Here is a 54,517-nt window from a genome sequence, read left to right on the forward strand (position 1 = left end):
ATCTACGGGGAGTATGAAAACACTTTCATGATGTACCTGCCGCGCCTGTGCGAGCACTGCCTTAACCCGGCGTGCGCGGCATCCTGCCCGAGCGGTGCGATCTACAAGCGTGAAGAAGACGGCATCGTCCTGATCGACCAGGAAAAATGCCGGGGCTGGCGCATGTGCATCAGCGGCTGCCCGTACAAAAAGATCTACTTCAACTGGAAAAGCGGCAAGTCCGAGAAGTGCATCTTCTGCTACCCGCGTATCGAAGCCGGCATGCCCACCGTGTGTGCAGAAACCTGCGTCGGTCGTATTCGCTACCTCGGCGTGTTGCTGTATGACGCCGACCGCATCAGCGAAGTGGCGAGCACCGCCAATGAACATGACCTGTACGAGAAGCAGCTGGAAATTTTCCTCGACCCTAACGACCCCGCGGTGATTCGCCAGGCTCTGGCCGATGGCGTGCCACAGTCGGTGATCGACTCGGCCCAGCGTTCGCCGGTCTACAAAATGGCCGTGGACTGGAAACTGGCACTGCCGCTGCACCCGGAATACCGCACCTTGCCGATGGTTTGGTACGTGCCGCCATTGTCGCCGATCCAGAACGCTGCGGCTGCCGGCACCGTGGGCATGAACGGGGTGATCCCGGATGTCGACAGCCTGCGCATCCCTCTGCGTTACCTGGCCAATATGCTGACGGCGGGTGATGAAAAACCGGTCAAGCGTGCCTTGAAACGCCTGCTGGCGATGCGTGCCTACAAACGCTCCCAGCAAGTGGACGGGGTACAGGACCTGCAAGTGCTGGAAGACGTCGGCCTGAGCGTGGACCAAGTGGAAGAGATGTACCGCTACCTGGCGATTGCCAACTACGAAGACCGTTTTGTGGTGCCAAGTGCCCACCGTGAAGATGCCATGAGCGATGCCTTCGCCGAGCGTTCCGGTTGTGGCTTCAGCTTTGGCAGCGGTTGCAGCGGCAGTTCCGATACCAACATGTTCGGCGCCAAGAAGGCCAACCGCCGCGACGTGCTGAAAACCGTACAGATTTGGGAGGATTGAATATGCGCATCCTGAAAGTGATTTCGTTGCTGCTGGACTATCCCACCGAGACCCTGGTGGCCGGCCGTGACGAACTGGAGCGGGCGATCATCGAGTCGCGGGAAATCAGCCCCAAGCAGCGCGGCGCGCTGTTTGATCTGCTGGAACTGATCTGCGGCAATGACTTGATGGACGGCCAGGAACACTACGGCGCGCTATTTGGCCGTGGCCGTTCGCTGTCACTGCTGTTGTTCGAACACGTCCATGGCGAGTCCCGCGACCGGGGCCAGGCCATGGTCGACATGATGGCCCAGTACGAGGAAGCGGGATTCGCCATCGGCGTCAAGGAACTGCCGGACTACATCCCGCTGTACCTGGAGTTTTTGTCCACCCGCGAAGACATCGAGGCCCGCGAGGGCCTGGCAGATGTGGCGCACTTGCTGGCGTTGCTGGCGGCGCGCCTGGACGAACGCGAGAGCGGCTATGCCGCTTGCTTTCGCGCGCTGCTGCAGATTGCTGGCGCCGAACCGCACCAGGCTGTTGCCGAGTTGCGGGCGCAAGTAGCGGCCGAGCCTCGGGACGACTCCCTCGAAGCCCTGGACAAGATCTGGGAAGAGGAGGCCGTGGACTTTATGCAGGCCGAGCAGCAGGACCGTTGCAGCTCGATGCCCAGCGCACAGGGCAAGGCTCGCGAGGAAAGCGCAGTGCCACTGCACTGGGTGGATTTTCAGCACGAAGGGCTGGCCGCCGCGCCAGCCAAGGAGGTGGGTAATGTCTAAGTGGAATTTGCTGGTATTTGGAGTTTACCCCTACGTCGCCCTGGCGATCTGCCTGTTGGGCAGTTGGGCGCGCTTTGACCTGTCCCAGTACACCTGGAAGGCCGGCTCCAGCCAAATGCTCAACAACCGTGGCATGCGCGTGGCGAGCAACTTCTTCCATATCGGCGTGCTGTTTGTGCTGGCCGGACACTTTGTCGGGCTGCTGACGCCGGCATCGATCTACCACCATGTGATCAGTACCGAGAACAAGCAGTTACTGGCGATGGTCTCCGGTGGCTTCTTTGGCCTGCTGTGCCTGGTGGGCTTGCTGATGCTGGTCAAGCGCCGCCTGGGTGACCCGCGTGTTCGTGCGACATCGAGCCCGTCGGACATCATGATTTTGCTGGTGCTGCTGGCGCAGTTGCTTCTTGGTTTGCTGACCATCGTTGCCTCCACCGGCCACATGGACGGTTCGGTAATGGTGATGCTCGCTGACTGGGCGCAGAACGTGGTGTTGCTGCGGCCGGTGGAAGCAGCAGCGGCAATTGCCCCGGTGAGCCTGATCTACAAGGCCCACGTGGCGTTGGGCTTGACGCTGTTTGTACTGTTCCCGTTTACCCGTCTGGTGCATATGGTCAGCGCGCCGATCTGGTACCTGGGTCGTCGTTATCAAATCGTTCGGCAGAAGTATTGAGGATATCGTCATGACTACTGGATGCGGATGTGGTGGCAATGGTGGCGGCGGCGGTTGCGGATCGTCGGCCAAGGAGCCGGTAATCGAGGTTCAGGCACCCCTGGAGGTTGAGCCCCAGGCGGTAGAGTTGATCGCCAGCAGTGAACAGGAGTGGCCAATCGTCAGCGTCAACGGGGTGCCCGTCACCCCGGAGGCGATGGCTCAGGAACTGCAATATCACCCAGCGCAAAGCCGTGAAGAGGCGGTGTTCCTTGCCGCCCGGGCCCTGGTGATCCGCGAGCTGTTGCAGCAGCGGATTCGCGAACTGGGACTGCTGCTGGACGTGGGTGCCGGCGAGAATGAAGAGGAAGCAGCTACCCGTATGTTGCTGGAGCAGGAGGTCAAGGTGCCCGATTGCGACGAGGCCACCTGCCTGCACTACTTCGAGAGCAATCGCGGGCGCTTTCATAGCGCGCCGTTGTTGGCGGTGCGGCATATCCTGCTGGAATGCGCGCCGGACGACGCCGAGGCACGCCATTTGGCGCACTCCCAGGCCGAGGTGTTGTTGCTGAGCCTGGAAGCAGCCCCCGGCAGCTTTGCTGAACTGGCTCTTAAATATTCGGCCTGCCCATCAAAAGCCCAGGGTGGTTCGTTGGGCCAAGTCAGCAAGGGCCAGACTGTGCCGGAACTGGAGCGCCAGTTGTTCACCCTGGCGCCGGGCATCGCCAGCAAACCGCTGGAAAGTCGCTATGGCTGGCACGTCATCAGCGTCGACCAGCGCATCGAAGGCCAGCCGTTGCCTTACGAAGCGGTGGCGGTCGCTATTCGCACCCAACTGCAGCAAGGGGTGTGGCAGAAGGCGTTGGTGCAATACCTGCAAACCCTGATTGGTGCGGCGGATGTACGCGGTATCGCCTTGCAGGGCGCCGACTCTCCGTTGGTACAGTGACATGAGCCTGGTGGATGGTGTGGGCCGCCCCATTGATTACCTGCGGTTGTCGGTGACCGACCGTTGTGATTTTCGCTGTGTGTATTGCATGGCGAAAAACATGACGTTCCTGCCGCGCCAGCAGGTGTTGACCCTTGAGGAATTGCATCGGCTGGCGGCGCTGTTCGTCGGCCAGGGAGTACGCAAGATCCGCCTGACCGGTGGCGAACCGCTGATTCGACCAGGCATTGTCGAGCTGTGCCGCAACATCGCCGCCTTGCCCGGCCTGCGGGAACTGGTGATGACCAGCAACGGCTCGCAACTGGGGCGCCTGGCCCGGCCGTTGGTGGAGGCCGGCGTCAAGCGCATGAACATCAGCCTCGATAGCCTGGATGAGGAGCGGTTTCGTGCGATCACCCGCAACGGCAATCTGCGGCAAGTGCTCGATGGTATTGAGGCCGCGCGGGATGCGGGGTTTGAGCGGGTCAAGCTCAACTGCGTGGTAATGAAAGGGCGCAACTTCGATGAAGTCCCGGCGCTGGTCCAGTACGCCATCGACCAGGGCATCGACATCAGTTTTATCGAAGAGATGCCGCTGGGGGATGTGGGGCGCTCAAGGGGTGAAACCTTTTGCGCCAGCGATCAAGTGCGGGCGCTGATCGCCACCCGTCATGAGCTTCTGGACAGCACCGAAAACAGCGGCGGCCCGGCGCGCTATGTGCGTTTGGCCCGGCATCCGCAGACGCGTATCGGCTTTATCTCGCCCAACTCCCATAACTTCTGCGCCAGCTGCAATCGGGTGCGGATGACGGTGGAAGGGCAGTTGCTGCTGTGTTTGGGGCAGGACAATTCGGTGGATTTTCGCGCGTTGGTGCGCAGGTACCCGCTGGATGATCGGCCGCTGGTTGAGGCGCTGCAGAAGGCGTTGAAGGGCAAGCCGTTGCGCCATGATTTTACGGGGGAGGGTGAGGTGCAGGTTTTGCGGTTCATGAACATGAGTGGCGGATGAGAACAATCATCCAATGCGCTTTTGAAAACTTGACGCTGGTCAATTGCAGCTTGTGCTTTTCTCCGTACCATTACTGCATGTTGTGTCTTAAAGATTTAAAACACCTATATGTAGTGTCTGGAGTCTCCCAATGCATAGCACGCTGAGCCCCTTGGTCAGTAACCGGTTGCACAAACGCGATGGCAGCCTGGTTGCCTTTGATGCCGATAAAATCCGTCAGGCGCTGATTGCCGCCGGCAACGCCACCGGCGAGTACAGCGAGGCTGAGGTCGACCTGTTGCTCGGCTCCGTACTGGCCCGGCTGCGGGGGGTTACTCGCCTGGATGTCGAACAGGTCCAGGACAGCGTCGAACGGGTATTGATGGACGCCGGTTACTTCTTCTCCATGCGCGCCTACATCGTCTATCGCGAACAGCACGGCCGCCTGCGCCGGGATCGCAAGACCCTGGTGGAAGTCGCAACCTCGATGAACGAGTACCTGGACCGCGACGACTGGCGAGTCCAGGCCAATGCCAATCAGGGCTATTCCCTCGGTGGGCTGGTGCTCAATGTGTCGGGCAAGGTCACTGCCAATTATTGGCTGGACGAGGTCTACAGCGAAGCCATCGGCCGTGCCCACCGCGAGGCGGACTTGCATATCCATGACCTGGACATGCTCGCCGGTTATTGCGCCGGCTGGTCCCTGCGCACCTTGTTGCATGAAGGCCTCAATGGCGTCCCTGGTCGGGTTGAAGCAGGTCCCCCCAAGCACTTGAGCAGCGCCCTGGGGCAGATGGTCAACTTCCTTGGCACCCTGCAAAACGAGTGGGCCGGCGCCCAGGCGTTCAGCTCCTTCGACACCTACCTGGCGCCTTACGTGCGCAAGGATCAACTGAGCTTCCCCGAGATCCGCCAGGCGTTGCAGGAGTTCATCTACAACCTCAACGTGCCGTCGCGCTGGGGCACCCAGACACCGTTTACCAACCTGACCTTCGACTGGGTGTGCCCGGAGGACTTGCGTGAACAGATCCCGATCATCGGCGGCGAAGAAATGCCTTTTGCCTATGGCGACCTGCAGGTCGAGATGGAGCTGATCAACCGCGCCTACATTGAAGTGATGCAGGAGGGCGATGTGAAAGGCCGGGTGTTTACCTTCCCGATTCCCACCTACAACATCACCCACGATTTCCCCTGGGACAGCGAAAATGCTGACCTGCTGTTCGAGATGACTGCCCGTTACGGTCTGCCGTATTTCCAGAACTTCCTCAATTCCGATATGCAACCCAATCAGGTGCGCTCCATGTGCTGCCGCCTGCAACTGGACGTGCGCGAGCTGCTCAAGCGCGGCGGTGGCCTGTTCGGTTCGGCGGAGCAGACCGGCTCGCTGGGGGTGGTGACCATCAACTGCGCACGCCTGGGGTATCTGTTCAAGGGCGATACCAGCGGCCTGTTGCAACGCCTCGACACCCTGATGGAATGGGCGATGGAGAGCCTTGAGGTCAAGCGCAAGGTGATCCAGCGTCACATGGACGCCGGGCTCTATCCTTACACAAAGCGTTACCTGGGCACCTTGCGCAATCACTTCTCCACCATCGGCCTCAATGGCATACACGAGATGTTGCGCAATTTCAGCGGCGACGAGCAGGGCACGCACACCGAGCAGGGCCGCCAGTTTGCCCTGAAACTGCTGGACCATGTGCGGGCCACGCTGCTGCGCTTCCAGGAAGAGACCGGCCACCTCTACAACCTCGAAGCCACGCCGGCCGAAGGCACCACTTACCGATTTGCCAAGGAAGACCTCAAGCGCTACCCGGACATTCTCCAGGCCGGCAGCCTCGATGCGCCTTACTACACCAACTCCTCGCAGTTACCGGTCGGCTATACCGAAGACCCCTTCGAAGCCCTGGAGCTGCAGGACGAACTGCAATGTAAATACACTGGCGGCACCGTGTTGCACCTGTACATGGCCGAGCGGATTTCCTCCACGCAGGCCTGCAAACAACTGGTGCGCAAGGCTCTGGGGCGATTCCGCCTGCCGTACCTGACGGTGACGCCGACCTTCTCGATCTGCCCGGTCCACGGTTACCTCGATGGCGAACATGAATTCTGTCCCAAGTGCGACGAAGTCTTGCTGCTGCGCGAGCAGCACCAGGGCGCGGTGCATTGACTATCGGTTTCCCATCCCCCCCAAGGAGTAATACCACCATGAGTACCACCAAGGCATCGCCCGTTCTAGAACGTCAACGTTGTGAAGTCTGGACCCGGGTCATGGGTTATCACCGTCCTGTCTCGGCCTTCAACCCTGGCAAACAGTCCGAACACCGTGAGCGTGCGCACTTCACGGAAAGCGCGGCTGCGGCCGGGCGCAAATGAGTCGAGCCCTACGGGTCGGGGGCCTTGTGCCCCTGACCACCCTCGACTACCCCGGCATGCTCGCTTGCGTGCTGTTCTGCCAGGGCTGTGCCTGGCGCTGTCGCTATTGCCATAACCCGGACCTGATTCCCCCACGCGGCAGCGCAGAGGTGGATTGGCGCCGAGTATTGTTGTTTCTGCAACGGCGCCAGGACCTGCTGGACGCCGTGGTGTTCAGCGGCGGCGAGCCAACCTTGCAGGAAGGCCTGCCGGGAGCGATGGATGAAGTGCGCGAGATGGGCTTCCGTATTGGCCTGCACAGTGCCGGGATCAAGCCTGCCGGGTTTGCCAATGCGTTGGTCCATGCTGATTGGGTGGGTTTCGACGTCAAGGCCCTGGCCGAGGATTGCCAGCTGATCACCCAGGTCAAGGGCAGCGGCGCCGCCAACTGGCGCAGCCTGGACATGTTGCTCAACAGCGGCGTGGACTACGAATGCCGCACCACGGTGCATTGGCACCTGATCGATCCGCAGCGTTTGCTGCTGTTGGCCCAGCGTTTACAGGAACGTGGCGTCAAGCGCTTCGCCGTGCAACTGGTGCGTACCGCCAGAATGCTCGATGAGCAATTGCCGAGCGTTTCGGCACAGGCCTTGCTACCTGAATTATGGGAAAAAATGCGCGAGCTGTTTCCGGCATTTGTTTTACGGGGCTGATCCCGTTCGCGGACCCCCTTCAAGCGTGGTGATTGATCTCCCACAGGATTTTCAAAGGTGCCGCCCCTTGGGCAGGTATTCATCAGGGAGCTTATGACATGACTCGACTAACCACAGCCCGACGCATCGCCGTCGGTTTTGCCATTGCTCCGCTGGCACTCGCCGGCATGGTTTTTTACGCACTCGACAACCTGGCCACCCTCAAGGAGCAATCGGTGCTGATCGTCCAGCAGGACTGGCCGAAAATCGCCCCGTTGATGGTCATCGCCACGGGTGTGCGCGATAACGGCCGCAGTACCCGTGACTTGCTGATCGACCAGGAAAATCAGCAGGCCCAGCAAGCTATCGCCACCACCCGACAGCGCATCACTGACGCGTTCACCACCCTGGAGCCGCTGTTCTATGCGCCGGAAGGCAAGGCCGCCTTTGCCGCCTTGAAAACCCATCGTGAAACCTACGTGGCGGCCTTCACTCAGGTGCAAGCGCTGATCCGCCAGGGGGCACGGGAAGAGGGGCTGATGCAGCTCAAGCAAAAGGTGATGCCGGCGGAGCAGGAGGTGTTCAAGAACCTGGATGCCTTGATGGCCCTGCAAGGGCGGATCTTCGCCGAGCGTGAACAGGCCGCGCAGTCCTTGTACAGCGAGGCGCGACGCAACATGCTCGGGCTATTCCTGTTGTGCTTGGCCCTGGTAGCAGCGGCGGCAGTGATTGTCACCCGCAGCGTTACCCGCCCCTTGGGTGGTGAGCCCGATGAGGCGGCGCGAGTCTTGAGCCAGATCGCCCAGGGCGATTTGACCACCGAGGTTGCGCTCGGCGCGAGCCTGGAGGGCAGCGTGATGATGAACATGCATCAAATGCAGCAGAGCCTCAACGAAATGGTCCGGCAGATCGCCGTTTCGGTGGACCATGTTGCCAGTTCGTCCGAGGAACTGAGCGCGGTCAGCAGCCAGACCAGCAGCAGCTTGCAGTTGCAGGGGATGGAGATCGAACAGGCGGCCACGGCGGTCAACGAGATGACTGCTGCCGTGGATGAAGTGGCGCGCAATGCAGTGAGTACCAGCGAGGCTTCGCGGCTCTCGGCGCAAACGGCCCAGCGTGGCCGTGATCAGGTCCAGGAAACCGTGGCCTCGATCAACACATTGGCCGAGGGTGTGACCGATACTTCGGTGCGTATCCAGCAACTGGCCGGGCGCGTGCAGGACATCAGTGGTGTGCTGGAAGTGATCCGCAGCATTGCCGACCAGACCAATCTGCTGGCCCTCAACGCGGCGATCGAAGCGGCCCGGGCCGGTGATGCCGGGCGCGGGTTTGCGGTAGTGGCGGATGAGGTGCGGGCGTTGGCCCATCGCACCCAGGCCTCGACCCAGGAGATTGAGCAGATGATTGGCAATATCCGCCTGGATACCGAACAGGCGGTGACGGCGATGCAGGACAGTAGCCAGTTGGTGCAAACGACGTTGGGCGTGGCGCAACGTTCGGGTGAGGCGCTGGAAGAAATCACCCGCTCCATTTCCCAGATCAATGAACGCAACCTGATGATCGCCAGCGCGACGGAGGAGCAGGCGTTGGTGGCGCGGGAGGTGGATCGCAACCTGGTGGGGATTCGTAATTTGTCGGAGCAGGTGTTGTTGGGGGCTCGGCATACGGATACGGCGGGGCAGGAGCTGGCGCAGATGGCCGGGAATTTGCACCTGACCGTGGCGCGGTTTCGCGTTTGACGCTGGGTTGGGTTTACTGAGTACGTATCCGTTCATACACGGTTCTGCATCAGACGTTCAACGCCAGCGATGGCCCTATTTCTAGGGCCATCGGCGGCACCATCACGGCATTTCGGGCAGTTCGTTGGGGCGCAGGTCAAACACCAGCACCTCGGCGTTTTCGCCGTGGCTCAGGTGGATTTCCCGCTCATTACGAACGCGTGCACCGTCGCCTTCCTGCAACCGCTGGCCGTTGACCTCAACGCTGCCCCGCGCCACATGGACGTAGACGTAACGCTCCGGTGCCAGGGCCAGGGTGGTGGCTTCATTGCCGTCGAACAGCCCAGCATAGACCCGCGCATCCTGGCGTACGTTGAGCGAACCCTCGGCGCCGTCGGGGGAGATGATCAACTGCAGGCGCCCACGTTTCTGCGCCTCGCTGAAATGCTCCTGCTGATAGCGCGGCTCAGCACCCCCCACGTTCGGCACGATCCAGATTTGCAGAAAGTGCACACCGCGGGTCTGGCTGTGGTTGAACTCACTGTGGGCCACGCCGCTGCCGGCGCTCATCAACTGCACATCGCCAGGGCGTATTACCGAACCGGTGCCCAGGGTGTCCTTGTGTTCCAGGGCTCCTTCGAGCACATAGGAGAAAATCTCCATGTCCCGGTGCGGGTGCTGGCCGAAACCCTTGCCTGCGGCTACCCGATCGTCGTTGATCACCAGCAGGTCGGAAAAGCCCTGCTCCTTGGGGTTCCAGTAGTTGGCGAACGAAAAGGTGTGGAACGACTTCAACCAACCGTGGTTGGCGGCGCCGCGTTCGTGAGCGTTGCGAAGGGTCAGCATGGGGTCTTCTCCTCAAGAGGAGCGAGGCTGCGAAATTGCAGGGCTCCTGCGTTGAGAAGAAGATTAATGGTTATGAATGGATTCATTAATAAGCTGAAAATTGAATAACTGTCTCTTTCAAGTTGACAGTTTATGCCCCTCGCCAGCGGGTCCGAGCACATAGGAAATCTGCACTATCCTGAGGTGGTGCCTGTATCCAAGCTGACGATTACGCCATGCCATCGGCTTGATCCCTTCGCTGCGGCTGAATATGTGACAAAAGTGCGCCTGGTCGCAGAAGCCACATTCCTGGCTGATTTGCGTCAGGTTCAAGCCCGAAGCGGCAATCAGCACCTTGGCCCGCTTGATGCGCTGTTGGCGAATCCATTCACGAGGCGCCAAGCCCGTGGCGCACTTGAAGGCGCGGGAGAAATGACTTCTGGACAGCGCACAGGCACGGGCCAGTTCCGTCAGGTCCAGGTTTTGCGTGAGATTGGCGAGGATCAATTGCTTGACCATGCGCTCGCGGCGGGCGCACAGCGCTCCGGTCACTGCGGTTGCGCTCACCGGCAGAGGGTTACCGTCCTTGGGTGAAACGCATTGCTCTGGTCGGGCCATGAGTCAGTATCCGTGGTCGATGGGATCTTGCTTAAACACCTGTTCCGGTGAGTGAAAGCCCAGTGTAGACCGCAGCAGCGATCTTCCGTGCACAGCACATACATACAATTTTTCGTCATGAAACCATTGCACACTGGCGCATCGTTCAAGCATCCAGGGGAGGGGCCAATGGACCCAGCATTGCAAGCGACACCTGTGTCGGACGAAGTCGTGACCCTGGTGGTCAAGCACCGCGTCAAGCCAGGTCGCGAGGCCGACTATGAAGCCTGGTTGCGGCGCATCGTGCGCATCGCCGGTGAGCGCCCCGGCCACCTCGGTGTTGATGTGGTACGTGGCAAACAGGGCGGCCTGGCGCTGTTCACCTGTGTACTGCGCTACCGCTCCAGCGCTGACCTGGAACTCTGGCTGGGCTCCCCGCAACGCCAGGAGCTGATCAACGAAGCCACGCCGATGCTGGCCGACGGCGACCAGACCGAAGTTGGCGCAGTCAATGAATTCTGGTTCTCGCCCCTGTCCGACAGCGCTGCCAAGCCGCCGCGCTGGAAGCAAGCGGTGGTCACGCTATTGGTGATCCTGCCGCTGACCTTGGTGATCCCGTTGCTTTGGGGGCCGGTGCTGCACCTGCATCCGTTTTTATCCAACTACCTGGTCGCCACTTTCCTGGTCACCCTGACCATCGTCCTGCTGGTGGTCTATTTGTTGATGCCAGCGGCGACCCGCCTGTTCGCCCCCTGGCTTGAAGCCTCTGTAAAGGAAACCCTATGAACGCCGACCTGATTCTGTTCAATGGCCAATTCCATACCGTGGACCGTGAAAGCCCGCGGGCCACGGCGGTCGCCATCAGCCAGGGGCGCTTTGTCGCCGTGGGCACTGACGGCGAGGCCATGGCCCTGCGTGGCAGTGGCACGCAAGTCATCGACCTCAAGGGCCGCACCGTCATCCCCGGTCTCAACGACTCGCACCTGCACCTGATCCGTGGTGGCCTGAATTACAACCTTGAACTGCGCTGGGAAGGCGTGCCGTCCCTGGCCGATGCCCTGCGCATGCTCAAGGACCAGGCCGACCGCACGCCCACGCCGCAATGGGTGCGGGTGGTGGGCGGCTGGAACGAATTCCAGTTCGCCGAAAAACGCATGCCCACCCTGGAAGAACTCAACCAGGCCGCCCCCGACACCCCCGTATTCGTGCTCCACCTGTACGACCGCGCCTTGCTCAACCGCGCCGCCCTGCGCGTGGCCGGCTACACCAAGGACACGCCGAACCCGCCCGGCGGCGAGATTGTCCGCGACAGCAACGGCAACCCCACGGGCATGCTGGTGGCGCGGCCCAACGCGATGATTCTTTATTCGACCTTGGCCAAGGGGCCGAAACTGCCCCTGGAATACCAGGTCAACTCCACCCGCCAGTTCATGCGTGAACTCAACCGCCTCGGCCTGACCAGTGCCATCGATGCCGGTGGTGGTTTCCAGAACTACCCCGATGACTACGCGGTGATCGAGCAGTTGGCCAGGGATGAACAGTTGACGGTGCGCATCGCCTACAACCTGTTCACCCAAAAGCCCAAGGAAGAACTCAGCGACTTCAAGCACTGGACCGCCAGCGTCGCCCTGCACCAGGGCGACGACTATCTGCGCCACAACGGTGCCGGCGAGATGCTGGTGTTCTCGGCGGCAGACTTCGAAGACTTCCTCGAGCCACGCCCGGACCTGCCGCTGACCATGGAGCAGGAACTGGAACCGGTGGTGCGCCATCTGGTGGAGCAGCGCTGGCCGTTCCGCCTGCATGCGACCTACGACGAGTCGATCTCGCGGATGCTCGACGTGTTCGAAAAGGTCAATCGGGACATCCCGTTCAATGGCCTGCCGTGGTTCTTCGACCACGCCGAAACCATCACTGCGAAAAACATCGAGCGTGTACGGGCGTTGGGCGGTGGTATTGCGATCCAGGACCGCATGGCATTTCAGGGCGAGTACTTTGTCGAACGTTACGGTGCCAAGGCTGCCGAGGCGACGCCGCCGATCAAGCGCATGCTCGCCGAAGGCGTGCCGGTAGGCGCCGGTACAGACGCCACGCGGGTGTCGAGCTACAACCCCTGGACCTCGCTGTACTGGATGGTCAGCGGTCGCACTGTCGGTGGCCTGGAGCTGAACGCCGAAGGCCTGCCGCGCCTCACCGCCCTGGAACTGTTTACCCACGGCAGCGCCTGGTTCTCGTCCGAGCAAGGCAAAAAGGGCCAGATCAAGGTCGGGCAATTGGCGGATGTGGCTGCGTTGTCGGCGGACTTTTTCAGTGTCGACGAAGAAGCCATCAAGTGGATCGAGTCGGTACTGACTGTGGTCGGCGGCAAGGTGGTCTACGGCGCCGGCGATTTTGAAGACGTCGCACCGCCCAGCGTACCGGTGTTGCCGGACTGGTCGCCGGTGGTCAAGGTCCCGGGCCATTGGCGACCGACCTCATCGTTGCCGGCCCAGGTCCACCAATGCAGCGGCCCGTGTGCGGTGCACTCCCACAGCCATGAACGGGCACGGCTTTCAAAAGTGCCAGTCAGCGACTTCCAGGGGTTCTGGGGGGCGTTTGGCTGCTCGTGTTTTGCTTTCTAAATGAACAACCCAAAAGGAGCTACCCATGACTTACAAACGCTTGAACAAAGACGACGCCGTGGTCCTGTTGGTGGATCACCAGACCGGCCTGATCTCCCTGGTGCAGGATTTCTCCCCCAACGAATTCAAGAACAACGTCCTGGCCCTGGCCGACGTGGCCAAGTTCTTCAAGCTGCCAACCATCCTCACCACCAGCTTCGAAAACGGCCCCAACGGCCCGATGGTGCCCGAGTTGAAAGAGCTGTTCCCGGATGCGCCGTACATCCCGCGTCCCGGCCAGATCAATGCCTGGGACAACGAAGACTTCGTCAAGGCGGTGAAAGCCACTGGCCGCAAGCAACTGATCATCGCCGGTGTGGTAACCGACGTGTGCGTGACCTTCCCGACCCTGTCGGCGCTGGCTGAAGGCTTTGAAGTATTTGTGGTCACCGATGCCTCGGGCACCTTCAACGAAACCGTGCAACAGGCGGCCTGGGCGCGCATGGCGGCGGCCGGTGCACAACTGGTGAACTGGTTCTCGGTGGCCTGCGAGCTGCAAGTGGACTGGCGCAACGATATGGAAGGCCTGGCCAACCTGCTGTCGCCGCGCATTCCCAACTACCGTAACTTGATGAACAGCTACTCGGTGTTGACGGCCAACAAGTAAGCCCTGCCGCCCCTTTGTAGGGGCGAGCTTGTTGTGGCGAGCGGGCTGGCCCCGCGCCACACTATTCACCGAGAAGCGCCAATGAACCCCTTCGAAGACATGCGCATCTTTTGCCAGGTCATGGACTCCGGCAGTTTCACCGCCGCCGCCGAGCAATTGGGCTTATCCAAACAATTCGTCAGCCGCCGCCTGATTCAGCTCGAAGAGCGCCTGGGTGTGCGCTTGCTCAATCGCTCCACCCGCCGCCTGGATGTCACGCCCCTGGGCCAGAGTTACTACGAATCCGCATTGCGCCTGCTCAGTGAAGTCGAGCAAGTGGAGCAGGGCATCGCCGGGCAGAACAGCGAACCTCGTGGCACCTTGCGCCTGAGTGCGCCGTTGTCATTTGCCATGGCCCATCTGAGCAGCCTGTTGCCGCTGTTTTTGCAGCGTCATCCCCACGTGTCGGTGGAAGTGGATTTGAGCGACCGGCCGGTGGATGTGATCAGTGAAGGCTACGACTTGGTGCTGCGCATTGGCACCCTGGAAGACTCGACCCTGATTGCCCGCCGCATCGCCAGCGTCCAGCGTGTTTACTGCGCCAGCCCCGACTATCTGGCCCTGCGCGGCACGCCCCTCAACCCCGAAGACCTGACCGGCCACCAATGCCTGCCCTACGGCCACGGCCGCCAGGTGCAATGGCGCTTCCAGGCCAAGGGCAAGCCACAGGCACTCAACGTCAACGGGCGCCTGCGTGGCAACAATGGCGAGTTACTGCGCGAAGCCGCCATCGCCGGGTTAGGCATCACCTACCTGCCGACTTTCATTGTTGACGAGGCCTTGCAGGACGGTCGTCTGCAAACGGTGTTGGACGATTTCGCACCCGAACCCCTGACCTTGTCGGCGGTATACCCTCAGCATCGCCAACGCTCGCGGCCGGTGCAAGCGTTGATCGAGTTTTTACGGGAACAGCTGGCTAGCGGCTGCTGAACAACTGTTTGATCAGGTTGGGCGTGCTGCCGGTCCAGCGCTTGAACGAGCGACGAAAGTTAGCTGCATCGTTGAAGTTCAAATACGCCGCCACTTCATCGTTGCTCAGGCCTTTGACCTGATAAAGGTGCAGCGCCACGGACTTGCGTACTCGGTCCACCTGTTGCTGAAAACCGGTGTCGTGTTTATGCAGCTTGCGTTTGAGTGTGGCCGGGCTCATTGCGAAGGCCTGGGCCGCCTGTTCCAGGCTCGGCGGCTGGCGCACGTGGGTGTGCAGGTAGTCGTAGAGACAGTCGAGAAAGCTGGCTTCAAACCCCAATTGTTCAATCTGTTCCCGGGCTTGCTGGCGGGCGACCTGACCGGCAGTGGCTGACGCACCGGGCCAGGCTTGGGTCAGAAACTCCCGCTCGATGCGCATCATATCCAGCGGACGCTGGAAGCGCGTCTGCTCCCCCAAATGTACCCAATACTGCTCGACGTAACGCGGCTCGGCATGGCTGAAACTGCACTCCCACGGCAGGCGTCGGCCGCTGAGCCATTGGCTCATGGCGATCAGTGACGTCATGCTGGCTTCCAGCAAAAAACGCCAGTGCTCGCCGGCCCCGCAACTGTCCAGCCAGTACACGTAGGCGTGGTGCTCATCGAGCACCAATTGCGGCGTTACCAGCGGGCTGAGCAGCACCTGCTGCTGCACCAGTGTGTCGAGGGCCTGATGCAAGTTTTGCGCGTGGCCCAGGGCATGGCTGGCCGCGCCGTAATGTCCGGGTAACAGCCGTTGGCCGAACAGGAAGCTACTGTCATCGGCATCCAGCAGGCGCCTGCTGTTGCCGATCAGGGCAAAAAACTGCTGGGGGCTCAGGCGTGTGTCGCCTGCCAGGATGTCGTCGTGAAACAGCCCGGTACCCCGCAACAGGCGATGGCTGTCGATATCCCGGGACAGCGCCAGATCGATCAGGGTCGCCGGTTGATAGTGCCCGGCAATGAAGCGGCTATCGGCTTCGTACCACCTGGTTTTCAGGGTCATGGTTGGGCCTCAGGCGCTTTTCGCCAGGCGCTGCTTGGTTCTGGCGAGCGCGATGTTCAGGCGCTTGAGCAAGTCCTGCGGCGACTCCTCCAGGGCCATGACCACGGCAATGCTGGCCGACAGTTGCAGGCGTTCGCCGTGCTGTCGGGTTTTGTGGGCCAGGCCGCGAACCGCCTGTTGCAGTTCCAGGGCCAGCCCTTGGGCCTGACGCTCGCCAGTGTTGGGCAGCAGCACCACGAAGCGGTCACCGGCCAAACGGCACAGCAAGTCCTGGCGGCGCAGGTTGAGTAGCAGCAAATGGCTGAGGGCTTGCAGCACCGCGTCGCCCTCGGCATGCCCATAGGCCTGGTTGATGGCGGCGAAGTTGTCCAGGTCCAGGGCCACCAACGACAGCGGCTGTTGCTGGCCCTGGCTTTGCTCAAGGCTGTCGGCCAATTGTCGCTTGAGGTAATCGGCGCCCCCCAGTGGCGTGAGTTTGTCGAACAGCCGGTGCTCGCGAAACAGCCGCTCGCGTTTCTCCATCTGCGCACTGATCGCCAGTTGTTCGCGGTGCCAGTGGTAGATGCCCAGCGTCAGCAGGACCATGCCCACCGGCATCGGCCCCGACTCCAACCAGTGATCCCAGGTGATGCTGTCGGGCAGGCGAATGAACTCGTCGAGGCTGTCGATCCACCAGGAAAAGAAGATGCAACCAAGGCCCAATGCCAGGTAATTGGTGACCCGCCCGGCCGGGCGACTTTTCAGCACCAACCCCAGCCATAGCAGGGCCAGCAGGGCCGAACCGCCTTCACCGATGATGTCCAGCCAGACCCACTCGCTGACGCTTTTCAACTCCCCGCAGGCCAGGTGCAGCAGCAGGCCCAGGTTAGCGGCGATCAGCAGCAGGGACAGTTTCCAGCGGTGGGGTTTGAGTACGTAAAACATGGGCCGGGGTCCTTGGGCGGTCAAGCGATGGACGCCAGCACAGCAGATGGATGTGACAGTTGGGTGACGTTGGGGTAGGTCGAATCAGCTCATGGGATAAATGGCAAAGACCGATCAAATATGGGCACCGGATTACCTGCGATAACCATCGTTATTTGGAACTGGCGTTGTAGCAGTTGTCGAGCCCCAGCGAGGCTACGTTGGCCGCACCGCAGCCATCAAGCCAGACACCAGCACCGAGTCGCACCCGCCAGCTGCTACGAGAAATAGCCTGGCTGTACGATGTGTACGCTTACATTAAATCGAGGTCACTTCAGCTCATTTTCACCCACAAACATCTCCAAATCCCGATTTTACACCGCGCGCCGCCGTTGGCTGTCACAGAATCGTCATCCCCCAGCCCTAGCTTGCCCTCCCAGTTGCCGGGCCCTTTGCCTGGCGTAACGGGACTCTTGGGGAGGACTTCATGTACAAGCGCACCGGGCTCGTCAGTTTTACGCTCACTGCTCTGGCCCTGGCGATTGCCAGTGAACGGCTCAACGCTGCCGACATCGTGGCCAACACCGAACACGTTGATGTGGTCGGCCAGGCAGCCAGCATCGATCAGGCGCTCAAGGAGCAGCGTTCTTCCGACAACATCAAGAGCGTGGTGCATGCCGACGGCGTGGCCCAGTTGCCGGATGAAAACGTCGCCGAAGCGGTGCAGCGCCTGCCAGGGATCAGCGTCGAGCGTGACCAGGGCGAAGGGCGTTTTGTCAGCGTGCGTGGCCTGGGCCCGGACCTCAACAGCGTGACCATCAACGGCACCCTGGTGCCGTCCCCGGAAAGCGCGCGCCGCGCCGTGGCCCTGGATGTGCTGCCTTCGGAGCTGGTGCAATCGTTGTCGGTGATCAAGACGCTGACCCCGGACATGGACGCCAATTCCCTGGGCGGCACCATCGATGTGCAAAGCCTCTCGGCCTTCGACCACAAGGGCCTGTTCTATACCGGCAGCACGGAAGCCAGCTATGACAAGAACACCCGTCAGACCAGCCCGAAATTCTCCAGCGCCGCCAGCGATCGTTTCAGCCTCAGCGACGGCATCGACAACTTCGGCGTGGCCGCAGCCCTCAGCTGGCAGAAGCGCGATTTCGGTTCGGACAACGTCGAGACGGGTGGCGCCTGGGACTTTGAACAAGGCGCCAAACTCAAAGAGTTCGAACAGCGTGACTACGACATCAGCCGCGAACGCGCGGGCGGTGGCCTGAACTTCGATTACAAGCCCGACGACCTGAGCAGCTACTACCTGCGCACCCTCTACAGTCGCTACAAGGACAGCGAGACCCGTAACTCCACCAGCATTGAATTCGCCGACCCGCTGGCGGCCGGTGAACTGGGTGACGCCGAGGCCAAGCGCAAGCTCAAGCAACGCGAGGAAACCCAGGAAATCCAGTCTTACGTGTTCGGTGGCGAACGCATGTTCGGCCTCTGGACCCTTAGCGGCCAGGCCGGTTACAGCCAGTCCAGCGAAGACAGCCCAGGTCATATCGCCAGCGCCTTGTTCGACGGCGGCGACTTTTCCGACAGCGGTTTCTATGACAAGGACAAGCCACGGCCGATCATCGGCGAGGGCTTCTACAACCCCAACAACTTTACTTTGGACAAGGTCGACTGGGAAAAGCAGAACACCACCGACACCGAGAAAAACCTGCGCCTGGACCTGGCCCGCGACTATGACCTGAGCGGCTACGCGTCCCAGGTCAAGTTCGGTGGCAAGGTCAGCCGCCGCAACAAGGACAACGACCTGGAAGCCTGGGTCTATGAAGACTTCGACGACCTTGGCTTCACTGACGAACAACTCAACCTGACCCAGCTCCAGAAGGGCAATGTCGATTATCGCCTCGGCCGTTTCGGTCCAGGCATCAGTGGCAGCGGTATCAAACAGTTAATCGGAGGACTCAACCCGGCAGACTTCTATGACGCCACCGAATCGCGGGTCAACGACTTCACCATCAGTGAAGACATCAGCGCCGGTTACCTGATGAACACCATTGATATCGACGACTGGCGCTTTATCGCCGGCCTGCGCTACGAGGGTACCGAGTTCGAAGCCAAGGGCACTGGCGCCACCGACGGCCAGTTCAGCGACACCGAGACCAAACGCCGCTATCACCACTGGTTACCGGGCCTGCATGCTCGTTACCAACTGGATAAAAATACCCAGGTGCGCGCGGCCTGGACCAAGGCGGTGGTACGCCCAACCTTTGGCCAACTGGCGCCGGGTTTTGTCATCGATGATGACGAGGCTACCTTCGGCAACCCGGACCTCAAGCCTCTGGAGTCTAGCAACCTGGACCTTGGCATCGAGCACTACATGGGCCGCGCCGGCACCGTTTCGGCGTTCGTGTTCTACAAGGACATCAAGAACTTCGTCTACAACACCGACCTGGCGGGCACCGGCGCCTGGACCAACTTTGCCGAGGCCCATACCTTTGCCAACGGCGACAGCGCCAAGCTCTATGGACTGGAACTGGCCTACTCGCAGAAATTCGACTGGCTGCCAGCGCCGTGGAATGGCCTGCTGATCGGCGCCAATAGCACCTTCAGCCGCTCCAGTGCCGATATCGAAGGCTTCGACACCGCCAGTGGCAGCAACCGCAAGCGCAGTATCAACCTGCCCAATCAGTCGGACACAGTGGGCAACCTGATGCTCGGCTGGGAAGACGACAAGCTGAGCCTGCGCCTGTCGGCCAACTACAAGTCGGATTACCTCTACGAATTGGCGTCGATCAACGACAAGGCCCACGACCTGCATGTCGATGCCCAGACCTTTGTCGATTTCAGCGCCCGCTACTCCCTGACCAAAAACCTGCAGGTTAGCTTCGCGGCGCAGAACCTCACCGATGAATCGTACTTCGTCTACACCGGCCACCGCAGCTACAACGGCCAGTACGAAGAGTACGGCCCGACTTACAAGCTGGGCCTGACCTTTACCCATTTCTAAGGTTTCCCCTTGTAGGAGCGAGCTTGCTCGCGAAAAACGTTGCCACACCGCAGGCATCCAGACAGCCCGCGCCATCGTTCATGACCATCGTCGGAACGCCGCCCGGAGCAAGTTCGCTCCTTCAAGGGGGCAGCGTTTGCTTAACAAGGATTTTGCCCGTTCATGAAAATTTCCAAGCATTACCTGCTGACTGCACTGATCAGCTTGACCTGCTGCCACGCCCTGGCTGGCGACTTGACCCTGACCCCCTGGGAGCCAGCGCTCGACGTCCAGTCCCTGGGGTTCTTGCCAAACAGCCCGGAACGCCTGGCCGCCAGCGAACGCGATGGTTTGCTTTTACTTGATGCCAAAGGCAGTGAACTGGCACACCTGAAAGGCTCCTTCACCAGCCTCGACAGCCGCACGGCTGGCCAACAGGTGCTGGTGGCGAGCCTGGACAATGATCGCCAGCAAGCGCTGCTGGTCAGTCTCGACCCGGCCGGCCGTCGTTGGGGCGCGCCGGTGTACCTGCCAACCCGAGATTTTCCGGTCAACGGCCTGTGCCTGTATCGCGATTCGGTGGCCAACCTGTTCCTGTTCCTGGTAGGCGAGGAGGGCAAGGGCGAGCAATGGCTGGTGGGCAATGGCGCGACGCTGATGCCACAACCGCAGCGCGTGCGGGGTTTGCCGTTGCCGCCGTCGGCACAGTTCTGCCAAGTGGATGACGGCGCCCAGCAACTACTGGTCAATGAAAAAAATGTCGGTTGGTGGGCTTACCCGGCGCATCCGGAAGCCGATGTAACCCGCATGCCAGTTGCCATTATCGACAACGCTCGACAGGAAGCAGGCGCCATGGCGCTGGTGCCCGGTGGTGTCATCGCACTCGATCCAAAAGCTGCACAATTACATCTGTACCAGCAGCAAGGCGAACGCTGGGTTGCCCAAGGGTCGTTGCCGTTGCCTGGCTTGAAAGAACCGGAAAACCTCGCTCTGCAGCCGACGGCCAACGGCCTGCATGTGCTGCTGCGTGACGATGACAACGGTCGCTTGTACCAGGGCGAAATCAATTGGCAAGCCAAACCCGTACCGTTGGCGCCGGTGTTGCCCGAAGTCGCAGCGATCCGCCAGAGCGAACCCGTGGGGCGTCAAGGTGATGCCGCCGATGACCCGGCGATCTGGATTCACCCGGAGCAACCGTCCAAAAGCCGCGTGCTGGGTACCAATAAGAAACAGGGCCTGCTGGCCTATGACCTCGACGGCAAGCTGTTGCAGGAGCTTGCGGTGGGTCGCCTGAACAACGTCGACGTGCGCTCCAGTTTCAAGCTTGGTCAACAAACCGTCGACCTGGCAGTGGCGAGCAATCGCGATCACAACAGCCTCAGCCTGTTCAGTATCGACCGCAGCAGTGGTGAGTTGCGGGTCGCCGGTGAGATTGCCACGCCGCTCAAGGCCATCTACGGCATTTGCCTGTTCCAACCGGCCAGCGGCGAGATTTATGCAATCGCCAACGACAAGGACGGTACCTTCCTGCAATACCGCCTGAGCGCGCCGGATGGCCGGGTGCAGGGTGAGTTGGTGCGCCAGTTCAAGGTCGACAGCCAGCCCGAAGGCTGCGTAGCCGACGATCAGCGCCAGCGTTTGTTCATCGGCGAAGAAGATGTTGGCGTATGGGCGGTGGATGCTCGCGCCGATCAGCCGGCGCAGTTGACCAGTGTGATCAAGGTCGGCGCGCAATTGCAGGCAGATGTCGAAGGGTTGGCGCTGTATCAGAGCGCTAAACGCGACTACCTGGTGATTTCAAGCCAAGGCAATGACAGCTATCTGGTGCTGGATGCCGAACCACCGTTTGCCTCTCACGGTGCATTTCGCGTCGGCCTGAATGCGCTAGCCGGTATTGATGGCGCTTCGGAAACAGACGGTCTGGATGTCACTGCGATTAATCTCGGCGGGCCCTGGAGCCAGGGCATGCTGGTGGTGCAGGACGGACGCAAGCGCATGCCCGAGCAGACCCAGAACTTCAAGTTCGTGCCCTGGGACCAGGTCACCAAAGCGTTGAAATTGCCTTGATCGTGTCATCAACCGGTCACACGTTTTTTATCGAATAGCTGCTCAAGGAGTTCACCATGCACGCCACTCTGGAACACATGACTATCTGGGGCCTGATCAGTGACGCCAGCCTGCTGGTCAAGGCCGTCATGCTCACGTTGCTTCTGGCATCGCTGCTCAGTTGGTACCTGATCATCCAGCGCGCCAGCGTCTTGCGCCGGATGGAGCGCCAGATGAACCAGTTTGTGCAGCGCTTTCGCGGTGCGTCGGATGTGCTGCCGTTGTACCGGGATACGTTGAAAGACACAGACGGCGGCGTCGCGCCGATCTTTATCGCCGGGGTTCAGGAGTTCCAGCATCTGCAGGCCCATGACGATGGAGTGCTCGAAGGGGTGGAGCGGGCGCTGCAAGTGGCGATCAGCGAGCAGGAAGTGGAGCTTGAGAAGGGCCTGCAATTTCTCGCCACGGTGGGTTCAGTCAGCCCTTATATCGGCCTGTTCGGTACCGTGTGGGGCATCATGAATTCCTTCCTTGGCCTGTCCCAGGTGCAACAGGCGACGCTGTCGACAGTGGCTCCAGGCATCGCTGAAGCGCTGATTGCCACGGCCATTGGCCTATTTGCGGCGATTCCGGCAGTAATCGCCTATAACCGCTTTGCTGCCCGCAGCCAGACCTTACTGACCCGCTACTACGCCTTTGGCAATGAATTGCAGGTGCGCCTGCATCGCACCTTGCGCGGCACTCCAATGAACCTGGCTGCGGCCGCCTGAACAGGAGCATCGCGATGTTAGTCAGGCCGCAACGCAAGCACGGGCCCAAGGCGGAAATGAACGTAGTGCCCTACATCGATGTGATGCTGGTGCTGCTGGTGATCTTTATGGTCACCGCGCCGATGCTGACCCAGGGCGTGAAGATCGAGTTGCCCAAGGTCGCCGCCGAGGCACTGGCCACCGACACCCGTCAGCAGATCCTTACTCTGTCGGTGAAGGCCGACGGCGGCTACTACTGGAACCTTGGGGGCGAACTCGACACCAAGCATCAGACCGACAGCGCAGTGACCCTCGACGACATGGGCGCCAAGGTGGCGCAGATCGTCGCGCAGCGGCGCGACACCCAGGTCTATATCCGCGCTGATGAAGACGCCGGTTACGGTCGCGTGGTGGCGGCCATGGCGGTGTTGCACAAAGGCGGGGTGAGCAACCTGGGGCTGGTGACCGAGGCCCCGCAATGACGGCGATGATTATGCACAGTCCTTGTCTGACAGTGGCGCCGCGCGAGTTTGCTGGCTTGTGGAAAAACAGCCTGGCGGCAGGCTTGGCCGTGGCGTTGCACGTCGTCGTGCTGGCGTTGCTGATGCTGGGGTGGTCGCCCGAGAAACCCTCGGTTGAGCCGCCTTCGGTGATGCATACCCAGTTGGTGATGCTGGCGCCGGCTCCGGCGCCGGTGCTGCCCCAAATGCCTGTGGCCGTTGAGCCAGCACCCGTGGAGCCGGTTGTTTCGGTGCCGGTAAAACCCGTTGTCGATCCGCAAGTCCAGGCGCAAAAGCTCGAAAAGGCCGCCCTGGCGCACAAGCGGGTCGCGGATAAAAAGCTCGAACAGCAACGCCAACAGCAGGAAACCGAGCAGCGCAACCACGAACTTGAACAGCAGCGCGTGGCCCAGGAACAGGCCCAGCAACAAGCGCGCCTAGCCGCTGACCATGCCCGCCAGCAAGCCGCGGCCCAAGCTGTTGCCGACAGCCGCCAATACCTGCCCCTGAGCAAGGAAGCTCCCGATTACCCCGAGCGTGCCCTGGACAAAAACATCGAAGGCGATTGCTCGGTGGAATACACCGTCAACCCACAAGGCAAGGTGGAGAACCCCAAGGTGCTGGATGGCTGCCATCCGCTGTTTATCCGCCCGTCACTGGCGGCGGCCAATATCTTTCGCTACCACCCGCGAGTGGTTGATGGCAAAGCCGTGTCGGTGCCGGCGGTGCGCAATACCTTCCATTACCGGATCAAGTAAACCGTTCAGGTTCACATACCCCGGGAGATAGCCTTCAGTTGCTAGAACGCATACTGCACCCGACTGTAGTAATACCCCCCGGTAAACCCGAACGGCGAATAGCTGCTCCAGTTATCACCGAGCGAAGAGTTTTTTACGCCGATAGCAAAATGCGCCCATTCGGGCGCACTTTGTCATGTGGCAGCTATCAGGCGATAGCATCCCACGCGCGATCACCATTCTCGTCTTTAATCCGAGTCGGCAACCCCATCATATCCAGCGCCTTGAGGAACGGCCCAGCTGGCAGTTCTTCAACGTTGGCCATGTGTTTCACGTCCCACTCGCCACGCGCAACCAGCAGCGCGGCAGCCACAGGTGGTACGCCTGCGGTGTAGGAGATGCCTTGGCTGTCGGTCTCGGCAAAGGCTTCTTCATGGCAGGCCACGTTGTAGATGAACAGCTCGCGCGGCTGACCGTTCCTGGTGCCTTTGATCAGGTCGCCGATGCAGGTCTTGCCGGTGTAGCCCGGTGCCAGGGAGGACGGGTCAGGCAGTACGGCCTTGACCAGTTTCAGTGGCACCACTTCCAGGCCTTCGGCGGTGGTGACCGGTTTCTCGGAGAGCAGGCCGAGGTTTTTCAGCACGGTGAACACGTTGATGTAGTGTTCGCCGAAGCTCATCCAGAAACGCACGTTGGGCACGTCGAGGTTTTTCGACAGCGAGTGCACTTCATCGTGGCCGGTCAGGTACAGGTTCTGTTCGCCGACCACGGGCAGGTCGTCGGTACGCTTGACTTCGAACATGGTGTTGCTGGTCCACTGGCTGTTCTGCCAGCTCCACACCTGCCCGGTGAATTCGCGGAAGTTGATTTCCGGATCGAAATTGGTGGCGAAATATTTGCCATGGGAGCCGGCATTGACGTCGAGAATGTCGATCGAATCAATGCGGTCGAAATACTGTTGTTGCGCCAGCGCTGCATAAGCGTTGACGACGCCCGGATCGAAGCCCACACCGAGGATCGCGGTGATGTTCTTCGCTTTACATTCTTCGAGGTGATTCCACTCGTAGTTGCCGTACCACGGTGGTGTCTCGCAGACCTTGCCCGGTTCTTCGTGAATGGCGGTGTCCAGGTAGGCCACGCCGGTATCGATGCAGGCACGCAGCACCGACATGTTGAGGAACGCGGAGCCGACGTTGATGACGATCTGCGATTGGGTTTCGCGGATCAGCGCCTTGGTCGCTTCGACGTCCAGGGCGTTCAGCGCAAAGGCCTGGATGTCGGCGGGCACTTTGAGGCTGCCCTTGGCCTTGACGCTGTCGATGATGGCCTGGCATTTGGAGATGTTGCGCGACGCGATAGCAATACGACCGAGTTCATCGTTGTGCTGCGCGCACTTGTGGGCCACCACCTTGGCGACACCTCCTGCACCAATGATAAGAACGTTCTTTTTCAATTTTTTTATCTCTCCTTTATTCGTCAGCTTACGAGAGGCTAGACAGGTAGTCGTCGTAACCAAATTCACGAACCACCTCGACTGTACCGTCGAGTTGTTTCACTACGATGGACGGCATTTTCAGGCCGTTGAACCAGTTTTTCTTGACCATGGTGTAGCCTGCCGTGTCGATGAACGACAGTCGATCGCCGATGGTCAGCGGACGATCAAATTGATATTCGCCGAAGATGTCTCCGGCCAGGCACGACTTGCCGCACACCATGTAGGTGTGGTCGCCTTCGCTCGGCGCCAGCTTGGCGTTGAGGCGATAGATCAGCAGGTCAAGCAGGTGGGCTTCGATGGAGCTGTCTACCACGGCCAGGTGCTTGCCGTTGTACAGGGTGTCGAGCACGGTGACTTCCAGCGAAGCGCTGTTGGTGATCGCCGCTTCGCCCGGTTCCAGGTAGACCTGCACGTCGTACTTCTGCGAGAAGGACTTGAGACGCTGGCAGAAGGCGTCCAGCGCATAGCCTTCACCGGTGAAGTGGATGCCGCCGCCGAGGCTAACCCAGTTGACCTTGTGCAGCAGCGCGCCGAAGCGTTCTTCGATGGTGTTGAGCATCTGGTCGAACAGGTTGAAGTCGCCGTTCTCGCAGTTGTTGTGGAACATGAAGCCGGAAATCTGCTCAATCACGCCCTCGATCTTCACCGGGTCCCACTCGCCGAGGCGGCTGAACGGGCGCGCCGGATCGGCCAGCAGGTAATCGGAGCTGCTCACTTGCGGGTTGACTCGCAGGCCGCGGGTTTTGCCTTCGGTGCGCTCGGCGAAGCGTTGCAACTGGCTGATGGAGTTGAAGATAATCTTGTCGCAGTTAGCCAGCATCTCCTCGATTTCATCGTCGGCCCAGGCCACGCTGTAGGCGTGAGATTCACCTTCGAACTTCTGGCGACCGAGCTTGAGCTCGTACAGCGACGACGACGTGGTGCCGTCCATGTACTCCTCCATCAGGTCGAACACCGACCAGGTGGCGAAGCACTTGAGCGCCAGCAAGGCCTTGGCCCCGGACTGTTCGCGCACGTAAGCGATCTTCTGCATGTTGACCAGAAGCTTCTGTTTATCGATGAGGTAATACGGCGTTTTGATCATTTTCAGAGCCTCCGGCAGGGCCAGCCAAAAAAGGACACGCATTGTGCCCGCACTTGGTCCGGATCGAAAGGTTAGTCAGCGGATTTTGCTGGCTCGTGCCCGAAGATGGCCTGGCAATTGATCTTTGTTGCTGTGTGATTGGGTTCACAGTGCTCTGGTATTATCATGAGTAGAACTTGTGATCATCCTTAATAAAATGAGTTTGTCTCACCATCAGGCGAAGTCGACAATAGCTCCCATCGAACACATTGGAGTTGTATGTCATGGCTTTTGCCCATTCCCTTGGATTTCCGCGCATTGGACGCGATCGTGAACTGAAAAAAGCGCAGGAAGCGTTTTGGAAGGGCGAGCTTGACGAAGCTGGCCTGCGCGCCGTTGGCCGTGAACTGCGCAAGACCCACTGGGACTTGCAGAAGAAGGCCGGTATCGAGTTGCTGCCCGCCGGTGATTTCGCCTGGTACGACCAGGTGCTGACCCACTCGCTGATGTTCGGTGTGATTCCCGAGCGGTTCCGTCCAACTGATGGTCAGGCCACCCTGCAAACCCTGTTCAGCATGGCCCGTGGCGTCAGCGATAGTTGCTGCGGCGGTGCTCACGCCCAGGAAATGACCAAGTGGTTCGACACCAACTACCACTATCTGGTCCCGGAATTCAGTGCTGACCAGCAATTTCAGCTGGGTTGGGATCAGCTGTTCGAAGAAGTCGAAGAAGCCCGCGAATTGGGCCACACCGTCAAACCGGTGGTGATCGGCCCGCTGACGTACCTGTGGTTGGGCAAAGCCAAGGGCGGCGACTTTGACAAGCTTGACCTGTTGGATCGCCTGCTGCCGTTGTACGGCCAGATCTTCCAGCGCTTGGCAGCCCAGGGCGTTGAATGGGTGCAGATCGACGAGCCGATCCTGGTGCTCGACCTGCCACAGGACTGGAAAAACGCCTTTGAGCGTGCCTACAACCAGATCCAGCGCGAGCCGCTGAAGAAACTGGTCGCTACCTATTTTGGTGGCCTGGAAGAGAACCTCGGCCTGGCGGCAAACTTGCCTGTGGACGGCCTGCACATTGACCTGGTGCGCGCTCCTGAGCAGTACCCGACCATCCTGGATCGCCTGCCGGCCTATAAAGTGTTGTCCCTGGGCCTGGTCAATGGCCGTAACGTTTGGCGTTGCGACCTGGAAAACGCCCTGGCAACCCTGCAGCACGCTGCCGAGCGCCTGGGTGATCGCCTGTGGGTCGCGCCGTCCTGCTCGTTGCTCCATAGCCCGGTGGACCTGGGCCGCGAAGACAAGCTCGACGCTGAACTGAAAAGCTGGCTAGCCTTCGCCGTGCAGAAGTGCGAAGAAGTCGCCGTTCTCGCCCAGGCTGTCAACGAGCCTGAAACCGCAACGGTACTGGCAGCCTTGGCGCAAAGCCGTGCCGTACAGGCCAGCCGTGCTGCTTCGCCGCGCATCCACAAACCGGCTGTGCAAGCTCGGGTTGCCGCGATTACCGCCAAGGACAGCCAGCGCCATTCGCTGTTTGCCACCCGTATAGAGAAGCAACGTGCCGGCCTGAACCTGCCGTTGTTCCCGACCACCACCATTGGTTCGTTCCCGCAAACCACGTCGATTCGCCTGGCGCGCCAGGCGTTCAAGCAAGGCAAGCTGAGCGAAGCTGAATACACCGAAGCCATGCACAGTGAGATTCGCCATGCGGTGCAAGTCCAGGAGCATCTGGGCCTGGACGTGTTGGTGCACGGTGAAGCCGAACGTAACGACATGGTCGAGTACTTTGCCGAGCAACTGGACGGCTATGTATTCACCCGCTTTGGCTGGGTGCAGAGCTACGGTTCGCGCTGCGTGAAACCGGCGGTGATTTTTGGTGACCTGAGTCGCCCCCAAGCCATGACCGTGGAATGGATTCGCTATGCCCAAGGCCTCACCGATAAAGTGATGAAGGGCATGCTCACCGGCCCGGTGACCATGCTGATGTGGTCCTTCCCCCGCGAAGACGTGAGCCGCGAAGTGCAGGCTCGGCAACTGGCCCTGGCCATTCGTGACGAAGTGGTGGACCTGGAAGCCGCGGGAATCAAAATCGTGCAGATCGACGAAGCGGCGTTCCGTGAGGGCTTGCCGTTGCGCCAGGCGCAGTGGCAGCACTATCTGGATTGGGCCACTGAAGTGTTCCGTCTGTGCGCCTCGGGTGTGCGTGACGAAACGCAGATCCACACCCACATGTGCTACAGCGAGTTCAACGATGTGATCGAGTCCATCGCGGCGATGGATGCCGACGTGATTACCATCGAAACCTCGCGCTCGGACATGGAGCTGCTGGATGCGTTCGAAGCCTTCGCTTATCCGAACGACATCGGGCCGGGTGTCTACGATATTCACTCGCCACGTGTGCCGGATGTCTCGGAAATGGCCAATCTGTTGCGCAAGGCCGCCAAGCGGATTCCTGCCGAACGCCTGTGGGTCAACCCCGATTGCGGGCTGAAGACGCGCGGCTGGCCAGAAACCGAAGCGGCGTTGATCCATATGGTCAGTGCGGCGCGGCAACTGCGTAGCGAGCTGGCGTAACCCCTGATCTGCAGGACCGGGCTTGCCTGGCTTACAAGTACTTGAGCCAGGCAACATCGCGCCGCCGCGCCTTCAGCCCGGCAAACCAGCGCACCGGCAGGTACAGCGCCGCCGTCAGCAAAAACGCCGTCAGCCACATCGCGCCAACGCTGTCGAAACCGAAGTAACTGCCCTGGTTCAAGCCAAAAAGCCCCACACCGATCAGATAGAGCGCTTTCAGTACATACAAGTGCAGCAGGTAGAAGAACATCGGCGCAGCGCCAAACACAGCAAGTACGCCAATCCACGGACGCTGTTGCGCACGCTCGAAACCCAGTAGCAATAACAACCCGACACCCAGGGTCAAGGCGAGAAACAGCAGCGAAGGCGGGTACTTGGTGATGTTGAAAAAGCTCATCAAGGTTTGCACATCACTGTCATAGGTCAGCCATTGAGCCTCGCCATACCCGTTGAGCAGGCGCAACGCAACGAAGCCAATCAGCGCGCCAGCCCCCGCCAGCAGTAGATAACGTTGGCGCACGGCAGTGGACATCGATCCGGCAAACCACGGACCGAGGCAATAACCCAGGGCAATCACGCCAATCCACGGCAACACCGGATACGAGGTGCGCAAGCGCAGGCCGTCGGTGAATTCGATCCAGCCGCGATCATGCAAAATCGCCCATGGAATGTGCATCGCCGAGCCTGGGGCGAAATGCACACTGTCCAACAGGTTATGCCCGGCAATGATCGCCGCAGCCACCGCAAACAGCAGTGGCCGTGGCAGCCAGACCAGCACGGCCAGCGCGATCATGCTGACGCCGATGGCCCAGATCACCTGCATGTAAATCACGCTGGGCGGCAACTGGAAGGTCCAGGCGAAGTTCACCAAGGTGAACTCCAGCACCACCAGAAACAGCCCGCGCTTGAACAGAAACGCTGAGACATCGCTACGCCCCTGGTGCCTGGTGCCGTACAGGTAGGCCGAAAGCCCCGTCAGCAAGACAAACACCGGTGCACACAGGTGGGCGAGGGTGCGGCTGATAAACAGCGCAGGCTCGGTGGTGTCGATGTTCATCGGGTCGACCACTTGCCGGTGCAGCAGGAAGGTTTCGCGCACGTGATCCAGCAGCATGAACAGGATCACCAAGCCCCTGAGGGCGTCGATGGACAGCAGGCGTTGGCCCAATCGGGCAGGGGAAACAGCATCAGTCATGAGGGAGGATCGCAAGGTCGGGCAGGGAGTTTGTGGTTATCTTATAACATCTCGTTCGCGAATGCTGTCCTTCAAACCCTTGTGCCTGACTCAGGGCGAGCCGCGTACGGTGAAGCTGTCAGCGACGGTGGATTTCTAGGCACGCGCGCGGGCTGATGATGTTTCCAGGTGTTAGGGTAGGGCGCATAGCCTTTAACGACCCTGGCACCCATGGAGGGCATCATGAATGGTTCAATAGGCATCATCGGTGGCACCGGCTGGTTGGGCCGGGCAATCGCCACGGCCCTGGTAGACACCGGCTTTGTGGGGGCTGAGTCGCTGACCTTGTCCAGCCGCGCGGGCCAACTCAGCGAGCCCAAAGGCGTGCTCGATGGCGTCCAGGTTACCGACGACAATCAACGCCTGGTACTGCGCAGTGACGTGGTGATCCTTTCGGTGCGGCCGCAGGATCTGGGTGGCGTGCATATCAACGTGGGCGAACGGTTGTTGATCTCCCTGGTGGCCGGCGTCTCGCTGCGGGACATCGAGGCGCTCACTGGCGCTCGAAGAGTGGTACGGGCAATGCCCAACGCGGCCCTGGAAATTCGCAAGTCGTACACCCCTTGGCTGGCCAATGCCGAGGTCGACGGGGCCGGCAAGACTTACGTCCAACAACTCTTCGAAACCTGTGGCGAGGCTGACGAAATAACCAGCGAGCAGGACCTCAATTACCTCACCGGCCTGGCCGGGACGGGGCCTTCCTATCCGGCATTGCTGGCCCGCGCGTTGTACAACTGCGCCATTGAATATGGCTTGCCTGCATCTGTCGCAGGGCGTGCGGTGCACGGCGTGGTGGTCGATGCCAGTCAGTTGATTGGAGAGCAACGCGGGTTCGACGCGTTGCTCAACACCTTGATCGGCTACCGTGGCGTCAGCGCGGCGGGCATCGAAGGGATGCAGGCGGGCGGGCTGGAGGCTAGCGTGAAGGCGGGCCTGGATCGCGCCATGAGCGTGGCGTCATCCAATCTGGCGGCCCCTGCCGAAATGGCGACCGTGGGCGCGTCGCAGGCGGTCATTCCCTTTTGGAAACAGGCGGGGCCCAAGCGCTGGTTCAAAAAGGATGAGGCGTTCGATAACGCGTTTCGCGACAAATTCCAGGCGGCCCACTTTCAAGCCGCCAGGGGCGAACTGGAGCACTGGCTGGCAACGCCACAAGGGGCTTTGGCGTTACTCCTGCTGCTCGACCAATACCCGCGCAACACGTTCCGGGGCACTGCCCATATGTTCGCCACCGATCCGCTGGCGCGCGCCTACGCTCGCCGAATGGTAGAGGCTGGAATGGACAGGTTGATCGAGCCGTCATTACGGGCGTTTTGCTATTTACCCTTTGAGCATTCGGAGTGTATGGAGGATCAGCAACTGTCCCTCGCCCTGAACAAGGATCTTGATGCCAATACCTACAAGTGGGCCAAAGAGCACGCCGACATCATCGATCGATTCGGCCGCTTTCCGCACCGCAATGACGTCATGGGAAGGGTGTCCACCGACGAGGAGCGGGCTTTCCTGGAGGCGGGAGGGTTTGCTGGGTAGAGGCGACTGCACAGGGTCCCAGCTCAATAAGCGTGCTTCGGACAGTCTATCAGCGCCTCAAGAAAGGTCGCCTTGTCAGTCAAGGTTCGCTTCGCCACCTCGTCCTGGTACTGCACGGCCTGAGCGGACGTAAGGTTTGTGCATTGACCAAACAACTCGTTGGATTGCTTGATCACCGCGACCTTGTCCGCCGGGGTGACGGTGATCGTTTGATCAAACCAGGCTGATACAAAGTTCAGCGCAGCCGTTCTTCTCTGCGCAGTGTGTGCGGCGCTGTCCTTGATGTTCGCCACATAACTTCTCGTATCGCTCTTGGCTTCGGCACTTTCCAGGCTGGCTTTAATGGCGCCAATCTTCTCGGCGGTGATCTCCCGGCTGCCAGCATCGGCGTCCAGTTGGGTTTTCAAGGCGGAAAAAACCAACTGCTGGGAGTCATTGACCACTGCACCCTCGGCCTTGCGCACCTCCAGCACCACATAGGAGTTGTCCCGGTATTCGCAGCCGTCATGGGGCGCGCTCAGCGTTAGGCAGGACCCCGTTTTTCTCATTAGCCGGCCGGTAGAGGTATTGAACACCAGTGTGTCCCAAGGCGGCGGCGCGGTGCGGTCTTCGGTGCGTATCAGCACGTAATCACCGGTCTCCAGGTAGCCCGTTTTCGGGTTCATCGGGTCTACGCGGTTTTTCACCCCGACCAGATCAAATGAATAAGTGAAGGCGTTGTCATCTTGATCATCTTTGATAAATGTATCGGCAAGGGCGGAAAGCACGTTTGCCGCAGGGTGAGCGGGTGGATAGAAGGTTTTACCCAGGCTTGCCAGGCTGCCCAGCATTTGCCGCACCTGGGCGCCACCCTCATCCAGTTCAATGATATGGATATCCAGTTTGAACGGATTGCCATTGTAGGTAATCGGGCCGTAAACGTTATTGAGGTTGGAGAGGTTCAGGTATTGATTCTCCCGCACATCATTTGAGTAGTAGATGACTTTCGAGCTTCGGATGCCCTCTGGCCCGAGTTTCCTGTCGCAGGGGCTCTCACAGGTGCTGGCGACGATGGCGACATCACCGGTGGCGGGCTCAAGACGGGCCATGCGCAACGGGCTTTTCCACTCGGTCAGGTGCTTGATGAAGACCTGCTTGAGGGTGATGGCGATCGGGTCGCCTGCTTTGAGGATATGGGTGGCGTCGATGGCATAGATGTTCCGCGCGCTTAACGCTCCGTCCGTGGCGCCAGGGCGGTTGTAGCGATAGTCCACGGCGCCCTGGTTGGTAATTGCACAGCCACCGAGCGTGACTAGGGTAGCGGTCACCAGTAGATTGACATTGGGTCGCAATGCTCGCATTTGATCCTCCTTGACAAGTATTTACTGGCGGGGCGCCTCGGCGAAGAATAGCCAAAGGCCATTAAAATGCCAGTGGGCAAAACGCATCTTGTGTGACGGCCGTACAGGCCGGTTTCGACGCGTCATCACGGGGTAGGGCGTGGTATTCCCAGCAGGAATGTCCCCATAAAAATCCAGCATTTTATTTATTGCGATGTATCTCGTAGCGTGCCCCTTCACCTATGGAGATCACGCCATGAACAATCGCCCGCTGCGCCTGTATGTCGACGCTCAGCTCACCAGCCCCTACGCTATGTCGGCCTTCGTGACTCTTCGCGAGAAGGGCCTTGAGTTTGAATTGAGCACCGTTGACCTCGACGCGTTGGAAAACCAGTCTGAGGATTACACAGGTCTTTCATTGACCCAGCGAGTGCCGACTCTGGTGGAAGGCGACTTTGCCTTGTCCGAATCTTCGGCGATCACTGAATATCTGGAAGAGATTTTTCCGCAATCACCGGTGTATCCGCAGGGAGCAGAACAGCGGGCGCGGGCGCGGCAGGTCCAGGCCTGGTTGCGCAGTGACCTGCTGCCGATTCGCCAGGAGCGATCAACGTTAGTGGTGTTTTATGGCGTCCAGTCATCGCACTTGTCGCCAGCGGCACAGTCGGCAGCCGGCAAACTGATCGTCGCCGCACAAGCGTTGCTGGCCGACGGCCGCGAGTATCTGTGCGGCCAGTGGTCAATTGCCGATGTGGACCTGGCTGTGATGCTCAACCGGCTGATCCTCAATGGCGACAGCGTACCCGCCCCGTTGGTTGAGTATGCCCGGCGTCAATGGCGACGGCCGTCAGTGCAGGAGTGGGTCAATCTGCCGCGGCCTGCGCTGTAGCGATTTCCACCAACTGCTCAACCCGGCGATCCAGATCTTCCCAGTCCGCCATGCCGAGCACCCGGGTTGTGTTCAGGCCGCGCAAGTAGCCGCGAAGTTGCTGGGCGGCTGCGCTGGTTTTATCAGGATCAGCCGCCGCGTCCTGCAGCACGGTTTCATACTCGAGCAGGTAGTCGGCAACCCGTTCGCGATACTCCGGCAGCACTGCTTCGCGGATGCGGTCAAAGGTTCTCTGGTAGGGCTTCATGGATTGATCCTTATAAGTTTTGTGTGGTGCGCAGCCTGCGCGACAGTATTGGTTTAGATAATAGTCACCATCAAGGATTGCTAGTTCTGTTTTTGCGGGAAAGGCGGAAAATCGCACCATCGAAGATGCCGCCCAAGGAACTGCGCGATGAGGAATTTTGCCCAACTGGTTTTGATGGCCCTGATGCTGGGCCATGCGTTGGCTGCCAACGTGGCCTTTGCCGATGACGCTCGGTCCTGCCATCTATTGCCCATTGCCGGCAGCGTGGTTTCCCTGCAACACGGGCAGTCGGTAGGTGTGCTCTACAGCGAAAATACCGTCGACAACCTGCACTATCTTGAACGCTATCACGCCATGGCAGTGAACGGTGCCAAAGATGCGCTGGATGGACGAGTTCGCCAGGCCTTCATCAACAGCTCCGACCCGGAGCTGGCGATCGACTGGCTGATGAATTCGCTGCAGAGCACGTTCCTGTCGGTGACGGCCTACGACAACCTCGATGCGCTGGTGCAGGCTCACCCGGATGTGGTGGTGATGCTCGACACCTACAATCAACTGCTGACCCCGCACAACAGCCAGGTCCAGGCACGTTTCGTTGCCCGGTTCTACGACGCCAATTTGCAATACATCGCCAAGGCTGAAGGTTCGGTCGAGCAGCAAATGCCTTCAGTTTGGGTGCATGACAAGGCCGCGCCGGAAATCGCCATGCAAATCGATCAGCAGCGTGATGTGCAACTGACAGCGTTGAAACAGTTCGACGCCTCGCTCAAAGCCTTGGTGACGGCCGGTTAATCGAAGCCTTAGTTCGGAGCCTGCTCCCGACTGAACACATCCACTGCCTGCACCAGCCCCTTGGCCGCCAATGCGACCAATTCACCGCCTTTTTCCGGTGTCGCCAAACCCGGGTCTGAGCCCATGCGCCCGTCCGGGAAGCGTGCACGGAAGTCCAGGGCTTCGCGGATAGGTCCTGAGCCTGCGATTTGTGGCGAGTAGGCCGTCGACTTGATCGACTCCGGGTAGGCCCATTGCGTGACCGCGATCTCCGAAGGCGTGGCGTGGCTGCCGTGGCCGGTGGGGAACTGCTGGTGAGCCAGTGCGCTGACGCCTTCCAGGTCCCACCAATTAACCAGCTTCAGGGCGAACCCGGCCGGGCGGCGGGCGAAGCTGGCTTCGGCGTAAAGTTCGGAGAACGCGGCCTCAATCGAGGCAATATTGCCGCCGTGGCCATTGAGAAAGAGGATTTTCTCAAAGCCATGTCCGGCCAATGAGCGCACCCAATCGCCAATGGCGGCGATAAAGGTGGAAGGGCGCAGCGAAATGGTCCCTGGAAACCCGAGGTGATGCTGGGCCATGCCGATATTAAACGTCGGGCCGATCAGGATGTCGGCGTTTTCCTGGGCGTGATGGGCAATGATTTCCGGGCACATCCAGTCGGTCCCCAGCAGGCCAGTAGGGCCGTGCTGCTCGTTGGAGCCGATGGGAATCACGACAGTGCGGCTGCGTTCAAGAAATTGGCCAATCTCGATCCACGTTGACTGGTGCAAAAGCATTTGAGGTTCTCTCTTTTGTCAGGCTTGGCCTGACGGATACTACCTCAACCGGCACTGGCTATCTGGCGTGGCTTGCAATTGAGGTAGGCCGAGGACTTCAACCAGCGCTGGTCGGGGTACCAGGAAAACATGAACTGACCATCCTTGAGTTTATCCACCACCTGGCGCGCCACTTGCGGGCGCACGGCCGGGCAACCCTGGCTGCGGCCGATGCGGCCTTCGCGCTTGCTCCAGAGCGGGCTTACGTAATCGGCGGCGTGAATTACAATGGCCCGATCGCGGGCCAGATCATTGAACCCCGGCTCCAGGCCATCCATGCGCAGTGAGTAGCCATGGGCGCCCTGATAGCTTTCCTGTGTGCGGAACAGCCCCAGGCTGGACTGATAGCTGCCTTCCCGGTTGGAGAACTGCGTGGCGAAATTTTCCCCGGATTTTTGCCCGTGGGCCACGAGGTCGCGCAGTACCAGGGTCTTTTTACGCAGGTCGAAGATCCACAGGCGACGGGCGGTCGAGGGCTGCGAATAGTCGATCACCGCCAGGCGTTCGGAACGTTCAATGCCATTGTTGACTGCGCACTGCATCGCGCTCAGGGCGCTTTTAAGCACTTGGGGATTGAGTTCTGGAGCCGTGCGCGCCAGGCTGTTATACAAGGTATGAGGCTTGGCGCTGTCTGCGAGGGCAGCATTGCACAGCGCGGCCAGGGTGACGGCAGTCAGGGCGAGTCGGCAGCAAAAAGTCAGCATCTACAAAACATCTCCGCCATGGAATGGAGCAACGTCATTGTTCAAAAAACACGCATATTACTTGAGCATTTGCCTGCTCGTTGCACCATTGGTCGCGACAGCCGAAGACCTGCTGGTGGAATCGCCCGCCCCGGTGCAGTTGGTGCTCGGGCAATTGTCCAGTGTTTGCCCTGGTTTGGCCGGGCCGATCGATGCAGCCGACCAGACGCGGTTGCAGGCGTTTTACCAACAGCAGGGCAATGCTTCCCTGTGGACTGCCAGCGAGCGCCGGTTGGCATTGCAGGCGCAGTTGCAACTGTTGGCCGATGATGGCCTGGACCCGGCTCACTATCGTCTGCCCCTGGATACGGCGACCAGCAATGTCTTGTGTACTGATATCGAGATTAGCTGGAAATATCTGCAAGCCTTGCACGATCTGCATTATGGCCGCTTGCAGCAAGCTCATTTCGAGCCCCTTTGGCATGCACAGCCGCCGACGCAGGACCCAAGTATCGAAGTCCTGGCCATGGCCGGGCAGCAGGACATCGCCCAAGCGTTTGATCAGGCCCGGCCCAGCGCTGAGTTGTACCGCACCCTGCGCACGGCCTACGCCGCGCAGCGCCAACAACCGTTGCCGCAGTGGGATGCAATCGCCAGCGGTCCGTTGTTGCGCCCAGGCAAGGATGATCCAAGGGTTCCCGAACTGGCGCGGCGGCTGTTCAGCGAAGGGTATCTGGCAGGTCAGCCGACCGGTTCCGGGAAGCAATACAGCGAAGACCTGGTCAATGCCGTGAAAAGCTTCCAGTTGAGCCATTCCTTGCAGGCCGATGGCGTTATCGGGCCGGGCACTGTCACGGAACTGAACATCAGCCCGGCGGTACGCCGCGAACAACTGCGCATCAACCTCGAACGCTTTCGCTGGCTGGCCCAGGATTTGGAGCCCGAGGGCGTACTGGTCAACGTCGCGGCTGCGCAACTGAGCGTCTATCAGGGCGGTGTGCCGGTGTGGCAGACCCGTCTGCAAGTGGGCCGTGCGGAACGCCAGACACCGTTGCTCAAGTCTCGTATCACCCGGCTCACCTTGAACCCGACCTGGACCGTGCCGCCAACCATCATGCGCGAAGACAAACTGCCCGCCATTCGCCTGGACCCGGCCTATCTGCAGCAGCAGAACATGCAGGTGCTGGACAGCGAGGGCCACCCGCTGGACACCAGCACCATCGATTGGGATCGCCCCGGCAATATCCTCCTGCGTCAGGACGCCGGGCCGCGAAACCCCTTGGGCAAGATCGTCTTGCGCTTTGCGAATCCGTACTCGGTGTACCTGCACGATACCCCCAGCCAGCCGCTGTTCACCAAAGGTCCGCGAGCGTTCAGTTCGGGGTGTGTGAGGGTTGAGCAACCGTTGTTGCTGCGCGACCTGCTGGTGAGCCCGGCCGAGCGTGCGCGGACCGAGGAACTGCTGGCCACCGGCGTGACCCACGAATTCCGGCTCACCACGCCGGTGCCGGTGCTGTTGGGCTATTGGACGGTACAAGTGGACAGCCAGGGCGCGCTGCTCTACGCGCCGGATATTTATGGGCGCGATCCAGCGTTGATAAAAGCCATGAAGAGCCCGCTTTAGGAGCGGACGAACCGCTTGATGGCTGCGGGCTTTTCAGCAGATCAAACCTTGCCCCGCGGGGTTAAAAAGTTCTCGGTGATCTCTGCCACTGCCTGCGCTGCAGACTTCAGCGCGGTATCGATGGTCAGCGCAGTGTTATCCCACGGCTCATACTCATGAGCCAACACCGACTGCCAGGTGGGCGGGGTCAGGCCGGGAATATCACTCGCGCGTGTCTCCACCCGTCGCTGGTGTTCCTGCCTGTCCGAGCAGATCACCTCAATATTGACCAACGCAACTCCCGCGCGAATGGCGACCTCACGCCACGCCTCCCGGCTTTCGCTGACCGGATTGACGCAGTCAACGACCACCCGGTGACCCAAACCAAGATTGCTCGCCGCCAGCCCGTGGGCAACCCGGTAACCGCTGGTGCCCACATCCCGCGCGAGAACCCCGGCATCACGGATGGCCTGTTCGATGGTATCGATGCGCAGGTACACGGCGTTTGTCTGGCCGGCAAGGTCTCTGGCAATGGAGGTTTTCCCGGTGCCGGGGAGGCCGCTGAAAACAATGAGCATCGTCGAACCTTCAAATATTGATAAAAGGGTGGCGGTCGCCAATTTCAATAAGCTGCTGTTTCATCGCAGTCAATTCTCGGTTACTTAATATCCATCACCATCTCATGCCAAACCATGCCGCCATGGTCAGAAGCCGAGGGCTGAACATAGCGATAACCCATTCGCTTATACAACTCGACATGGCGCTCTTTACACATCAGATGAATCGTCTTCTTGTCCATCGCCTTCATGCGCTGGACAAAAACCTCCATCAGCTTGCGTGAATAGCCTTGGCCCTGGTGAGCCGGGTCAACCACCACCGACATGATCACCACGTTCGGCGCATCCGCCGAGTGCCCCACCAACTCCTTGAACGACTCATCCGACATGACCACGTCGTGGGCGCATCCACAGTTGATAAAACCCACCACAACTCCATCGACCTCCAGGATCAGAAAGCCTTCCGGGTACAGAGCAATCCGCGTGGCAATCTTCTCCTGGGTAGCAGCTTCATCACCTTCGTAGGCCGAGATTTCGATGTGGTAACAGCGAGTGGCGTCTGTTGGGGTGGCGTTGCGAAAACTGAGGGTGGGCATTGCGATTCCTGAATGCTAAAGGGGTTGATTGGGTGCGAAGAACATAGATTACTTGATACGCTCGACGCAGGCGTATCAAACCCGGTCAACCAACAACCCAGGCCCAACTTCATGCCCATCATCCGCGTCATGACCCTGGACGATTACGACGCCGTCCTCGACCTCATGCAGAACACCCCCGGCATTTCCCTGCGTGACGCCGACTCTCGCGAGTCCACCGCCAGGTACCTGGAGCGCAACCCCGGCATGAGCTTCATCGCCGAAGTCGACGGCATGCTCTGTGCCTGTGTCATGTGTGGGCACGACGGTCGTCGCGGCTATCTTCAGCATCTGCTGGTGCTACCCGACTACCGTCGCCAAGGCCTCGCCAGCGCGCTGGTGGCGCGCTGCCTTTCAAGTCTTGCGCAGCAGGGCATCCACAAATGCCATCTTGACGTGTTCAAGACCAACGACAGCGCCGCCCGCTATTGGCAAGGCCAGGGCTGGCAGTTGAGGACGGACATTGACCGCTATTCGTTCACCCAGCGGGGTAACGAAAACGCATGAATGTGCGCGCCAGGATTGATAGTCAACGGAGATTGAAATGTTAGAGATCAGACGAGCCACCCCAAACGATGGCCAGGTGGCGTTCGATATTCGCCTTCAGGCCATACGCAGCCAATGCATCGGAGCCTACACCGAAGAGCAGATGCTGGCCTGGACCAGAGGCTCGGCTGAGGACGGTTACGGCGCGCTGATGGACAAGCACTTTTACCTGGGCTGTATCGAGGGTGAGGCGGTAGCCACGGGCATGCTGGATCTGGATAACGACGAAGTCGGTGCGTTGTTTGTGCTGCCCGGTTTTATCGGGCGGGGGATTGGCAAAAAGATCCTCGATCACCTTGAGTCCCTGGCGCGGGAGCTGGGGCTCAAGAAGGTCATTCTGGATGCGACACTGAATGCGGGGGACTTCTATCGGCGCTGCGGTTATACGGGTAGCGAACAGGCTATCTATCATTCGCCTTCGGGGTTGCAGTTGGCGTGTATTCCTATGGTGAAGTCACTTCTTTGACGAGGATAACCCGGCAACGCCGACCCCAGGTGATGGTTGACGAGCCAGTGCTCGGTCTCGTGGAGGATGAAGGCTGGATCGATTTTCACAAGCGGGCGTCCATGCGGGTTAGCGCGTGAGGATAACAAGCACGCCCTGTATCAAACAAATGCAGGCCATCTGTGTCTACCCCGCGTGCCATCGGCTGGATACCGTCCACCGAGGCACTTTTATCGCTGAGGCAACCATGGATCTGACGGCAATCCCCTTTGGCACCACCGACTGGTCGACCATCGAACCGGTCCTTCACCCCGGAGAAACAGGTAGCGCCTGGTGGCGCACCTGTCAGTTCGGTTCGACCCGTGTGCGGATGGTCGAATACACCCCCGGCTATCTGGCCGATCACTGGTGCTGGCGAGGGCATATCCTGCTGTGCCTGGAAGGCGAGTTGCACACGGAATTGGAGGATGGCCGCCAGTTCACCCTGACGGCCGGCATGAGTTATCAGGTGGGCAATGACATGGAGGGGCATCGCTCTTTTACCACCACCGGTGCGAAGTTGTTTGTGGTGGATTGAGGTCAGGCAGCTCAGTGCATCATGCTGTGGTCGGAACTGCCCAGCGCACGGGCCGGAGCCTTGACTTCAATCGACTGTTTTTCGCCCTTGGCATTTTCCACGGTCAGGGTCAGTGGCACCCAGTCGCCTTCCTTGATCTGGCCCTTCAGGTTGATCAACATCACGTGATAACCGTCCGGATCGAGCTTGACTGGCTTGCCCGCCGGCAGGGCCACGGAGTCCACCGGCCCCATGCGCATCACGTCGTCCTTCATGCTCATTTCATGAATCTGCACCAGCTTGGCCACCGGCGACTGCACGCTCAGCAACTTGCTGTCGCTGTCGGCGGTGACGGTCATGAATGCACCGCTCGATTGCTGCCCCGGTACCGTGGCGCGCACCCAGGCGTCGCTGACCTGGGCCTGGGCCTGGGCGTTGGCGTGTGCTGCCAGGCCCAGCAGGGAAAGGCCGAGGGCGATGCGCTTGAGGTGTTGAACGGCAGTCATTAGCAGACCTCCATGACGGTGAGCAGGTCTTCTGCGCACTCTTTGGCGTTAAGCGATGCTGACAAGCCCAGGCGCAGATTGCCCCGGGTGTCGAATACAAAACTGGTGGCGGTGTGGGACAGGGTGTAGCTGTCGCCTGCGGGGATCTTTTCATAAAAGATCCCGAACTCCCTGGCGGCCACGGCGACTTCTTCCGGGGTGCCGTAGAGCGCTTCGAAGCTGGGGTCGAAGGCCTTGACGTAGGCGTCGAGCACTTGCGGCGTGTCGCGCTCCGGATCAAGGGTGATAAAGATCACCTGCATGATCTCGCCGTCGCGCCCCATCAGCTTCTTGGCCTGGGCCATTCTCGCCAGGGTGGTCGGGCACACGGCCGGGCATTGGGTGAAGCCGAAGAACACCACCGGCATCAGGCCCCGGAAGGAACTGAGAGTGACCGTTTCGCCCTGGGTGTTCTTGAGCTTGAAGGTACGGCCCATGATCTTGTCGCTCAGGTCCTTGCCGTACTTGAAATTCAGCTTGGGGCTGGTGTCACAGCCGCTGAGTAGGCCCAGGCCCAGCAAGCTCATACCGGTGAGGACTTTGCGGCGGGTGAATAACATGGTCATGCAATGTGCATCCTGTGAAGCGCCTGAAGATTGCGCAGGGCTTGCCAATCAGGCCTTGAAGAGCGAGAGCGGGGAAGGCAGGAGGGCTGCCGCCGCGGCTCGTGCTCGATCATCTGCGACTTAACGCCACAGAGCGGTGCGTTACCTTAACAGGCCGGGGCGGTGGGTGAGTCTGCGGCAGACTGTCGCACGAGGCGAGCGCTCCAACACAATAGGACGAGCACGCGCTGTCAGGACGCGGCCGTCCTTGACCCGTATCAAGGCGCGCGCCACGACGTATCTGGCACAGTGGTTGGCATAAGGGCCAGTCCACCTGCGAGGTTTTGATGCTCTATTTCCTGTTCCTGTTGGCCCATCTGTTCGCCGCACTGATCTTTATCGGCACGGTGTTTTTTGAAGTGCTGATCCTCGGCGGTCTGCACAAACAGCTGCCGGTGCGGGTCATGCTGCTGGTGGAGCAAGGCATTGGCCGTCGCGCCAGGGCCTTGATGCCGTGGGTGTTGCTGGTGCTGTTCGGCGCTGGGGGCGGCATGGTCTGGTTGCGATACCTGCCGGTGCTGGCTTCGCCTTCGAGTTCTTCATTCGGCGCCTTGCTGACCCTCAAGCTGATCCTCGCCACCAGCGTGCTCATGCATTTCCTGTTGACCATGCTGTTGATGCGGCGCGGGCAGGTGACTGCTGCTTACTTGCGGTTTGTCCACTTGAGCCTGTTTTGCCATATGGTCGCCATTGTGTTGTTGGCCAAGGGCATGTTCTACGTGACCTGGTAGCCGTCGGTCCGTTTCATGCATAGATTCTTGCGGTCTTGATGCATATCAAGGTGCGCTCTCCGGTCGCACCGGACAATGGCCTACCGTAGCCAGACTCGGAGACAGCCATGCTCACCGTCATTCATCCCCACCGCGAGTGGCGCTTGCGCCGTGACCCAGGTGTGCTGGATCAGGGCAAGGTGGACATTGGCAAGTTTCACAGTGGCGTCGGCTCCCTGGATCTGTTGCGTGCCTTGCGCGACAGCCGCCAGCGGCAGCGACCCCTCTCGCTGAACCTGCAATGGCCGGCGTCCCACGCTTGCGACGACTACCTGCGTTACCTGGAGCAGGAAATCCACCTAATCGGTTGTCACCTGGGTAGCCGTCAACCAGTGGATCAATTCCATCTGGGTGGCGCCACTCCGGCAATAGCCGACCTGCAACGCTTGATGGCGCACCTGCGCAGCCGTTTGCATTTTCTTGACCACGATCAGGGTGACTACAGCATCGACCTCGATCCCCAGCAAATCGACTGGGCCACCATGGGCGTGTTGCGCGACCTGGGCTTCAACCACGTCAGCATCGGCGTGCCCGATGCCAGTGACGACGTCGAAACTCCGCTGGCAGGCTACCAGGACCCGGCGCCGATCCAGTCGCTGATTGACGCGGCGCGCACCTTCGGTTTTCGCTCGGTAAACGTCGACCTGGGCTACGGCCATGCCTGGCAAACCATCGCCAGTTTCGAGGCGAAGCTTTCGAGCCTGATCGCCCTGGAGCCAGACCGCCTGCAGGTGTTCGACTACGCCCAGGCGTCATGGCGCTATCAGCAACAGGCACCGCGAGCGCTGTCGAGCGATGCGGATAAAAGCGCCATGCGCCAAAGCGCTTTCCGGCACCTGGAAGCGGCGGGTTATCACTACATCGGCCTTGGGCAGTTCGTGCGGTCCGACGATGACCTGGCGCTGGCCCAGGAGCGTGGGCGCCTGAGCCGCAATTGCCAGGGCTTCACCCGCCATGGGTACTGCGATCACATCGGTTTTGGCCTGGGCGCGATCAGCCAGATCGATACGTTATATGCCCAGAACAGTGACGATCCGCAGGTCTACCGGCAGCAGTTGGACAACGGCCTATTAGCCACCGTCCGCGGCTGGCGCTGCGAGGCCGGCGATCAGATTCGCCAGCACATCATGGAGCGCCTGACCTGCGACCTGGAGCTGGACATCCAGGCAGTCGAGCGTCGTTACGGGCTGATTTTCCCCCGCTATTTTTCGACGATCTGGCCGCTGCTGGAGCAGTTGCACCGCGATGGCCAGATCGACTTGTCCGAGCGCTTTCTCTGTGTGTTGCCTGCCGGCCGCCGCCAGGTGGACGCGCTCTGCGCGCTGTTTGGTCGCACCGGCAGCGTTGTCCCTCCTTGCTCCAATGACGAGACCATCGACCATGACTGCGTTTGAGTTCAATCGGGCCCTGGTGCAGAAATACGACCGCCCGGGGCCGCGCTACACCTCGTACCCAACGGCGCCACAGTTTCACTCAGCCTTTGCCCTGGATGACTACCACCAGGCGGTGCAGACCAGCAACCAGGCCGTGGCGCCCAAGGCGCTGTCGGTGTACATCCATATCCCGTTTTGCCAGAGCCTTTGCTACTACTGCGGCTGCCACAAGATCATCACCCGCAAGACCCATCGTGCGGTGGAGTACCTGACTTACCTTAAGCGGGAAATCCAGATGCAGGCTGCGTTGTTCGACCGTTCGCGGCCCCTGACCCAGTTGCATTTGGGGGGCGGCACGCCGACGTACCTGGACGATGAGCAGTTGGCTGAGTTGATGGCCAGCCTGGGGGAGGGCTTCAACCTGGATGACAGCGACCAGCACGAATTTTCCATTGAGGTGGACCCGCGCACCATCAGCGTCGAACGCATCAAAAACCTACGCCGGTTGGGCTTCAATCGCTTGAGCTTCGGTGTGCAAGACTTTGACCCGGATGTGCAGGCGGCGGTCAATCGCGTGCAAAGCGAGGAACAGATCCTGCAACTGGTGGCAGCGGCCCGCGAGGCGCGGTTCAAGTCCATCAGCGTCGATTTGATCTATGGTCTGCCGCTGCAAACCGTGGCCAGTTTCGACGTGACCTTGAGCAAACTTATCGCCCTGCGCCCCGACCGCGTGGCCGCGTACAGCTACGCCCATTTGCCGACGCAGATCCGCGCCCAGCGCATGATCCGCCCCGAAGACATGCCACCACCGGAGCGCAAGCTGGAGCTGCTGGAACTGACCATTCGCCGCCTGACGGAGGCCGGCTATGTCTACATCGGCATGGACCACTTCGCCTTGCCCGAGGATGAGTTGGCGTTGGCTCGGGCCAATGGCACCCTGCAGCGCAACTTCCAGGGTTACTCGACCCATGCCGATTGCGACCTGATTGGCCTGGGCGTATCGGCCATTGGCAAAGTTGGCGACAGCTACAGCCAGAGCGTCAAGGAGCTGTCCCAGTACTACGCACGTATCGACGCGGGTTTGTTGCCAGTGCAACGCGGTTATCGGTTGAACGCCGATGATGTGCTGCGCCGCGAGGTGATCAATGGCTTGATGTGCCACGGGCGTATTGAATTTGCCGGGGTCGAGGCGGGGCATGACATTCGGTTTACCGAGTATTTTGCCCAGGCGCTTTCACTGCTGGATGAGCAGGTAGGGGATGGCTTGTTGCAGATCCACGATGACGCGGTGCAGTTGCTGCCTCAGGGGCAGTTGATGGTACGCAGTGTGGCGATGGCGTTTGATGCGTATTTGGGGGGGGAGCAGAAAGGCCAGTTTTCTCGCACGGTTTGAAGGCTGTCGCAGATCAAAGGCCTGAGTACCTATCCGTTTCTGCGGTAACGGATAGGTACTCAATACCCCCTGGCTCGCCTTCAGTGCGACGTCCCCTGCGCAAACTCAATCTTGTTCCCCACGTTGTACTTGCCTGACGGCTTGTTCATGGGAATGCGCTTGATCTCCTTGAGCGTCTGGCTGTCATAGACAATCAGCGCACCCTCAGTGTCCCAAATGCTCAGCAACAGATACCGGCCATCACGGGTGAACTCAACGTGGGCAGCAGTCTTGCCGGGCATCGGCCGCAGGGTGTGGGCGATTTCCAGGGTCTGTTTGTCGATCAAGTGAATGGCGTCATTGTCCGGCCCGAAGAACACATCGCTCCACACATAGCGCGAATTGATATGGCTGCGCATGAAGAAGCCAGGCCCCAGGGTGGGGATCTCCTTGATCAGCTTCCAGGTCTTGAGGTCCAGTACCGAAATCTGGCCCTTGCTGATATTGGGCGTGGCAAACACCCATTGGCCATTGCGCTGCCAGTAGGTGCCTGAACCCAGGTGCGGCATGCCCGCCAGGGGAATGTTGGTGACCACTTTGCCTGAATCCAGATCGATCACCTGACCACCGCCGGCCTTGCGCGATGTCGCGAGCAACTGGCGGTAATCCGGGGAGAACGAGAAGTCGTCGAGCACGTCCTGGGCCTGGATGCGCCGGGGTTCGAAGCTGGGCTGGGCGTCGGTATAGGACAGCTCCCAGACTTCATTCACGTCCTTGAGGGCGACGATAAAACTGTTGCGGGGCGGCGCGGTGTAGACGGCACTGACCCGTGAATTCGTGGGCAAGGTTTTGACCAACGACAGGTCGCGCGCATCCAGCACCACCAAATTGCCCGGCAGGTAGTTGCCCACCAGTACCCAGCGGCCGTCCTTGCTCACCGCCAGGTTGCGGGTGTTGAGCCCGGCACGGATTTCGGCGATCAGCTTGAGGTTGTGCAGGTCGTAAAGGCTGATCCAGCCGTCACGGGAAGCAAAGTAGACAAAGCGGCCATCGGGAGAAAATTTCGGCCCGCCGTGCACGGCAAAGTGCGAGGCGAAGCGGTCCAGCACTTCAAAGCGGTCACCGTCGAGGATGTCGATGTGATGATCGCCAGATTCCACCACCACAAACAGGTTCAGCGGGTCGGCGTGGTGTTGCGGGGTGCTCGGCAGTTGCCGCAGATCGGCCAGCAAGGCGTGGCTGCTGCGGATGTCCTGTTCGTTCCAGGTGGCAGGCGTGGCTGGGGGTTGTTGCAGGAAGCTCACCAACCCGTCGATTTGCGTAGGTGCGAGCACCGAGGCGAATGCCGCCATTTGGCTGGCGGGGCGACCCTGTTGGATCACCTGGCGGATTTCGGCCGGTTTGATCCGCCCCAGGCTTTCCGGGAACAGGGCCGGGCCTGTGCCGCCGACGCGATTGATGCCATGGCAGCTTTCGCAGTGTTCTCGATAGTCCGCGGCGGCATCCAGTGCGCCATGGGCGCCACTTACCCACAAAAGCGGCACCAGCAGCAGGCGTTTCATACCGCCACCCTGGACTTGGCTGGTTGTCCAGGCGCAAGGCTGGCCGGGTATTGCAGGGCCGCATCGGCAAACAGATTCACCACATGACCGATCACCGTCAGCGTCGGCACGCCGGGTTCGCACGCCATGGCCATGGCCGGCAGTTGGCGCAAGTTGCCGCGATTTACCTGCTGATCGGCGCGAGCGCCATTGCTGATCAATGCCGCCGGGGTGTCAGGGGGTAAACCTGCGGCGATCAATCGGTCCGAGATCAGCGCCAGGTTCGACAGCCCCATGTAGAAAACGAGGGTCTGGCTGCCGTCCGCCAGGCTGTCCCAGGGCAGATTCAATGCCCCATTGCGTTGCAGGTGCCCGGTGACAAACCGGCATGAATTGACCAGGTCGCGGTGGGTCAGCGGGATGCCAGCATAGGCGCTGCAGCCGGCGGCGGCGGTGATGCCCGGCACCACTTGGCAGGAAATGCCCCGTTGCAGCAAGTACTCCAGCTCCTCGGCGCCACGGCCAAAGATAAACGGGTCGCCGCCCTTGAGCCGCACCACGCGCAGGTCCTGGTCAGCCAAATCCGCCATCAATTCGTTAATCTGTTCCTGGGGCAGGCAGTGGTATCCGCTGGCCTTGCCGACGTAATGACGGGCGCAAGCCAGGGGGATCAGCGTCAGCAGTTCAGCACTGATCAGCCGGTCGAACACCACGGCGTCGGCCTGCATCAACAGGCTCCAGGCCCGCAGGGTCAGCAGGCGCGGGTCGCCAGGCCCGGCCCCCACCAGGGCCACTTCGCCGGGGCTGAAGGAACTGTGCAGGACGCTCGGTATTACAAGGGGAGATGAGTGCATGAGACTTCCTTGGTTCATCATCAGGTTTGCCGCCCCCGGCTGTTTCGCCAGGTAGTCGGCCGGGGGTTCAGCATGCCGAGCAAGGAATGAGAGTGGGCAGTGTTCGGGTGATTTCTGTGTCGCTGAGGTGGCAACCGGGGTCCTGGCCCCAGAGGTCGCCGTCGGCCCAGGCGCGGGTTCGGGTGTTGCCATTGCAGATGCCCAGCCAACGGCAGTCGGCGCAGCGGCCGCCCACCACCCGTGGGTGTTCGCGCAGGCGCAGCAGCAACGGGTCAGGCTGATCCAGCCACAGGCTGCGGAACGGCGTGGTGCGCACATTGCCCACCGAGTGTTGCCACCAGTAGGTGTCGGGATGCACCTCACCGGTGTTGTCGATATTGGCGATGCCGCTGCCTGAGGCGTTGCCGCCCCAAGCGTGCAACAACTGTTCAAGTTGCGGGTAGTGTTCCGGCAGGTGGCGGTGTACCCATTGCAGCAACAGCACCGCATCGGCGTCGTTGTTGCCGCTGACGAAATCGCTGTCCACGCCGTTTTGGATATCGCTCCAGGCCTGCTGGAAAATCAGCTCCATGGCATCGCGGCTCATTTGCCGGTGGGCATCGAGCTGACGGCTGCGTTTACCGCGCCCGCTGTAGTTGAGGTGCGACAGGTAGAACTTCTGCACATCGTATTCACGCATCAGCGCCAGCAATTGCGGAAGCTGGGCATGGTTTTCCTGGGTCAGGGTAGTGCGCAGGCCAACACGGATACCGACCTGGCGGCACAGGTTGATGGCGTGCATCGAGCGCTGGAAACTGCCCTGTAGCTGGCGGAACGCATCGTGGGTCGCCTCCAGGCCGTCAATGCTGATGCCCACATAGTCGAAGTGGGCGTCGGCGATTTGCTGGATATTCTGGTCGTCGATCAATGTGCCGTTGCTCGACAGGGCGACAAAAAAACCCTTCTTGCGGGCGTAGGCGCTGAGTTGGAACAGATCGTCGCGCAGTAGCGGCTCGCCGCCGGAGAGGATCAATACCTTGACCCCGGCTTCATGCAAATCGTCGATCACCTTGAGGGCGGCGGCCGTGTCCAGCTCATCGCGAAACACACTGTCGGCGCTGGTGGCGTAGCAATGCTTGCAGGTCAGGTTGCAGCGCCGCAGCAGGTTCCAGATCACCACCGGGGCACGGTTGCTGCCAGGGGATGATAGGCGGGGCGGCGGGCATTGGCCGGCGAGGGTGCGCAGGTAATGACTGATCCTCAGCATAAGGTGTTCCTTCTAAAGCACGCGATTCAGCATGGCGCAGGCGTCAGGCGCAGGCCGGTCTTTTTCAGGATGCGGCTGCTCACCAGCATCTCATCGGCGGTACAGGCATCCCCCAGCAAAAAACGCAGGTGTTCTCGGTAGCTGTCGATTTCTTCGCGGCTGCGGCCGTGAACCATGGCGAACAGGTTGTAGCGCCAATCGGTGCGCCGTGGCCGCCGATAGCAGTGGCTGACAAAGGGCTGGGCGCCGATCAACTCACCGAGGCGCGGCATCTGCTCATCGGTCACGTCCCAGACGGTCATGCCGTTATGGCGATAGCCGATGCGGTAATGGTTGGGTACCGCCGCGATTCGCCGGATCGCCCCTTCGCCTTGCAGGCGCTTGAGCAGGTCGAGGGTGGATTCGACGCTGATGTCCAACTGTTCGGCGAGCCAGGCCCAGGGATCTTCCAGTAACGGCAGGCCGGTCTCGGTCAATTGGATCAAGCGTTGCGCCAGGGTTTCGTCAAACCGGGAAATATAGACCGACATGATAGGTTTGCTCCTTGGGCAGGTTGAGGACCTCCAGCCCGGTGATGGTTTCGATATGCGACAAGGTCTCGGCCAGGTCCTTGGCCGTGCTGCATGCCAGCACGAACCACATGTTCCAGGGGTGCTCTCGGCGGTAGTTGTGGGCCACTTGCGGCAGTTCATTGAGCTGGGCGGCCACCTGCTCGAAGCGAGGTTCTGGCACCGCCAGCGCGGCGAGGGTGAAGGCTCCGCCGAGACGCTCGATGTCGAACATCGGCCCAAAGCGGGTGAGCACACCGTCTTCCAGCAACAGGTGGACGCGGTCGAGCAATTCGTCCGGTGTGCTGTGCAGTTCCTCGGCCACGACTTGCCAGGGATGACGCACCAGCGGCAGCCCCAGTTGCAGACGATTGATTAACAGCCGGTCGAGGTCATCCATGGGCTCATACCTGTGACGTGGGTGGTGCAAAACGCCCGCCGCATTGTTTGAACGCTTGAGTGGTGAACAGCAGTTGATGGGGCAAGTCGCCCAGCAATTGCTCTTTCAACATGGCCTGGATGTGCGCTTTAACCGCTTCGCGTTCCCGACCGTGGACCATGCAGAACAGGTTGTAGCGCCAGTGGGGCAGGCGTCTGGGACGCTGGTAACACAGGGCAACACCCGCTGCACGGCCCAGGCGTTGGCCGATTTCATCGATCAGCGCATCAGGTACGTCAAGCACCAGCATGGCGTTGGCGACAAAGCCCAAGGCGCGGTGGTTGAGCACCAGGCCGACCCGGCGAAACAGGCCTTGCTCGTGCCATTGCTGTACCTGCTGCAACACCTGATCCTGATTGGCACCGATCCGTTCAGCGAGGTCCTGATAGGGCCGGGAAACCCTGGGCAAACCTCGCTCCAGGCATTGGCGCAGGTCGAGTTGTTGTTCTTGGTTGAGCGGGGTAATCACGAGTGGACTCCCAGGGAAAATCCCAGGTCGATACGGTAGGCGCTGAGCATGGGCAGATCGAGGGGAGTAAGACCGGTGTCTTTTTCCAGCTCGTCGAGGACCTGTTCCAGGTGCTGGCGGTTAGGCCCGGTCAGTACGAACCACAGGTTGTAGTGATGCTCGCGGGCATAGTTGTGGTTGACCTCCGGGTACTGGCTGATTCGCGCTGCCACCTGTTCCAGGCGCTCGGCGGGTACCGCCAGGGCGGCCAGGGTGCTGGCGCCAGCGCGGGTGTGATCGAACACTGGCCCGATGCGCGACAGGGCTCCCGCCAGTTTCAGGCGTTGCAGGCAGGCCATGACCTCGGCCTCGCTGCAATCCAGGCTCTGGGCCATCTCCCGGTAGGGTTCGGCGCACAGCGGCATGTTGTGTTGATAGCGGTCGATCAGGCGACTGCTGAGTTCATCCAATTCCATCTTTAATACCCCATTTTTTGTGCGCGACTGCTGAAGAAAATTCCACTGGGACTGTCTGCTGGCAGGGTCTTGAGCAAGGTCAGACGATAGGAGTCCCAGACCTGCACCTGCTGGCCGTCGCGCACGGATAACCACAGTTGCTCGCCGCGCCCGGTGAATTCCATATGCAACACGCCGGGGCCGGGCCGCAGGTCGGCGACTATTTGGTGGGTTTCGCTGTCGAGTATTTGCACTCGGTCATTGTCCGGGTAGGCGAAGTTGACCCACAGTTGGCGGCCATCGGGGCGGGCGGTGACAAAAATCGGCTGGCCAGCCACCGGGATCGCGGCAGTCTGTTGCCAGGTGCGGGCATCCATCACCAGCACCTGATGACGACCCACGGCGGGCACGAACGCCTGGTTGTCGGCCACGGCCCAGCCTTCCAGGTGGGGCATTTTGTAGACCGGCAGCTTTTCCTGGTCTCGGCCGTAGTCGGCCAACACGCGCTTGACCCCGTGCTCCGGGTGCCACAGGTCGAGCTGGGCCATGCCGTCTTCGCCAAACAGCCCGGCCATGTAATAGCGGCCGTCGGCGGTGATCAGTGCGTCATAGGGTTGCTGGCCGATGCCCTCGAAACGGGTGATGGCCGGGGTGTTGCCCTGGCTGAAGTCGGCGCTCCAGATTTCGCCCGTATCAAACAGGCTGAACACAAAGCGCTGGCCCGGCGCATCCACCAGGCCCACCACCCGCGAGCGCTTGCCATCGGCCAGGGGCGTTGCCGGAATATCTGCCACTTGCTGCAAGGTCACGGCATCGAACACCTTGACCCCGCCTGGCTGGTAATTGGACACGGCGATCAAGCGGCCGTCCTGGCTGATGGCGCCGCCGATGCTGTTGCCGCCCTGGATGATGCGTTTATCGATGCGCTGTCCCAGAAGATCAACCTTGGTCAGCCCGCCGTCGCGCCCGAAGATATAGGCGTAGCGCTGGTCCCGTGAGAACACCGCCGAGGCATGGGACAGATCGCCCAGGCCGTCGATGTGTGCCAGGGTGGTTAGCCCACTGCTTTCAATAATTTGCAGGCTGCCCGTGGCGCGTTCCACTACCAAGCCCAGGTCGCCGGAACCGCGCAACGGCGATTGCACACAGGCCGACAACAACAGGCCTGCGGCCATTGAGACAAGCAGTGGACGGATCATGGTGCAGAGGTTCCTTGCAGGAGGCGATCCACCAGCCAGGCAATGTCGTTGCTGCTGAGCAGAGGTGCCCAACCGGGCATCGCAAGGGCAGGGCGACCGTAGGTCACGGTGGCAATCAATGAGTCGCGGGTTTGCCCGGCCAAGGCCTGGCGAGTCAGGGCTGGGCCCAGGCCACCGGTCAGGTGCAGGCCGTGGCAGGCGCCACAGTCCTGGGCCAGCAGGTGTTTCAGCTGGACTTGGCGTGACGGCGCCGGCGCTCCATGCACCGGCGCAGGAATAATGAGGAAGAGCAACGCCATTGCCGAACCGATCATCGATGTTTTCATGGCGTGCTCCTTGTGTTTATTTCAGGGTCAATACCCACTGGGCCAAAATCAGGGCTTCGTCATCCGTCACCGGATTGGCCGGCATTGGAATCGGGCCCCAGTTGCCCTGGGTGCCGTTCTTGATGCGGCTGGCCAGGGTGGTGGCAGCGTCCTTGACGCCGGCGTTCTTCGCAGCGACTTCCTTGAGCGCTGGCCCCACCATCTTGGCGTCGATGGTGTGGCAGGCCGCGCAGGGTTTGCTCTTGAACAGTGCCGCGCCATCCTGGGCGAATGCGGATGGCAGGCTCAGCGCAGCGCTGAGGGCACACAGAGCAAGCAGGATATTTTTCATTGGGTTGCCTCTTGTTGATGAAGCTCAATAAATGTCGAATTGGGTGTTGTAGACATTGAATTTTCCAGTCGGCGTAATCAGGCGCTTGTCCTTGATCACGTTCTTGAGCTTCAAGGTCTTGTCATCGATCACTACCAGCGCCGATTCCTCTTCCTGGCCGCTCCATACCGAGAACCACACTTCATCGCCGGCCTTGTTGTATTCCGGTTGCACCACGCGCATTGCGCCTTGCTTGATCCCTGACCACTCGGCAATCGGCAGCACGGTGTAGCCAGCGTCCAGATTGTCGATATTGAACACGGCGACCGACTGGCTGAGCTTGGTGTCCGGGTTCAGGGTGGTGTCGACGTACAGGTGTCGCGAGTTGGGATGGGTCTTGATAAACAGCGAGCCGCCGCCCTGGCCCTTGAGCGAGACCACCTGTTTCCAGGCGTACTGGGCGTGCTTGATCGGGTCGGTGCCGATCACCGAGATGCCACCGTCACCCAGGTGGCTGGTGGCCCAGACTGGACCGTATTGCGGGTGGATAAAGTTGGCGCCACGGCCGGGGTGCGGGGTCTTGCCGACGTCCACCAGGGCGGTGAGCTTGCGCTCCCTGGAGTCGATCACCGCAACCTTGTTGGAGTTGTTCGCCGCCGTCATAAAGTAGCGGTGAGTGCTGTCCCAGCCGCCGTCATGAAGGAACGGTGCGGCGTCGATGGTGGTGATGGTGAGGTTCTTGATGTCCTGGTAATTGACCAGCATCACCTTGCCGGTTTCCTTGATGTTGACAATAAACTCCGGCCATTCATGGGAGGCGATGATCGCCGCTACACGAGGCTCGGGGTGATATTCCTGCTTGTCGACGGTCATGCCACGGGTGGAGACGATCTGCTTGGGCTCCAGGGTTTCGCCGTCCATGATGGTGAACTGCGGCGGCCAGTAGGAACCGGCAATCGCGTATTTGTCTTCATAACCCTTGAACTTGGAGGTCTCTACCGAACGCGCTTCGATGCCCACTTTGATCTCGGCCACCTTGGTCGGCTCGGCGGGCCACAGGTCGATCATGTCGATCTTGGCGTCGCGGCCGATCACCAGCAGGTAGCGCCCCGAGGCGGATATCCGCGAGATGTGCACGGCGTAGCCAGTGTTGATCAGCTTGACGATTTTCTTGCTGTCGCCATCGATCAGGGCGATTTTGCCGTCGTCGCGCAGGGTCACGGAGAACAGGTTTTCCAGGTTCAGCGTGTTGAGTTGTTTCTTCGGGCGGTCTTCGGGCTTGACCAGTACTTTCCAGGTCTTGAGGGTTTCGGCCATGCCCCATTCCGGCGGTGTCGGCGCGGTGTGCTGGATGAAGCTGGCCATGCTGGTGATCTGCGCCTTGGTCAGCGCATTGGAGGTGCCCCAGTTCGGCATGCCGGCGGGGGAGCCGTAGGCGATCAACGCTTCCAGATAAGCCTGGCCCCTGGCCTGGGTGATGTCCGGAGTCAGTGGCTTGCCGGTGGCGCCCTTGCGCAACACACCATGGCAACCGGCACAGCGCTCAAAGTAAATCTGTTTTGAAGCGTCGAACTCGGCCTGGCTCAAATCCGGCGCGCCGGGGCTTTTGACCATGGGCATGGCAGCCGCCGGTTGCGCGGCGAAAGCGTGCGTCGAAAGGGCCAGGGCCAATGCGCAACTCAGGTTGGCTAGGCTCAGGGCGAAAGGTTTTCTGTTGCGAGTCAGCATTCCATATCTCCTCAGGCAAGACCTTTGCGATGCCCGGCGACGGCAGGGTAGAGCGCAGGTTCTTA

Annotated in this window: 55 protein-coding genes and 2 pseudogenes (1 of these 57 cut by a window edge); 30 read left to right on the forward strand and 27 right to left on the reverse strand. The window is 60.5% G+C overall.

Annotated elements, in window-relative coordinates:
- The 9 genes from narH to ACZRJ6_RS14065 form a co-directional block, all read left to right on the forward strand.
- Nucleotides 1-1,041 carry the 3' portion of a nitrate reductase subunit beta gene (gene narH, locus ACZRJ6_RS14025; RefSeq protein WP_350616910.1) on the forward strand. The gene continues 498 nt to the left of window position 1, outside the view, so 1,041 of the gene's 1,539 nt are visible here — the last part of the coding sequence; the start codon falls outside the window, past its left edge; it ends in the stop codon at nt 1,039-1,041.
- Between the two features lie 2 nt (nt 1,042-1,043).
- Nucleotides 1,044-1,799 carry a nitrate reductase molybdenum cofactor assembly chaperone gene (gene narJ / locus ACZRJ6_RS14030; protein ID WP_463968699.1) on the forward strand — a complete coding sequence of 252 codons (756 nt, stop codon included), beginning with the start codon at nt 1,044-1,046 and terminating at the stop codon, nt 1,797-1,799.
- Nucleotides 1,792-2,472, forward strand: coding sequence for a respiratory nitrate reductase subunit gamma (gene narI, locus ACZRJ6_RS14035; protein ID WP_149412437.1), 681 nt, complete (start codon nt 1,792-1,794; stop codon nt 2,470-2,472). The genes narJ and narI overlap by 8 nt, the downstream gene beginning before the upstream one ends.
- A 10-nt stretch (nt 2,473-2,482) precedes the next feature.
- Nucleotides 2,483-3,400 (forward strand): peptidylprolyl isomerase, encoded by a 918-nt coding sequence (locus ACZRJ6_RS14040; protein ID WP_463968698.1) that lies wholly within the window; start codon nt 2,483-2,485, stop codon nt 3,398-3,400.
- Between the two features lies 1 nt (nt 3,401).
- The gene (gene moaA, locus ACZRJ6_RS14045) at nt 3,402-4,388 is read left to right on the forward strand and encodes a GTP 3',8-cyclase MoaA (RefSeq protein ID WP_463968697.1); all 987 of its coding nucleotides are present in this window, start codon (nt 3,402-3,404) and stop codon (nt 4,386-4,388) included.
- Nucleotides 4,389-4,518: 130 nt separating this feature from the next.
- Nucleotides 4,519-6,534 carry a ribonucleoside triphosphate reductase gene (locus tag ACZRJ6_RS14050; RefSeq protein ID WP_463968696.1) on the forward strand — a complete coding sequence of 672 codons (2,016 nt, stop codon included), beginning with the start codon at nt 4,519-4,521 and terminating at the stop codon, nt 6,532-6,534.
- Between the two features lie 38 nt (nt 6,535-6,572).
- On the forward strand, nt 6,573-6,740 hold the full coding sequence (nrdD, locus tag ACZRJ6_RS14055; RefSeq protein WP_463968695.1) for an anaerobic ribonucleoside-triphosphate reductase: 168 nt from the start codon (nt 6,573-6,575) through the stop codon (nt 6,738-6,740).
- Nucleotides 6,737-7,432, forward strand: coding sequence for an anaerobic ribonucleoside-triphosphate reductase activating protein (locus ACZRJ6_RS14060; protein WP_463968694.1), 696 nt, complete (start codon nt 6,737-6,739; stop codon nt 7,430-7,432). Before nrdD ends, ACZRJ6_RS14060 begins: the two co-directional genes overlap by 4 nt.
- A gap of 98 nt (nt 7,433-7,530) precedes the next feature.
- Nucleotides 7,531-9,150 (forward strand): methyl-accepting chemotaxis protein, encoded by a 1,620-nt coding sequence (locus ACZRJ6_RS14065; RefSeq protein WP_463968693.1) that lies wholly within the window; start codon nt 7,531-7,533, stop codon nt 9,148-9,150.
- A gap of 102 nt (nt 9,151-9,252) precedes the next feature.
- Here ACZRJ6_RS14065 and ACZRJ6_RS14070 read toward each other — a convergent pair whose 3' ends face one another.
- Both ACZRJ6_RS14070 and ACZRJ6_RS14075 read right to left on the reverse strand, forming a co-directional pair.
- The gene (locus ACZRJ6_RS14070) at nt 9,253-9,975 is read right to left on the reverse strand and encodes a pirin family protein (RefSeq protein ID WP_463968692.1); all 723 of its coding nucleotides are present in this window, start codon (nt 9,973-9,975) and stop codon (nt 9,253-9,255) included.
- A 117-nt stretch (nt 9,976-10,092) separates the two neighbouring features.
- A complete protein-coding gene (locus ACZRJ6_RS14075; protein WP_463968691.1) occupies nt 10,093-10,572 on the reverse strand; it encodes an AraC family transcriptional regulator in 480 nt (159 codons plus the stop codon).
- Nucleotides 10,573-10,740: 168 nt separating this feature from the next.
- On the opposite strand from ACZRJ6_RS14075, the gene ACZRJ6_RS14080 reads away from it, so the two are divergent.
- The 4 genes from ACZRJ6_RS14080 to ACZRJ6_RS14095 all read left to right on the forward strand — a co-directional run bounded on the left by ACZRJ6_RS14080 (nt 10,741) and on the right by ACZRJ6_RS14095 (nt 14,787).
- On the forward strand, nt 10,741-11,337 hold the full coding sequence (locus ACZRJ6_RS14080) for an antibiotic biosynthesis monooxygenase (RefSeq protein WP_463968690.1): 597 nt from the start codon (nt 10,741-10,743) through the stop codon (nt 11,335-11,337).
- A complete protein-coding gene (locus ACZRJ6_RS14085) occupies nt 11,334-13,172 on the forward strand; it encodes an amidohydrolase (RefSeq protein WP_463968689.1) in 1,839 nt (612 codons plus the stop codon). Before ACZRJ6_RS14080 ends, ACZRJ6_RS14085 begins: the two co-directional genes overlap by 4 nt.
- A 25-nt stretch (nt 13,173-13,197) precedes the next feature.
- On the forward strand, nt 13,198-13,818 hold the full coding sequence (ycaC, locus tag ACZRJ6_RS14090) for an isochorismate family cysteine hydrolase YcaC (RefSeq protein WP_149412427.1): 621 nt from the start codon (nt 13,198-13,200) through the stop codon (nt 13,816-13,818).
- 81 nt (nt 13,819-13,899) lie between these two features.
- Entirely contained in the window at nt 13,900-14,787 is an 888-nt protein-coding gene (locus tag ACZRJ6_RS14095) for a LysR family transcriptional regulator (protein ID WP_463968688.1), read from the forward strand.
- On the opposite strand, the gene ACZRJ6_RS14100 is transcribed toward ACZRJ6_RS14095, so the two are convergent.
- Together ACZRJ6_RS14100 and ACZRJ6_RS14105 are read right to left on the reverse strand one after the other, a co-directional pair.
- Nucleotides 14,774-15,811 carry an AraC family transcriptional regulator gene (locus ACZRJ6_RS14100; RefSeq protein ID WP_463968687.1) on the reverse strand — a complete coding sequence of 346 codons (1,038 nt, stop codon included), beginning with the start codon at nt 15,809-15,811 and terminating at the stop codon, nt 14,774-14,776. The genes ACZRJ6_RS14095 and ACZRJ6_RS14100 overlap by 14 nt on opposite strands.
- A 9-nt stretch (nt 15,812-15,820) precedes the next feature.
- On the reverse strand, nt 15,821-16,735 hold the full coding sequence (locus ACZRJ6_RS14105; protein ID WP_463968686.1) for a GGDEF domain-containing protein: 915 nt from the start codon (nt 16,733-16,735) through the stop codon (nt 15,821-15,823).
- Nucleotides 16,736-17,201: 466 nt separating this feature from the next.
- Between ACZRJ6_RS14105 and ACZRJ6_RS14110 the strand changes: the two genes are divergently transcribed.
- From ACZRJ6_RS14110 to ACZRJ6_RS14130, 5 genes are all read left to right on the forward strand, one after another.
- Nucleotides 17,202-19,718, forward strand: coding sequence for a TonB-dependent receptor (locus ACZRJ6_RS14110; protein ID WP_463968685.1), 2,517 nt, complete (start codon nt 17,202-17,204; stop codon nt 19,716-19,718).
- Between the two features lie 162 nt (nt 19,719-19,880).
- Nucleotides 19,881-21,764 (forward strand): phytase, encoded by a 1,884-nt coding sequence (locus tag ACZRJ6_RS14115; protein ID WP_463968684.1) that lies wholly within the window; start codon nt 19,881-19,883, stop codon nt 21,762-21,764.
- Nucleotides 21,765-21,820: 56 nt separating this feature from the next.
- Entirely contained in the window at nt 21,821-22,513 is a 693-nt protein-coding gene (tolQ, locus tag ACZRJ6_RS14120; protein ID WP_149412421.1) for a protein TolQ, read from the forward strand.
- Between the two features lie 14 nt (nt 22,514-22,527).
- On the forward strand, nt 22,528-22,974 hold the full coding sequence (tolR, locus tag ACZRJ6_RS14125; RefSeq protein WP_149412420.1) for a protein TolR: 447 nt from the start codon (nt 22,528-22,530) through the stop codon (nt 22,972-22,974).
- Nucleotides 22,971-23,750, forward strand: a complete 780-nt coding sequence (locus tag ACZRJ6_RS14130; protein ID WP_463968683.1) for an energy transducer TonB — start codon at nt 22,971-22,973, stop codon at nt 23,748-23,750. Before tolR ends, ACZRJ6_RS14130 begins: the two co-directional genes overlap by 4 nt.
- 187 nt (nt 23,751-23,937) lie before the next feature.
- On the opposite strand, the gene ACZRJ6_RS14135 is transcribed toward ACZRJ6_RS14130, so the two are convergent.
- Both ACZRJ6_RS14135 and ACZRJ6_RS14140 read right to left on the reverse strand, forming a co-directional pair.
- Nucleotides 23,938-25,182 (reverse strand): saccharopine dehydrogenase family protein, encoded by a 1,245-nt coding sequence (locus tag ACZRJ6_RS14135; protein WP_463968682.1) that lies wholly within the window; start codon nt 25,180-25,182, stop codon nt 23,938-23,940.
- A 28-nt stretch (nt 25,183-25,210) separates the two neighbouring features.
- Nucleotides 25,211-26,308: a carboxynorspermidine decarboxylase gene (locus tag ACZRJ6_RS14140; RefSeq protein WP_463968877.1), complete on the reverse strand. Its 1,098-nt coding sequence runs from the start codon at nt 26,306-26,308 to the stop codon at nt 25,211-25,213.
- A gap of 263 nt (nt 26,309-26,571) precedes the next feature.
- Here ACZRJ6_RS14140 and metE point away from each other — a divergent pair, with 263 nt between their 5' ends.
- A complete protein-coding gene (metE, locus tag ACZRJ6_RS14145; RefSeq protein ID WP_463968681.1) occupies nt 26,572-28,860 on the forward strand; it encodes a 5-methyltetrahydropteroyltriglutamate--homocysteine S-methyltransferase in 2,289 nt (762 codons plus the stop codon).
- A gap of 31 nt (nt 28,861-28,891) precedes the next feature.
- Here the strand turns inward: metE and ACZRJ6_RS14150 are convergent, their stop codons facing one another.
- The gene (locus tag ACZRJ6_RS14150; RefSeq protein ID WP_463968680.1) at nt 28,892-30,055 is read right to left on the reverse strand and encodes an acetyltransferase domain-containing protein; all 1,164 of its coding nucleotides are present in this window, start codon (nt 30,053-30,055) and stop codon (nt 28,892-28,894) included.
- 222 nt (nt 30,056-30,277) lie between these two features.
- On the opposite strand from ACZRJ6_RS14150, the pseudogene ACZRJ6_RS14155 reads away from it, so the two are divergent.
- Both ACZRJ6_RS14155 and ACZRJ6_RS14160 read left to right on the forward strand, forming a co-directional pair.
- Nucleotides 30,278-31,039: pseudogene (locus tag ACZRJ6_RS14155) on the forward strand (pyrroline-5-carboxylate reductase family protein); the annotation flags it as partial.
- Between the two features lie 39 nt (nt 31,040-31,078).
- Nucleotides 31,079-31,624, forward strand: coding sequence for a DUF924 family protein (locus ACZRJ6_RS14160; protein WP_463968876.1), 546 nt, complete (start codon nt 31,079-31,081; stop codon nt 31,622-31,624).
- Nucleotides 31,625-31,647: 23 nt separating this feature from the next.
- Here the strand turns inward: ACZRJ6_RS14160 and ACZRJ6_RS14165 are convergent, their stop codons facing one another.
- Nucleotides 31,648-32,964 (reverse strand): hypothetical protein, encoded by a 1,317-nt coding sequence (locus ACZRJ6_RS14165; protein WP_463968679.1) that lies wholly within the window; start codon nt 32,962-32,964, stop codon nt 31,648-31,650.
- Nucleotides 32,965-33,199: 235 nt separating this feature from the next.
- Here ACZRJ6_RS14165 and yfcF point away from each other — a divergent pair, with 235 nt between their 5' ends.
- Nucleotides 33,200-33,832, forward strand: coding sequence for a glutathione transferase (yfcF, locus tag ACZRJ6_RS14170; protein WP_463968678.1), 633 nt, complete (start codon nt 33,200-33,202; stop codon nt 33,830-33,832).
- On the opposite strand, the gene ACZRJ6_RS14175 is transcribed toward yfcF, so the two are convergent.
- Nucleotides 33,807-34,079 carry a hypothetical protein gene (locus ACZRJ6_RS14175; RefSeq protein ID WP_463968677.1) on the reverse strand — a complete coding sequence of 91 codons (273 nt, stop codon included), beginning with the start codon at nt 34,077-34,079 and terminating at the stop codon, nt 33,807-33,809. The genes yfcF and ACZRJ6_RS14175 overlap by 26 nt on opposite strands.
- 147 nt (nt 34,080-34,226) lie before the next feature.
- On the opposite strand from ACZRJ6_RS14175, the gene ACZRJ6_RS14180 reads away from it, so the two are divergent.
- A complete protein-coding gene (locus ACZRJ6_RS14180; RefSeq protein ID WP_463968676.1) occupies nt 34,227-34,871 on the forward strand; it encodes an ATPase in 645 nt (214 codons plus the stop codon).
- 8 nt (nt 34,872-34,879) lie between these two features.
- On the opposite strand, the gene ACZRJ6_RS14185 is transcribed toward ACZRJ6_RS14180, so the two are convergent.
- A complete protein-coding gene (locus tag ACZRJ6_RS14185; RefSeq protein WP_463968675.1) occupies nt 34,880-35,629 on the reverse strand; it encodes a creatininase family protein in 750 nt (249 codons plus the stop codon).
- Nucleotides 35,630-35,673: 44 nt separating this feature from the next.
- On the reverse strand, nt 35,674-36,372 hold the full coding sequence (locus ACZRJ6_RS14190; RefSeq protein WP_463968674.1) for a murein L,D-transpeptidase catalytic domain family protein: 699 nt from the start codon (nt 36,370-36,372) through the stop codon (nt 35,674-35,676).
- A gap of 37 nt (nt 36,373-36,409) precedes the next feature.
- Here ACZRJ6_RS14190 and ACZRJ6_RS14195 point away from each other — a divergent pair, with 37 nt between their 5' ends.
- Nucleotides 36,410-37,975 carry a L,D-transpeptidase family protein gene (locus ACZRJ6_RS14195; RefSeq protein ID WP_463968673.1) on the forward strand — a complete coding sequence of 522 codons (1,566 nt, stop codon included), beginning with the start codon at nt 36,410-36,412 and terminating at the stop codon, nt 37,973-37,975.
- A 41-nt stretch (nt 37,976-38,016) separates the two neighbouring features.
- On the opposite strand, the gene ACZRJ6_RS14200 is transcribed toward ACZRJ6_RS14195, so the two are convergent.
- Nucleotides 38,017-38,532, reverse strand: a complete 516-nt coding sequence (locus ACZRJ6_RS14200) for a P-loop nucleotide/nucleoside kinase family protein (RefSeq protein WP_463968672.1) — start codon at nt 38,530-38,532, stop codon at nt 38,017-38,019.
- Between the two features lie 80 nt (nt 38,533-38,612).
- Nucleotides 38,613-39,107, reverse strand: coding sequence for a GNAT family N-acetyltransferase (locus ACZRJ6_RS14205; protein ID WP_463968671.1), 495 nt, complete (start codon nt 39,105-39,107; stop codon nt 38,613-38,615).
- Nucleotides 39,108-39,218: 111 nt separating this feature from the next.
- Between ACZRJ6_RS14205 and ACZRJ6_RS14210 the strand changes: the two genes are divergently transcribed.
- Both ACZRJ6_RS14210 and ACZRJ6_RS14215 read left to right on the forward strand, forming a co-directional pair.
- Nucleotides 39,219-39,653, forward strand: a complete 435-nt coding sequence (locus ACZRJ6_RS14210; RefSeq protein ID WP_463968670.1) for a GNAT family N-acetyltransferase — start codon at nt 39,219-39,221, stop codon at nt 39,651-39,653.
- 37 nt (nt 39,654-39,690) lie between these two features.
- Entirely contained in the window at nt 39,691-40,158 is a 468-nt protein-coding gene (locus tag ACZRJ6_RS14215; protein ID WP_463968669.1) for a GNAT family N-acetyltransferase, read from the forward strand.
- Nucleotides 40,159-40,163: 5 nt separating this feature from the next.
- Here ACZRJ6_RS14215 and ACZRJ6_RS14220 read toward each other — a convergent pair.
- Nucleotides 40,164-40,247, reverse strand: a pseudogene (locus ACZRJ6_RS14220) (HIT family protein); the annotation flags it as partial.
- 137 nt (nt 40,248-40,384) lie between these two features.
- Here ACZRJ6_RS14220 and ACZRJ6_RS14225 point away from each other — a divergent pair.
- The gene (locus ACZRJ6_RS14225; protein ID WP_463968668.1) at nt 40,385-40,714 is read left to right on the forward strand and encodes a DHCW motif cupin fold protein; all 330 of its coding nucleotides are present in this window, start codon (nt 40,385-40,387) and stop codon (nt 40,712-40,714) included.
- An 11-nt stretch (nt 40,715-40,725) separates the two neighbouring features.
- Here ACZRJ6_RS14225 and ACZRJ6_RS14230 read toward each other — a convergent pair whose 3' ends face one another.
- Nucleotides 40,726-41,199, reverse strand: coding sequence for a copper chaperone PCu(A)C (locus ACZRJ6_RS14230; RefSeq protein WP_463968667.1), 474 nt, complete (start codon nt 41,197-41,199; stop codon nt 40,726-40,728).
- Nucleotides 41,199-41,804 carry an SCO family protein gene (locus ACZRJ6_RS14235; RefSeq protein ID WP_463968666.1) on the reverse strand — a complete coding sequence of 202 codons (606 nt, stop codon included), beginning with the start codon at nt 41,802-41,804 and terminating at the stop codon, nt 41,199-41,201. The genes ACZRJ6_RS14230 and ACZRJ6_RS14235 overlap by 1 nt, the downstream gene beginning before the upstream one ends.
- Before the next feature lie 326 nt (nt 41,805-42,130).
- On the opposite strand from ACZRJ6_RS14235, the gene ACZRJ6_RS14240 reads away from it, so the two are divergent.
- From ACZRJ6_RS14240 to hemN, 3 genes are all read left to right on the forward strand, one after another.
- Nucleotides 42,131-42,574 (forward strand): CopD family copper resistance protein, encoded by a 444-nt coding sequence (locus tag ACZRJ6_RS14240; protein ID WP_463968665.1) that lies wholly within the window; start codon nt 42,131-42,133, stop codon nt 42,572-42,574.
- 107 nt (nt 42,575-42,681) lie between these two features.
- Nucleotides 42,682-44,007 (forward strand): oxygen-independent coproporphyrinogen III oxidase, encoded by a 1,326-nt coding sequence (locus ACZRJ6_RS14245; protein WP_463968664.1) that lies wholly within the window; start codon nt 42,682-42,684, stop codon nt 44,005-44,007.
- Nucleotides 43,994-45,379 carry an oxygen-independent coproporphyrinogen III oxidase gene (gene hemN, locus ACZRJ6_RS14250; RefSeq protein ID WP_463968663.1) on the forward strand — a complete coding sequence of 462 codons (1,386 nt, stop codon included), beginning with the start codon at nt 43,994-43,996 and terminating at the stop codon, nt 45,377-45,379. The genes ACZRJ6_RS14245 and hemN overlap by 14 nt, the downstream gene beginning before the upstream one ends.
- A gap of 80 nt (nt 45,380-45,459) precedes the next feature.
- On the opposite strand, the gene ACZRJ6_RS14255 is transcribed toward hemN, so the two are convergent.
- The 11 genes from ACZRJ6_RS14255 to ACZRJ6_RS14305 form a co-directional block, all read right to left on the reverse strand.
- The gene (locus ACZRJ6_RS14255) at nt 45,460-46,920 is read right to left on the reverse strand and encodes a cytochrome D1 domain-containing protein (protein WP_463968662.1); all 1,461 of its coding nucleotides are present in this window, start codon (nt 46,918-46,920) and stop codon (nt 45,460-45,462) included.
- On the reverse strand, nt 46,917-47,753 hold the full coding sequence (gene cobA, locus ACZRJ6_RS14260; RefSeq protein ID WP_463968661.1) for a uroporphyrinogen-III C-methyltransferase: 837 nt from the start codon (nt 47,751-47,753) through the stop codon (nt 46,917-46,919). Before cobA ends, ACZRJ6_RS14255 begins: the two co-directional genes overlap by 4 nt.
- Before the next feature lie 67 nt (nt 47,754-47,820).
- Nucleotides 47,821-48,999 (reverse strand): heme d1 biosynthesis radical SAM protein NirJ, encoded by a 1,179-nt coding sequence (gene nirJ / locus ACZRJ6_RS14265; protein ID WP_463968660.1) that lies wholly within the window; start codon nt 48,997-48,999, stop codon nt 47,821-47,823.
- A 26-nt stretch (nt 49,000-49,025) separates the two neighbouring features.
- Nucleotides 49,026-49,529, reverse strand: coding sequence for a siroheme decarboxylase subunit beta (gene ahbB / locus ACZRJ6_RS14270; RefSeq protein WP_149412375.1), 504 nt, complete (start codon nt 49,527-49,529; stop codon nt 49,026-49,028).
- Nucleotides 49,504-49,947, reverse strand: a complete 444-nt coding sequence (locus tag ACZRJ6_RS14275; RefSeq protein WP_463968659.1) for an Lrp/AsnC family transcriptional regulator — start codon at nt 49,945-49,947, stop codon at nt 49,504-49,506. The genes ahbB (ACZRJ6_RS14270) and ACZRJ6_RS14275 overlap by 26 nt, the downstream gene beginning before the upstream one ends.
- A gap of 4 nt (nt 49,948-49,951) precedes the next feature.
- Nucleotides 49,952-50,455 (reverse strand): siroheme decarboxylase subunit beta, encoded by a 504-nt coding sequence (gene ahbB, locus ACZRJ6_RS14280; RefSeq protein ID WP_463968658.1) that lies wholly within the window; start codon nt 50,453-50,455, stop codon nt 49,952-49,954.
- Nucleotides 50,452-50,910, reverse strand: a complete 459-nt coding sequence (locus ACZRJ6_RS14285; RefSeq protein WP_463968657.1) for an Lrp/AsnC family transcriptional regulator — start codon at nt 50,908-50,910, stop codon at nt 50,452-50,454. The genes ahbB (ACZRJ6_RS14280) and ACZRJ6_RS14285 overlap by 4 nt, the downstream gene beginning before the upstream one ends.
- Nucleotides 50,911-50,912: 2 nt before the next feature.
- Nucleotides 50,913-52,088, reverse strand: coding sequence for a cytochrome D1 domain-containing protein (locus ACZRJ6_RS14290; protein ID WP_463968656.1), 1,176 nt, complete (start codon nt 52,086-52,088; stop codon nt 50,913-50,915).
- Complete coding sequence (locus tag ACZRJ6_RS14295) at nt 52,085-52,402, reverse strand: c-type cytochrome (protein WP_463968875.1); 318 nt, start codon at nt 52,400-52,402, stop codon at nt 52,085-52,087. The genes ACZRJ6_RS14290 and ACZRJ6_RS14295 overlap by 4 nt, the downstream gene beginning before the upstream one ends.
- Nucleotides 52,403-52,430: 28 nt before the next feature.
- Nucleotides 52,431-52,745: a c-type cytochrome gene (locus ACZRJ6_RS14300; RefSeq protein ID WP_463968655.1), complete on the reverse strand. Its 315-nt coding sequence runs from the start codon at nt 52,743-52,745 to the stop codon at nt 52,431-52,433.
- 24 nt (nt 52,746-52,769) lie between these two features.
- Entirely contained in the window at nt 52,770-54,452 is a 1,683-nt protein-coding gene (locus ACZRJ6_RS14305; protein ID WP_463968654.1) for a cytochrome D1 domain-containing protein, read from the reverse strand.
- Nucleotides 54,453-54,517 lie beyond the last annotated feature (65 nt).

Source organism: Pseudomonas sp. C321 (genome assembly GCF_055407105.1).

Excerpts from the sequence above, each read along its gene's own strand:
- ACZRJ6_RS14225 (WP_463968668.1), top strand. The coding sequence starts at position 40,385 with ATGGATCTGACGGCAATCCCCTTTGGCACCACCGACTGGTCGACCATC.
- ACZRJ6_RS14305 (WP_463968654.1), bottom strand. The coding sequence starts at position 54,452 with ATGCTGACTCGCAACAGAAAACCTTTCGCCCTGAGCCTAGCCAACCTG.
- ACZRJ6_RS14205 (WP_463968671.1), bottom strand. The coding sequence starts at position 39,107 with ATGCCCACCCTCAGTTTTCGCAACGCCACCCCAACAGACGCCACTCGC.
- ACZRJ6_RS14060 (WP_463968694.1), top strand. The coding sequence starts at position 6,737 with ATGAGTCGAGCCCTACGGGTCGGGGGCCTTGTGCCCCTGACCACCCTC.
- ACZRJ6_RS14255 (WP_463968662.1), bottom strand. The coding sequence starts at position 46,920 with ATGAAACGCCTGCTGCTGGTGCCGCTTTTGTGGGTAAGTGGCGCCCAT.
- ACZRJ6_RS14085 (WP_463968689.1), top strand. The coding sequence starts at position 11,334 with ATGAACGCCGACCTGATTCTGTTCAATGGCCAATTCCATACCGTGGAC.
- ACZRJ6_RS14175 (WP_463968677.1), bottom strand. The coding sequence starts at position 34,079 with ATGAAGCCCTACCAGAGAACCTTTGACCGCATCCGCGAAGCAGTGCTG.
- ycaC (WP_149412427.1), top strand. The coding sequence starts at position 13,198 with ATGACTTACAAACGCTTGAACAAAGACGACGCCGTGGTCCTGTTGGTG.
- ACZRJ6_RS14065 (WP_463968693.1), top strand. The coding sequence starts at position 7,531 with ATGACTCGACTAACCACAGCCCGACGCATCGCCGTCGGTTTTGCCATT.
- ACZRJ6_RS14295 (WP_463968875.1), bottom strand. The coding sequence starts at position 52,402 with ATGATCGGTTCGGCAATGGCGTTGCTCTTCCTCATTATTCCTGCGCCG.
- metE (WP_463968681.1), top strand. The coding sequence starts at position 26,572 with ATGGCTTTTGCCCATTCCCTTGGATTTCCGCGCATTGGACGCGATCGT.
- ahbB (WP_149412375.1), bottom strand. The coding sequence starts at position 49,529 with ATGTCGGTCTATATTTCCCGGTTTGACGAAACCCTGGCGCAACGCTTG.
- ACZRJ6_RS14185 (WP_463968675.1), bottom strand. The coding sequence starts at position 35,629 with ATGCTTTTGCACCAGTCAACGTGGATCGAGATTGGCCAATTTCTTGAA.
- ACZRJ6_RS14150 (WP_463968680.1), bottom strand. The coding sequence starts at position 30,055 with ATGACTGATGCTGTTTCCCCTGCCCGATTGGGCCAACGCCTGCTGTCC.
- tolR (WP_149412420.1), top strand. The coding sequence starts at position 22,528 with ATGTTAGTCAGGCCGCAACGCAAGCACGGGCCCAAGGCGGAAATGAAC.
- cobA (WP_463968661.1), bottom strand. The coding sequence starts at position 47,753 with ATGCACTCATCTCCCCTTGTAATACCGAGCGTCCTGCACAGTTCCTTC.
- ACZRJ6_RS14160 (WP_463968876.1), top strand. The coding sequence starts at position 31,079 with ATGGCGACCGTGGGCGCGTCGCAGGCGGTCATTCCCTTTTGGAAACAG.
- ACZRJ6_RS14080 (WP_463968690.1), top strand. The coding sequence starts at position 10,741 with ATGGACCCAGCATTGCAAGCGACACCTGTGTCGGACGAAGTCGTGACC.
- ACZRJ6_RS14070 (WP_463968692.1), bottom strand. The coding sequence starts at position 9,975 with ATGCTGACCCTTCGCAACGCTCACGAACGCGGCGCCGCCAACCACGGT.
- ACZRJ6_RS14130 (WP_463968683.1), top strand. The coding sequence starts at position 22,971 with ATGACGGCGATGATTATGCACAGTCCTTGTCTGACAGTGGCGCCGCGC.
- nirJ (WP_463968660.1), bottom strand. The coding sequence starts at position 48,999 with ATGCTGAGGATCAGTCATTACCTGCGCACCCTCGCCGGCCAATGCCCG.
- ACZRJ6_RS14190 (WP_463968674.1), bottom strand. The coding sequence starts at position 36,372 with ATGCTGACTTTTTGCTGCCGACTCGCCCTGACTGCCGTCACCCTGGCC.
- narJ (WP_463968699.1), top strand. The coding sequence starts at position 1,044 with ATGCGCATCCTGAAAGTGATTTCGTTGCTGCTGGACTATCCCACCGAG.
- ACZRJ6_RS14285 (WP_463968657.1), bottom strand. The coding sequence starts at position 50,910 with ATGGAATTGGATGAACTCAGCAGTCGCCTGATCGACCGCTATCAACAC.
- ACZRJ6_RS14180 (WP_463968676.1), top strand. The coding sequence starts at position 34,227 with ATGAGGAATTTTGCCCAACTGGTTTTGATGGCCCTGATGCTGGGCCAT.
- ACZRJ6_RS14165 (WP_463968679.1), bottom strand. The coding sequence starts at position 32,964 with ATGCGAGCATTGCGACCCAATGTCAATCTACTGGTGACCGCTACCCTA.
- ACZRJ6_RS14240 (WP_463968665.1), top strand. The coding sequence starts at position 42,131 with ATGCTCTATTTCCTGTTCCTGTTGGCCCATCTGTTCGCCGCACTGATC.
- ACZRJ6_RS14230 (WP_463968667.1), bottom strand. The coding sequence starts at position 41,199 with ATGACTGCCGTTCAACACCTCAAGCGCATCGCCCTCGGCCTTTCCCTG.
- ACZRJ6_RS14245 (WP_463968664.1), top strand. The coding sequence starts at position 42,682 with ATGCTCACCGTCATTCATCCCCACCGCGAGTGGCGCTTGCGCCGTGAC.
- ACZRJ6_RS14115 (WP_463968684.1), top strand. The coding sequence starts at position 19,881 with ATGAAAATTTCCAAGCATTACCTGCTGACTGCACTGATCAGCTTGACC.
- hemN (WP_463968663.1), top strand. The coding sequence starts at position 43,994 with ATGACTGCGTTTGAGTTCAATCGGGCCCTGGTGCAGAAATACGACCGC.
- ACZRJ6_RS14140 (WP_463968877.1), bottom strand. The coding sequence starts at position 26,308 with ATGATCAAAACGCCGTATTACCTCATCGATAAACAGAAGCTTCTGGTC.
- ACZRJ6_RS14095 (WP_463968688.1), top strand. The coding sequence starts at position 13,900 with ATGAACCCCTTCGAAGACATGCGCATCTTTTGCCAGGTCATGGACTCC.
- ACZRJ6_RS14290 (WP_463968656.1), bottom strand. The coding sequence starts at position 52,088 with ATGATCCGTCCACTGCTTGTCTCAATGGCCGCAGGCCTGTTGTTGTCG.
- ACZRJ6_RS14275 (WP_463968659.1), bottom strand. The coding sequence starts at position 49,947 with ATGGATGACCTCGACCGGCTGTTAATCAATCGTCTGCAACTGGGGCTG.
- ACZRJ6_RS14040 (WP_463968698.1), top strand. The coding sequence starts at position 2,483 with ATGACTACTGGATGCGGATGTGGTGGCAATGGTGGCGGCGGCGGTTGC.
- ACZRJ6_RS14200 (WP_463968672.1), bottom strand. The coding sequence starts at position 38,532 with ATGCTCATTGTTTTCAGCGGCCTCCCCGGCACCGGGAAAACCTCCATT.
- ACZRJ6_RS14050 (WP_463968696.1), top strand. The coding sequence starts at position 4,519 with ATGCATAGCACGCTGAGCCCCTTGGTCAGTAACCGGTTGCACAAACGC.
- moaA (WP_463968697.1), top strand. The coding sequence starts at position 3,402 with ATGAGCCTGGTGGATGGTGTGGGCCGCCCCATTGATTACCTGCGGTTG.
- yfcF (WP_463968678.1), top strand. The coding sequence starts at position 33,200 with ATGAACAATCGCCCGCTGCGCCTGTATGTCGACGCTCAGCTCACCAGC.
- ACZRJ6_RS14215 (WP_463968669.1), top strand. The coding sequence starts at position 39,691 with ATGTTAGAGATCAGACGAGCCACCCCAAACGATGGCCAGGTGGCGTTC.
- ACZRJ6_RS14235 (WP_463968666.1), bottom strand. The coding sequence starts at position 41,804 with ATGACCATGTTATTCACCCGCCGCAAAGTCCTCACCGGTATGAGCTTG.
- nrdD (WP_463968695.1), top strand. The coding sequence starts at position 6,573 with ATGAGTACCACCAAGGCATCGCCCGTTCTAGAACGTCAACGTTGTGAA.
- ACZRJ6_RS14100 (WP_463968687.1), bottom strand. The coding sequence starts at position 15,811 with ATGACCCTGAAAACCAGGTGGTACGAAGCCGATAGCCGCTTCATTGCC.
- ACZRJ6_RS14300 (WP_463968655.1), bottom strand. The coding sequence starts at position 52,745 with ATGAAAAATATCCTGCTTGCTCTGTGTGCCCTCAGCGCTGCGCTGAGC.
- tolQ (WP_149412421.1), top strand. The coding sequence starts at position 21,821 with ATGCACGCCACTCTGGAACACATGACTATCTGGGGCCTGATCAGTGAC.
- ACZRJ6_RS14210 (WP_463968670.1), top strand. The coding sequence starts at position 39,219 with ATGCCCATCATCCGCGTCATGACCCTGGACGATTACGACGCCGTCCTC.
- ACZRJ6_RS14105 (WP_463968686.1), bottom strand. The coding sequence starts at position 16,735 with ATGTTTTACGTACTCAAACCCCACCGCTGGAAACTGTCCCTGCTGCTG.
- narI (WP_149412437.1), top strand. The coding sequence starts at position 1,792 with ATGTCTAAGTGGAATTTGCTGGTATTTGGAGTTTACCCCTACGTCGCC.
- ACZRJ6_RS14075 (WP_463968691.1), bottom strand. The coding sequence starts at position 10,572 with ATGGCCCGACCAGAGCAATGCGTTTCACCCAAGGACGGTAACCCTCTG.
- ACZRJ6_RS14110 (WP_463968685.1), top strand. The coding sequence starts at position 17,202 with ATGTACAAGCGCACCGGGCTCGTCAGTTTTACGCTCACTGCTCTGGCC.